This is a genomic window from Streptomyces sp. NPDC012510 (genome assembly GCF_042955065.1).
Taxonomy (GTDB): domain Bacteria; phylum Actinomycetota; class Actinomycetes; order Streptomycetales; family Streptomycetaceae; genus Streptomyces.
In genome coordinates this window covers 1-57,424 of sequence record NZ_JBIBEN010000007.1, presented here as the reverse complement: position 1 = coordinate 57,424, position 57,424 = coordinate 1, and the positions used below count along the sequence as shown (strand labels likewise).

General features: G+C 71.3%; 50 protein-coding genes, 1 rRNA gene and 2 pseudogenes. 16 read left to right on the top strand and 37 right to left on the bottom strand.

Annotated elements, in window-relative coordinates; genetic code table 11:
* Positions 1–121: 121 nt before the first annotated feature.
* Positions 122–1,201 (bottom strand): alpha-lytic protease prodomain-containing protein, encoded by a 1,080-nt coding sequence (locus ACFY9I_RS15090; protein ID WP_391001600.1) that lies wholly within the window; start codon positions 1,199–1,201, stop codon positions 122–124.
* Positions 1,202–1,811: 610 nt separating this feature from the next.
* Positions 1,812–2,714: a trypsin-like serine protease gene (locus ACFY9I_RS15085; RefSeq protein ID WP_391001598.1), complete on the bottom strand. Its 903-nt coding sequence runs from the start codon at positions 2,712–2,714 to the stop codon at positions 1,812–1,814.
* Positions 2,715–3,315: 601 nt separating this feature from the next.
* Here ACFY9I_RS15085 and ACFY9I_RS15080 point away from each other — a divergent pair.
* The gene (locus ACFY9I_RS15080; RefSeq protein ID WP_391002136.1) at positions 3,316–3,447 is read left to right on the top strand and encodes a hypothetical protein; all 132 of its coding nucleotides are present in this window, start codon (positions 3,316–3,318) and stop codon (positions 3,445–3,447) included.
* A gap of 68 nt (positions 3,448–3,515) precedes the next feature.
* Here the strand turns inward: ACFY9I_RS15080 and ACFY9I_RS15075 are convergent, their stop codons facing one another.
* Positions 3,516–4,793 carry a DUF5685 family protein gene (locus ACFY9I_RS15075; protein WP_391001596.1) on the bottom strand — a complete coding sequence of 426 codons (1,278 nt, stop codon included), beginning with the start codon at positions 4,791–4,793 and terminating at the stop codon, positions 3,516–3,518.
* A gap of 306 nt (positions 4,794–5,099) precedes the next feature.
* Between ACFY9I_RS15075 and ACFY9I_RS15070 the strand changes: the two genes are divergently transcribed.
* On the top strand, positions 5,100–5,543 hold the full coding sequence (locus tag ACFY9I_RS15070) for a cell division protein SepF (protein ID WP_391001594.1): 444 nt from the start codon (positions 5,100–5,102) through the stop codon (positions 5,541–5,543).
* A gap of 53 nt (positions 5,544–5,596) precedes the next feature.
* Here ACFY9I_RS15070 and ACFY9I_RS15065 read toward each other — a convergent pair whose 3' ends face one another.
* The gene (locus ACFY9I_RS15065; RefSeq protein ID WP_391001592.1) at positions 5,597–6,787 is read right to left on the bottom strand and encodes an acyl-CoA dehydrogenase family protein; all 1,191 of its coding nucleotides are present in this window, start codon (positions 6,785–6,787) and stop codon (positions 5,597–5,599) included.
* Between the two features lie 79 nt (positions 6,788–6,866).
* A complete protein-coding gene (locus ACFY9I_RS15060; RefSeq protein ID WP_391001590.1) occupies positions 6,867–8,477 on the bottom strand; it encodes an MFS transporter in 1,611 nt (536 codons plus the stop codon).
* A 324-nt stretch (positions 8,478–8,801) separates the two neighbouring features.
* Here ACFY9I_RS15060 and ACFY9I_RS15055 point away from each other — a divergent pair, with 324 nt between their 5' ends.
* A complete protein-coding gene (locus ACFY9I_RS15055) occupies positions 8,802–10,019 on the top strand; it encodes a glycosyltransferase family 39 protein (protein ID WP_391001588.1) in 1,218 nt (405 codons plus the stop codon).
* Between the two features lie 237 nt (positions 10,020–10,256).
* Entirely contained in the window at positions 10,257–11,285 is a 1,029-nt protein-coding gene (locus tag ACFY9I_RS15050; RefSeq protein ID WP_391001586.1) for a phosphatase PAP2 family protein, read from the top strand.
* A 92-nt stretch (positions 11,286–11,377) separates the two neighbouring features.
* Here ACFY9I_RS15050 and ACFY9I_RS15045 read toward each other — a convergent pair whose 3' ends face one another.
* Positions 11,378–11,593: an I78 family peptidase inhibitor gene (locus ACFY9I_RS15045; RefSeq protein WP_391001584.1), complete on the bottom strand. Its 216-nt coding sequence runs from the start codon at positions 11,591–11,593 to the stop codon at positions 11,378–11,380.
* A gap of 377 nt (positions 11,594–11,970) precedes the next feature.
* On the opposite strand from ACFY9I_RS15045, the gene ctaD reads away from it, so the two are divergent.
* Positions 11,971–13,701 carry a cytochrome c oxidase subunit I gene (ctaD, locus tag ACFY9I_RS15040; RefSeq protein WP_391001582.1) on the top strand — a complete coding sequence of 577 codons (1,731 nt, stop codon included), beginning with the start codon at positions 11,971–11,973 and terminating at the stop codon, positions 13,699–13,701.
* 98 nt (positions 13,702–13,799) lie between these two features.
* On the opposite strand, the gene ACFY9I_RS15035 is transcribed toward ctaD, so the two are convergent.
* Both ACFY9I_RS15035 and ACFY9I_RS15030 read right to left on the bottom strand, forming a co-directional pair.
* Entirely contained in the window at positions 13,800–14,630 is an 831-nt protein-coding gene (locus tag ACFY9I_RS15035) for a hypothetical protein (RefSeq protein ID WP_391001580.1), read from the bottom strand.
* The gene (locus ACFY9I_RS15030) at positions 14,630–15,892 is read right to left on the bottom strand and encodes a glycosyltransferase (RefSeq protein WP_391001578.1); all 1,263 of its coding nucleotides are present in this window, start codon (positions 15,890–15,892) and stop codon (positions 14,630–14,632) included. The genes ACFY9I_RS15035 and ACFY9I_RS15030 overlap by 1 nt, the downstream gene beginning before the upstream one ends.
* A gap of 179 nt (positions 15,893–16,071) precedes the next feature.
* On the opposite strand from ACFY9I_RS15030, the pseudogene ACFY9I_RS15025 reads away from it, so the two are divergent.
* The 3 genes and pseudogenes from ACFY9I_RS15025 to ACFY9I_RS15015 all read left to right on the top strand — a co-directional run.
* Positions 16,072–16,251 (top strand): annotated as a pseudogene (locus ACFY9I_RS15025) (ABC transporter); the annotation flags it as partial.
* A 271-nt stretch (positions 16,252–16,522) separates the two neighbouring features.
* A complete protein-coding gene (locus tag ACFY9I_RS15020) occupies positions 16,523–17,293 on the top strand; it encodes a hypothetical protein (RefSeq protein ID WP_391001576.1) in 771 nt (256 codons plus the stop codon).
* A 135-nt stretch (positions 17,294–17,428) separates the two neighbouring features.
* Positions 17,429–17,785, top strand: coding sequence for a hypothetical protein (locus ACFY9I_RS15015; protein ID WP_391001574.1), 357 nt, complete (start codon positions 17,429–17,431; stop codon positions 17,783–17,785).
* Positions 17,786–17,899: 114 nt separating this feature from the next.
* On the opposite strand, the gene der is transcribed toward ACFY9I_RS15015, so the two are convergent.
* The 5 genes from der to aroH all read right to left on the bottom strand — a co-directional run bounded on the left by der (position 17,900) and on the right by aroH (position 22,600).
* Positions 17,900–19,360: a ribosome biogenesis GTPase Der gene (gene der, locus ACFY9I_RS15010; RefSeq protein WP_391001572.1), complete on the bottom strand. Its 1,461-nt coding sequence runs from the start codon at positions 19,358–19,360 to the stop codon at positions 17,900–17,902.
* A gap of 109 nt (positions 19,361–19,469) precedes the next feature.
* Positions 19,470–20,204, bottom strand: a complete 735-nt coding sequence (locus tag ACFY9I_RS15005) for a 1-acyl-sn-glycerol-3-phosphate acyltransferase (RefSeq protein ID WP_391001570.1) — start codon at positions 20,202–20,204, stop codon at positions 19,470–19,472.
* Complete coding sequence (cmk, locus tag ACFY9I_RS15000; RefSeq protein ID WP_391001568.1) at positions 20,162–20,839, bottom strand: (d)CMP kinase; 678 nt, start codon at positions 20,837–20,839, stop codon at positions 20,162–20,164. Before cmk ends, ACFY9I_RS15005 begins: the two co-directional genes overlap by 43 nt.
* Before the next feature lie 316 nt (positions 20,840–21,155).
* Positions 21,156–22,241 carry a prephenate dehydrogenase gene (locus ACFY9I_RS14995; RefSeq protein WP_391001566.1) on the bottom strand — a complete coding sequence of 362 codons (1,086 nt, stop codon included), beginning with the start codon at positions 22,239–22,241 and terminating at the stop codon, positions 21,156–21,158.
* Positions 22,238–22,600 (bottom strand): chorismate mutase, encoded by a 363-nt coding sequence (gene aroH / locus ACFY9I_RS14990; RefSeq protein WP_391001564.1) that lies wholly within the window; start codon positions 22,598–22,600, stop codon positions 22,238–22,240. The genes ACFY9I_RS14995 and aroH overlap by 4 nt, the downstream gene beginning before the upstream one ends.
* Positions 22,601–22,704: 104 nt before the next feature.
* On the opposite strand from aroH, the pseudogene ACFY9I_RS14985 reads away from it, so the two are divergent.
* From ACFY9I_RS14985 to ACFY9I_RS14975, 3 genes and pseudogenes are all read left to right on the top strand, one after another.
* Positions 22,705–22,921 (top strand): annotated as a pseudogene (locus tag ACFY9I_RS14985) (DUF6529 family protein); the annotation flags it as partial.
* A 26-nt stretch (positions 22,922–22,947) separates the two neighbouring features.
* Positions 22,948–23,382 (top strand): Rieske 2Fe-2S domain-containing protein, encoded by a 435-nt coding sequence (locus ACFY9I_RS14980; protein ID WP_391001562.1) that lies wholly within the window; start codon positions 22,948–22,950, stop codon positions 23,380–23,382.
* Positions 23,383–23,403: 21 nt separating this feature from the next.
* Positions 23,404–24,168: a DNA polymerase beta superfamily protein gene (locus ACFY9I_RS14975; RefSeq protein ID WP_391001560.1), complete on the top strand. Its 765-nt coding sequence runs from the start codon at positions 23,404–23,406 to the stop codon at positions 24,166–24,168.
* On the opposite strand, the gene ACFY9I_RS14970 is transcribed toward ACFY9I_RS14975, so the two are convergent.
* The 12 genes from ACFY9I_RS14970 to ACFY9I_RS14915 form a co-directional block, all read right to left on the bottom strand.
* Positions 24,082–24,885: a DNA polymerase beta superfamily protein gene (locus tag ACFY9I_RS14970; RefSeq protein WP_391001558.1), complete on the bottom strand. Its 804-nt coding sequence runs from the start codon at positions 24,883–24,885 to the stop codon at positions 24,082–24,084. The genes ACFY9I_RS14975 and ACFY9I_RS14970 overlap by 87 nt on opposite strands.
* A gap of 3 nt (positions 24,886–24,888) precedes the next feature.
* A complete protein-coding gene (locus tag ACFY9I_RS14965) occupies positions 24,889–25,911 on the bottom strand; it encodes an ADP-ribosylglycohydrolase family protein (RefSeq protein WP_391001556.1) in 1,023 nt (340 codons plus the stop codon).
* On the bottom strand, positions 25,911–26,636 hold the full coding sequence (locus ACFY9I_RS14960) for an NUDIX domain-containing protein (RefSeq protein ID WP_391001554.1): 726 nt from the start codon (positions 26,634–26,636) through the stop codon (positions 25,911–25,913). The genes ACFY9I_RS14965 and ACFY9I_RS14960 overlap by 1 nt, the downstream gene beginning before the upstream one ends.
* A gap of 191 nt (positions 26,637–26,827) precedes the next feature.
* Positions 26,828–27,922 (bottom strand): pseudouridine synthase, encoded by a 1,095-nt coding sequence (locus ACFY9I_RS14955; protein ID WP_391001552.1) that lies wholly within the window; start codon positions 27,920–27,922, stop codon positions 26,828–26,830.
* A 21-nt stretch (positions 27,923–27,943) separates the two neighbouring features.
* Complete coding sequence (gene scpB, locus ACFY9I_RS14950) at positions 27,944–28,609, bottom strand: SMC-Scp complex subunit ScpB (protein ID WP_391001550.1); 666 nt, start codon at positions 28,607–28,609, stop codon at positions 27,944–27,946.
* The gene (locus ACFY9I_RS14945; protein ID WP_391001548.1) at positions 28,606–29,709 is read right to left on the bottom strand and encodes a segregation/condensation protein A; all 1,104 of its coding nucleotides are present in this window, start codon (positions 29,707–29,709) and stop codon (positions 28,606–28,608) included. The genes scpB and ACFY9I_RS14945 overlap by 4 nt, the downstream gene beginning before the upstream one ends.
* Before the next feature lie 18 nt (positions 29,710–29,727).
* Complete coding sequence (locus ACFY9I_RS14940; protein ID WP_391001546.1) at positions 29,728–30,324, bottom strand: hypothetical protein; 597 nt, start codon at positions 30,322–30,324, stop codon at positions 29,728–29,730.
* Positions 30,309–31,445, bottom strand: coding sequence for an AAA family ATPase (locus tag ACFY9I_RS14935; protein WP_391001544.1), 1,137 nt, complete (start codon positions 31,443–31,445; stop codon positions 30,309–30,311). The genes ACFY9I_RS14940 and ACFY9I_RS14935 overlap by 16 nt, the downstream gene beginning before the upstream one ends.
* Before the next feature lie 435 nt (positions 31,446–31,880).
* Positions 31,881–33,005, bottom strand: coding sequence for an alanine dehydrogenase (gene ald, locus ACFY9I_RS14930; RefSeq protein WP_391001541.1), 1,125 nt, complete (start codon positions 33,003–33,005; stop codon positions 31,881–31,883).
* Between the two features lie 165 nt (positions 33,006–33,170).
* Positions 33,171–35,261: a tetratricopeptide repeat protein gene (locus tag ACFY9I_RS14925; RefSeq protein ID WP_391001538.1), complete on the bottom strand. Its 2,091-nt coding sequence runs from the start codon at positions 35,259–35,261 to the stop codon at positions 33,171–33,173.
* 207 nt (positions 35,262–35,468) lie between these two features.
* Positions 35,469–36,095: an NUDIX domain-containing protein gene (locus ACFY9I_RS14920; protein WP_391001535.1), complete on the bottom strand. Its 627-nt coding sequence runs from the start codon at positions 36,093–36,095 to the stop codon at positions 35,469–35,471.
* 97 nt (positions 36,096–36,192) lie between these two features.
* The gene (locus tag ACFY9I_RS14915; protein ID WP_391001533.1) at positions 36,193–37,857 is read right to left on the bottom strand and encodes a CTP synthase; all 1,665 of its coding nucleotides are present in this window, start codon (positions 37,855–37,857) and stop codon (positions 36,193–36,195) included.
* Between the two features lie 563 nt (positions 37,858–38,420).
* Here ACFY9I_RS14915 and ACFY9I_RS14910 point away from each other — a divergent pair.
* The 3 genes from ACFY9I_RS14910 (at position 38,421) to ACFY9I_RS14900 (ending at position 43,585) form a co-directional block, all read left to right on the top strand.
* Positions 38,421–40,223, top strand: coding sequence for a glycoside hydrolase family 15 protein (locus ACFY9I_RS14910; protein ID WP_391002105.1), 1,803 nt, complete (start codon positions 38,421–38,423; stop codon positions 40,221–40,223).
* Positions 40,224–40,530: 307 nt separating this feature from the next.
* Entirely contained in the window at positions 40,531–41,913 is a 1,383-nt protein-coding gene (locus ACFY9I_RS14905) for an FAD-binding protein (RefSeq protein WP_391001530.1), read from the top strand.
* Between the two features lie 22 nt (positions 41,914–41,935).
* A complete protein-coding gene (locus ACFY9I_RS14900; protein ID WP_391001527.1) occupies positions 41,936–43,585 on the top strand; it encodes a PucR family transcriptional regulator ligand-binding domain-containing protein in 1,650 nt (549 codons plus the stop codon).
* Positions 43,586–43,598: 13 nt separating this feature from the next.
* On the opposite strand, the gene ACFY9I_RS14895 is transcribed toward ACFY9I_RS14900, so the two are convergent.
* From ACFY9I_RS14895 to ACFY9I_RS14875, 5 genes are all read right to left on the bottom strand, one after another.
* Positions 43,599–44,735 (bottom strand): glycosyltransferase, encoded by a 1,137-nt coding sequence (locus ACFY9I_RS14895; RefSeq protein WP_391001525.1) that lies wholly within the window; start codon positions 44,733–44,735, stop codon positions 43,599–43,601.
* A 270-nt stretch (positions 44,736–45,005) separates the two neighbouring features.
* Positions 45,006–46,724, bottom strand: coding sequence for a DNA repair protein RecN (recN, locus tag ACFY9I_RS14890; RefSeq protein ID WP_391002103.1), 1,719 nt, complete (start codon positions 46,722–46,724; stop codon positions 45,006–45,008).
* A 174-nt stretch (positions 46,725–46,898) separates the two neighbouring features.
* Positions 46,899–47,804, bottom strand: coding sequence for an NAD kinase (locus tag ACFY9I_RS14885; protein ID WP_391001522.1), 906 nt, complete (start codon positions 47,802–47,804; stop codon positions 46,899–46,901).
* Positions 47,801–48,616, bottom strand: coding sequence for a TlyA family rRNA (cytidine-2'-O)-methyltransferase (locus ACFY9I_RS14880; protein WP_391001519.1), 816 nt, complete (start codon positions 48,614–48,616; stop codon positions 47,801–47,803). Before ACFY9I_RS14880 ends, ACFY9I_RS14885 begins: the two co-directional genes overlap by 4 nt.
* Positions 48,617–48,623: 7 nt before the next feature.
* Positions 48,624–48,965, bottom strand: coding sequence for a hypothetical protein (locus ACFY9I_RS14875; RefSeq protein WP_391001516.1), 342 nt, complete (start codon positions 48,963–48,965; stop codon positions 48,624–48,626).
* 42 nt (positions 48,966–49,007) lie between these two features.
* On the opposite strand from ACFY9I_RS14875, the gene ACFY9I_RS14870 reads away from it, so the two are divergent.
* Positions 49,008–49,355: an SCP2 sterol-binding domain-containing protein gene (locus ACFY9I_RS14870; protein ID WP_391001514.1), complete on the top strand. Its 348-nt coding sequence runs from the start codon at positions 49,008–49,010 to the stop codon at positions 49,353–49,355.
* Positions 49,356–49,365: 10 nt separating this feature from the next.
* Here ACFY9I_RS14870 and ACFY9I_RS14865 read toward each other — a convergent pair whose 3' ends face one another.
* From ACFY9I_RS14865 to ACFY9I_RS14850, 4 genes are all read right to left on the bottom strand, one after another.
* Positions 49,366–50,352: an ATP-binding cassette domain-containing protein gene (locus tag ACFY9I_RS14865; protein WP_391001511.1), complete on the bottom strand. Its 987-nt coding sequence runs from the start codon at positions 50,350–50,352 to the stop codon at positions 49,366–49,368.
* Positions 50,349–51,398 carry an iron chelate uptake ABC transporter family permease subunit gene (locus tag ACFY9I_RS14860; RefSeq protein ID WP_391001508.1) on the bottom strand — a complete coding sequence of 350 codons (1,050 nt, stop codon included), beginning with the start codon at positions 51,396–51,398 and terminating at the stop codon, positions 50,349–50,351. The genes ACFY9I_RS14865 and ACFY9I_RS14860 overlap by 4 nt, the downstream gene beginning before the upstream one ends.
* Before the next feature lie 11 nt (positions 51,399–51,409).
* The gene (locus ACFY9I_RS14855) at positions 51,410–52,453 is read right to left on the bottom strand and encodes an iron chelate uptake ABC transporter family permease subunit (RefSeq protein ID WP_391001506.1); all 1,044 of its coding nucleotides are present in this window, start codon (positions 52,451–52,453) and stop codon (positions 51,410–51,412) included.
* A gap of 199 nt (positions 52,454–52,652) precedes the next feature.
* Positions 52,653–53,681: an HAD hydrolase-like protein gene (locus ACFY9I_RS14850; protein WP_391001503.1), complete on the bottom strand. Its 1,029-nt coding sequence runs from the start codon at positions 53,679–53,681 to the stop codon at positions 52,653–52,655.
* An 89-nt stretch (positions 53,682–53,770) separates the two neighbouring features.
* Between ACFY9I_RS14850 and ACFY9I_RS14845 the strand changes: the two genes are divergently transcribed.
* Complete coding sequence (locus ACFY9I_RS14845; RefSeq protein ID WP_391001500.1) at positions 53,771–55,063, top strand: DUF1015 family protein; 1,293 nt, start codon at positions 53,771–53,773, stop codon at positions 55,061–55,063.
* 83 nt (positions 55,064–55,146) lie between these two features.
* Here the strand turns inward: ACFY9I_RS14845 and ACFY9I_RS14840 are convergent, their stop codons facing one another.
* From ACFY9I_RS14840 to rrf, 3 genes are all read right to left on the bottom strand, one after another.
* A complete protein-coding gene (locus ACFY9I_RS14840; protein WP_391002101.1) occupies positions 55,147–55,953 on the bottom strand; it encodes a hypothetical protein in 807 nt (268 codons plus the stop codon).
* The gene (locus ACFY9I_RS14835) at positions 55,845–57,326 is read right to left on the bottom strand and encodes a hypothetical protein (protein ID WP_391002134.1); all 1,482 of its coding nucleotides are present in this window, start codon (positions 57,324–57,326) and stop codon (positions 55,845–55,847) included. Before ACFY9I_RS14835 ends, ACFY9I_RS14840 begins: the two co-directional genes overlap by 109 nt.
* Before the next feature lie 5 nt (positions 57,327–57,331).
* Positions 57,332–57,424 (bottom strand): 5S ribosomal RNA (rrf, locus tag ACFY9I_RS14830); the annotation flags it as partial.

Here is a 57,424-nt window from a genome sequence, read left to right as displayed (position 1 = left end):
AACCCGGAGCACCGGCTTTCGCGAACGTGGGCATGGCCCCCGCGAGACGCGAACCTCACCCCCGCGAGACATGCACCTCAGCGGCTTCGGCTCCGGGCTCCGGGCTCCGGCTCTGCGGACCTCAGCCGATCTGCGTGCCGGTCGCCGACAGCGCCTCGGCGACGGGCTGGAAGAAGGTCTCGCCGCCCGAGGAGCAGTCTCCGCTGCCGCCGGAGGTGAGGCCGATGGCCTTGTCCCCCGAGAAGAGCGAGCCGCCACTGTCACCGGGTTCGGCGCAGACGTCGGTCTGGACGAGGCCGTTGACGATGTCGCCGTTGCCGTAGTTCACGGTGGCGTCGAGGCCGGTCACGGTGCCGCTGTGGACCTGGGTGGTCGAGCCGCTGCGGGTGACCTTCATACCGACGGTCGCCTCCGCGGCCCCGCTGATGGCCTGGGTGGAGCCGTTGTAGAGGTTGACCTCGCTGGGGTGGTCGACCTCCGCGGTGTACTTGACCAGGCCGTAGTCGTCACCCGGGAAGCTGGAGGCCGCGTTCTCACCGATGACCTGGCCGCCGGCCGACCAGGTGGAGATGCCCTCGGTGCAGTGACCGGCCGTCAGGAAGAACGGCTCGCCGCCCTTGACCACGTTGAAGCCGAGGGAGCAACGGCCACTGCCTCCGGTGATGGCGTCGCCGCCCGCCACGAACGGCTTGTACTCACCCTTGGTGCGCTTGAGTTCGGCCTTGGCACCGAGGCCGTCCACGACCTTCGTGAGTCTCGCCAGCTCGGCCTTGGAGACGGTGCGGTCGGCCGTGACGACAACCTTGTTGGTCGTCGGGTCGGTGGCCCAGGCGGTACCCGGGATGGTCGCGTCCTCCTTGAGGGTCGACCGGGCGCTCTTCAACTCGGCGAGGGAGTTCTCGACGATACGGGCCTCGGCGCCGGCCGCCTCGACGGTCTCGGCGGCGGCCTCGTCGAGCACGTTCACGACGAGGAGCTTGCTCTTCGCGTCGTAGTACGTTCCCGCCGCGTCGGTGCCGAGGTCACCGCTGAGCGTCGAGGCGAGTTTTCCGGCCGCCGCGATGGAGAGCGCCTTCGGCTCGGGGGTCGGCACGGTCTCACTCGCGTTCGCAGTCTGGAAGGTGACTCCCGCTGCGACCAGCGCGGCGATGCCCGCACCCGTCACGACGACACGGCGCCTGGATATACGTCGGTGCTTCAACTTACGTCCTCCTGTGGGGGTTGGCGAAGAGGGTTGTGGGGACCCCCTTCGACCGGAAGCCGTACGGGCAAGGAGGCGACGGACGAAAAAAACGCCGCGTCCATGCCAACTGTGCGGCGCCAACTATTCCTAGGCGCACAGGGGGCACACAAGGTCGACTTCAGGCCGAGCCCACAACCAGGGCGCACGCCCCCTATGTCATTACCGTCCGGTAACGCCCCACCGGTATTCGCACTGCAAACACAGGAAGCAACAGCCCCCTACGCAACGGGTGAGGTCTAGTCCTGTCTGAAACTCGCCCTGCCCGGACCCGAATCCAGACGGTCCGCAGGGGGCGGGAGTTGCTCCTGCATCGGATTGCGGGTCCCCACCACCGACTACGAAGCCCCTGACGACCGCCCGAAGACCCCGACCGCCGACAGCGGAGTCGCCGGGGCGCGGATCACCGGCCCCCTCGAACGCCGCCCGAACGAGAGCGAGCCCCCGCACATGGTGTGCGGGGGCTCGCCTGCTGCTGACTGCTGCCGACTGCTGTTGCCTGCTGCCGACGGCTGCCGGGCGGGGTCGGCGCCGGGGGGAAGTGCGCCGGTCCCGTTCGGCCTGTTCGGTTCTAGTAGACCGAGACGCCGTAAGCGCTCAGGGCCTCGGTGACCGGCTGGAAGAAGGTCGTGCCGCCGGAGCTGCAGTTGCCACTGCCGCCGGAGGTGAGACCGTACGCCACACCGTTGCTGCCGTAGAGCGGGCCGCCGGAGTCGCCTGGCTCGGCGCAGACCGTGGTCTGGATCATGCCGTAGACGACATCGCCGCCACCGTAGTTGACGGTCGCGTTGAGGGCGGTCACACGTCCGGTGCGGGTACCGGTGGTGGAACCGCTGCGGATGACATTGGTGCCCACGCTCGGTGTGGCGGCCCTGGTGATGTCCACGCTGCCGGCGGTGCCGTCCTTGGCGATGGACGTGTTGCTGTAGCGCACGATGCCGTAGTCGTTGGTCGGGAAGCTCGATCCGGTGGTCGGACCGAGGACCGTGGTGCGGCCGGAGTTGGAGTACCAGGTGCCCGCGCCGTCGGTGCAGTGACCGGCGGTCAGGAAGTAGTACGTGTTCCCACTGCGGACGTTGAAGCCGAGCGAGCAGCGCCAGCTGGTGGCATAGATGGCGTCGCCGCCCTTGAGGAGCTTGTTGAACTTGCCCGGGGTCCGCTTGATCGTCAGCGCGTCGGCGTTCTCGCCCGCCGCTTCCCTGATCTTCGCGAGCTCGGCCTGGGAAACAGTGCTGTCGATGGTGACCACGACCCGGTCGGTCGCCGGGTCGATCGCCCAGGCGGTGCCCGGGACATCGGCCTTGAGCACCGAGGAGCTCGCGCTCTTCAGCTCGGCGGCGCTGAACGTCTGGGTGTCTGCCGCGCTGGCGGTGGGGACTGTCACGGCGGCTGCGGCCATGAGTCCGGTGGCCACGGCGGTCAGCCGGGTCCGTCTCGTTATGCCGCTGCGGGGGGTGGTGCGCTTGATCCTCACTGTTCGTTCCCTCCAAAGGGAAGTCGGGGGCCCGCGTGGGGTCGGGGCCCGTGAGGCGCAGATCAGGGCATCGGTCCGTATTCCGAACACGCCGTGCCCCTGACAAGGCGCTGGGGGGAAGTATTCGGCCGTACCGCCGACCCACGCAAGAGTGCCTTTCAGCCTCTCGGATCCCAACCGGCGCGCCCTCCACGACAGTTGATCTCACCAGGCCATATGTGCGGGTTCCATGTGCATCCTGAGCGCCCCTCAAGGAGACCGGCGAACGAGCCGTCGGCGCAGACCGCGAGGCCCGCGAGCACCGACCACCATCATCATCGGCCGCACCGTCACGCACCGCCCGGGAGACCCGCCCGGAGTACCCCACTCCCCCACCCGGCGGTGTCCGGAACCCATATGCCGCACTCTCCCCACCATGCCCGCGGACGAGCGGGGGCCGCCGGCGCCCTGAAACCCCGGGCCCTCCAGTGCCTTTGAGGCAGCCCGACACCCCAGGCCACCTGCCCGAGCCGTGGCGTCGTTCTGCCGGAACGCCGGGCCACCCGTGCGCGGCCGGGTGAAAGCCCCCGGCGTACGGCTGTCCGTGTACGGCCCACAGCCGGTGGCAGTGCCGAACCGCTCGGCGCCGACGATCACCAGCGACGGCCGTGCCGAAGGCACGGATGACAAGGAGGAAGAGAAGGAAGGGCAGGAAGAGGAAGAGGAAGAGGCCGGCATGCGACAGGCTCCGTGATGCCCGAGTCGAACACGGTGCCTTCACACGGAGCGCGTCCAGGACGCGAGCGACCGCGCCCCTCCTCCTCAGCAGTTGCAGCCGCAGTCGCAACCGCAGCAATCGCAGTCGCAGCATTCACAGCCGTCGCAGTCACAGTCCCGGCAGCAGCCCGACCGCTCCTTCCGGGACCAGGGACCTTCGTACTGCTCGGCACAGCACAACTGGCAGCTGCAGCACAGCAGCCAGAACATCCCGCACCCCGCCCAGAACCCCCGCCGCATCGGCGGCTGCGGAGACGGCATCCCGCCGAAGCCACCGCCCTCACCACCGCCGCCGCCCCCGAACGGATTCCCGCCACCACCCGCATACGGAGCCCCACCGCCCCCGGCATGGGCGTGCCCGCCACCCGCGTACGGATTCCCACCGTCCCCGGCATAGGCGTGCCCGCCACCCGCGTACGGATCACCCGGCACGGGACCCCCGCCCCGCTGATGGGCCGAGCACACCGGCACCGTCCCGAAGGCCCGGTCCACCGACCTGCGCAATTCGTGCACGAGCAGCAGATGGGTCAGCTTTCCGTCCACGAAGTCCGCCTCGCGCAGGGCGAGCCGAATGCCGTGCAGGGCGTCCTCGGCGAGCCGTCGGGCCTCGGCGGGAGAGGTCCCCGTGGCGGTCAGGGGGTTCCAGGCGCCGGAGGCGGCGTCGGCGGTCCGGTCCTCCACCGCGTCCAGCAGATGGGCGAGCCGCCCGAACAGGCGTCCGGCCTCAGCGAGCGGTTCGGCGTTGCCCGGCCGTCCGGCCAGGATCGCGGTGTGCGCGAAGGCCGCCGCGGTCGCCGTCTCGGTCGGCTCGGTGACCGTCAGCAGCGGGGTGCCCTGCCCGGCCAGCGCCTCGATGCCGGGCTGCCGGTCCACGGCGTCGACCAGCACCGCCGTGTCGAACCCGATGTCCGTTCCCGTACGCGCGCCGGCGCGCCCCCAGTTCGTCGCGATCCGGCGCGCGGCGTGCGCCACCGGCTTGCGCGCGAGCACTCCATCCCCATCGGCGACATGGTCACGCACCTTGGCCGAGGCCAGTACCAGGGAGACGGCCGCGGCGAGCCGCGCGCCCTCCCCCTGGGCGACGGAGGCCGTGCGCATCCCGCGCAGGGGGCAGGGGCCGGCGGTCCGCCGCCAGGCGGGGCTCCGCTCGGCCTGAGCCTCTGTCAACACCGAGACCAAGAGGCCGTCGTAGTTGGTGACGAGCCGGGCGAACTGCCCGTGGTCCCGGCGCAGCGCGAGACAGAGCCCGCACAGATGCGCCATCCACTGGGTCCGCAGCCGCTCGCCGAGGCGATGGGCACAGGGCCTCACCATTCCGAACACGACGCTCCCCCGTCTCTGCCGACGTGCCCGTCCCGCGCTCGTCACCGTCGCCGCATCGTAGCCATCGCCATGTTCACCCGGACGCACCGACCCTCACCCAAACGCCGCGAACAATAATATTTCACTCACCGTCAGCACGTGTGTACAGGGAAGCCCTTGGGGCACATGGACTCTCGACGAAATCGTTCTGCACCAGTACCGTCACGAAACCCCCGTGCGGCGTCTATCCACTTGGCGAGACATCCGCATCATGGACGACGATAGGGATGCGGAAAGCACGAAAGACCGCTGCGAGAGGAGGCGTCCATGGGATCGGTGCGCAAGGCGAGTGCCTGGCTTGGCCTCGTCGACGACAACGATGACGAGCGTTACTACGACGACGACTACGCCGATGAGCGGGAGTCCGGCTCCGGCGAGGCCTGGGTCACCGACCCTCGCGTCAAGGTCGCGTCCGAGTCCGCGCAGGAGGAGGGCCGCCGGATCGGCACGGTCACGCCGGACAGCTTCCGCGACGCCCGGCACATCGGCGAGCTCTTCCGGGACGGCGTCCCGGTGATCATGAACCTCACGAACATGGAGCCCGCCGACGCCAAGCGTGTCGTCGACTTCGCGGCCGGACTGATCTTCGGTCTGCGCGGATCGATCGAGCGCGTGTCCAACCGCGTGTTCCTGCTGACCCCCGCCGACACGGAGATCGTCAGCGGCGAGGTCGCGAGCCGTCCGGTCGACGGTTTCTTCAACCAGAGCTGAGGCAGGGCCGCTCGCCGGCCCCGTCCTCCGGTGCGCGGGTCATGCGACGCGGCTCACCGGAAGGCGTCGAGACCGGTGAGCGCCTTGCCCAGCACGAGTTGGTGCATCTCGACGGTGCCCTCGTAGGTGAGCACGGACTCCAGATTGGTCGCGTGCCGCATCACCGGGTATTCGAGGGAGATCCCGTTGGCGCCGAGGATCGTACGGGCCGTACGGCAGATCTCGATCGCCTCGCGTACGTTGTTCAGCTTGCCGAAGCTGATCTGCTCGGGACGGAGTCGTCCCGCGTCCATCCGCCGCCCCAGATGGTGCGCGAGCAGAATCCCCTTGTGCAACTCGACCGCCATGTCGGCGAGTTTGGCCTGGGTGAGCTGGAAACCCCCGATCGGCTTTCCGAACTGCTCCCGTGTCTTCGCGTATTCGACGGCCGCCTCGAAACAAGCCCGTGCGGCCCCCATCGAGCCCCACACGATTCCGTAGCGGGCGTGCGAGAGACAACTCAGCGGGCCTTGCAGCCCCTTCACCTCCGGCAGTACGGCGTCAGCGGGCAACCGCACGTCGTCCAGGACGAGTTCACTGGTGACCGAGGCACGCAGGGACCACTTGTGCTTGATCTCCGGCGCGGAGAACCCGGCGGTGTCCGTAGGCACGACGAAGCCCCGGATCCCCTCCTCGGTCCGCGCCCACACCACGGCGACCCCGGCGACGGACCCGTTGGTGATCCACATCTTGCGGCCGGTGAGAACCCAGTCGCCGCCGTCCCTCCTGGCGTAGGTGCGCATCGAGGCCGGGTCGGAGCCGTGGTCGGGTTCCGTGAGCCCGAAGCATCCGATGACCTCACCGGAGGCCATGCGCGGCAGCCACGTCCGCTTCTGCTCCTCGCTGCCGAAGCGGTGGACGGCGTACATCGCGAGCGACCCCTGCACGGACACCAGCGACCGGATCCCCGAGTCCGCGGCCTCCAGCTCCATACAGGCCAGCCCGTACTGCACCGCGGTGGCCCCTGCGCACCCGTACCCGTCGAGCGACATCCCCAGGGCCCCGATCGCCCCCAGCTCGCGGGCCAACTCCCGGATCCCGGGCAGCTCCCCCTGCTCGTACCACTCGGCCACGTGCGGCAGCACACGGTCGGCCGCCCAACTCCGAACGGTGTCCCGGACGGCGAGGTCCTCGGGGTCGAGCAGATCGTCGAGCCCCAGGGGATCGGTGGGGTCGAAGGACGGCGACTTCACGGGCGCGGCCATGGGGCAACCTCCGGCTCATAAAACTAGCGACGCTAATCTTCTGCTCCTGTGCAACCGTACCCACCCGAGGGCCGTCTCCTCAGCGCATCGACTCCGCACGCACGGGCGTCGTCTTCGTGGCCTCCCGCTGCCCCGGTACCTCGGCGGACGCCCCGCATTCCATCGCCCGGGGCAGCCGCAGGGCCATCACCGCGCCGAGGACGAGCAGCGCCGCGCTCACCAGCAGCGTCACATGCAGGCCGTGGACGAAGGAGTCGCGGGCGGCGTGCCGCAGGGCCTCGCCGGTCGGACCGCCGAGCCGGTCGGCGACCTCGTACGCCTCACCGAGGGAGTGCCCGGCGGCTGCGGAGGCGGAGCCGGGGACCCCCGGCACGGACGACAGTCCGGGTGCGTACGCCGCGTTCATCACGCTGCCGAGCAGCGCGATCCCGATGCCGGCGCCCAACTGGTAGGAGGTCTCACCGATCGCGGCCGCCCCACCCGCCGAGGACGCGGGCGCTTCGCTCAGCATGGACTCGTAGGCACCGAACAGCGTGGTCTCCAGGCCGAAGCCCAGCAGGACGAACCCGGCGAGCAGCAGGCCCGCGTTGTCGTGGCGGCCCATCGCGGTCAGCAGGACGACCGCGATGGCGGTGAGGCAGAAGCCGAGGGACACCATGCGGCGCGGCCCGAAGCGCTGCAGCATGTGGGAGCCGACGAGTCCGGCGGCCATCGCGGCGATGGTCAGCGGCAGCAGCCGTAGACCCGTCTCCAGCGGGGACAGTCCGAGGACCAGTTGCAGATACTGCGCGGCGATCAACTCCAGCCCCACCAGCGCGAGCATCGCGAGGACGATGCAGCCGACGGACGTGCTGAACGCGGGCCGCGCGAACATCCGCAGGTCGACCAGCGGATGTGTCCGGCGCCGCTGGCGTCGCACGAAGGCGATCAGCAGCACTCCGCCGCCGAGGAGCGCCAGGGCGGTGCCCGGGTCGAACGGGGGATGTCCGCCGCCGAGCCGCTTCACGCCGAAGACGATGCCGAAGAGGCCGAGGGCGGCCATCAGCGCGCCGACCACGTCCCAGGGGCCGTCGCGGTCGCCCGTGGACTCGGGCAGCAGCAGCCGTCCGATCGGCAGGCTGACGAGCATCAGCGGGATGTTGACGAGGAAGACCGAGCCCCACCAGAAGTGCTCCAGCAGGAACCCTCCGAGCAGCGGTCCGACGGCCGCGCCCACGGCGGCGACCGCGCTCCAGACGCCGATGGCGAGCGCCCGCTCGCGCCGGTCGGGGAAGACCTGGCGCAGGATCGACAGCGTCGCGGGCATGATCATCGCGCCGCCGACGCCGAGCAGGGCGCGGGCCGCGATGAGGACCTGCGGGTTGTCGGCGCAGGCGGCGAGGGCGGAGGCGACGCCGAAGAGGGCGTAGCCGAGCAGGAGGATCCGTCTGCGGCCGACACGGTCGCCGAGCGTGCCGAAGAGAATCAGCAGCGAGGCGCAGACCAGCGGGTAGACGTCGACGATCCAGAGCAGCTCCATGCCGCTCGGCCTGATGTCCTCGGTGACGGCGGGGACCGCCACGTGCAGCACGGTGGCGTCGACGGCGACGAGCAGCAGGCTGACGCAGAGGACGACGAGGACGACCCAGCGGTGAGCACCGGCCCCGGCCTCCCGACGGCGTCGCGCGGCGGCCGTGGGCGTCCCGCACATGTACGTACCTCCCAGATGCTCTCGCGTTCGGCGGAACCACGGGGCGGGGACTCCCCGGCGGCTACGGTCCGGGAGGAGCGGCGTCCCGGACCCGCGCTACGAAAGGCGAGTGAGCGGTCAGCGTACGCGAGTTCCCGCCGGTGGAGCGTGGCGGGTGTCTCATGGAGCCCTCATCCGACGTGTGGCGTACGCCACGGCGTGGGCCGTCCACCGCTCCTCCATGACGTCTTCATCACTTGTCCGTGGTCCGTCCGTCACGGTCCATCACCGTCCATCACGTGAGCGCATGCCGACCGGTTCCGGGCTCCGCCGATAATCGAGCGCGTGACCGATCTTGCCTCGCGCCCGGCGCCGCCCCTTCCACGGCGGGCCGCCCCCGCGCTTCTCGGGTACGCCGCCGTGCGCGCCGTGGGCCTCGTCGCCCTGGCCCTGTGGAGCGCGGCGCGTGACAAGAGCGCCCTGACGCTGCTGTCGGCCCGCTGGGACTCCCTCTGGTACACCCGCGTCGCCGAACTCGGCTACGGCTACGAGGTGCGCCTGCCGAACGGCGACGTCCACTCGAACCTGGCGTTCTTCCCGCTGCTGCCGTGGCTGGAGCGGGCCGTCTCGGCGGTGACGCCGCTGTCGTACGCCCACGCGGGCCTGGTCGTCGGCACGCTGGCCTCGCTCGGCGCGGCCTGGGGGATCTTCGCGGTCGCCGACCAGGTGTACGGCCGCCGGGCGGGGGTGTGCGCCGTGCTGCTGTGGGCGGTGCTGCCGGTGGGGATCGTGCAGTCGATGGCGTACACGGAGGCCCTGTTCACCGCGCTGGCGGCCTGGTCGCTGTACGCCGTCCTGACCGGCCGCTGGGTGACCGCGGGTGCCCTGGCCGCGCTCGCCGGGCTGACCCGCCCGGTGGGACTCGCGCTGGTGGCGGCGGTGTGGGCGGCGGCGATCGCGTCGTACGTCCGGGCCCGGCGGCACGATTCTCCGGCCGCCGGGGGCGCCGACCCCGCTCCCTCGTTCGTACGGAACCGGAGTGCGGGGGCATCTCACGGCGCTCGCCTGGGGACACGCGCCCTGGGAATGCTTCTGGCGCCCCTGGGTGCCGTCGGCTACGTCCTGTGGGTCGGCCATCGCACGGGCAAGGGACCGCTCGGCTATCTCGACGTCCAGGCCGGGTGGCGCAACGGTTTCGACGGCGGCTACGCCTTCGCCCGTTTCGTCGCCGAGAAGCTCACGTCGTTCCCGTCGGTCCTGGCGGGGGTGGGACTGATCGTCGCAGTGGCGTCCCTCATCTGGCTGTACGTGGTGTGCGTACGGCAGGGGCAGCCGCTCCCTCTGCTGGTCTACTCGGGGGCCGTCGTCGCGCTGGCGTTGTGCGCGTCGAGCTACTTCGGCTCGAAGCCCCGTCTGCTGATGCCGGCCTTCCCGCTCCTGCTGCCCCTCGCCTGCGCCCTGGCACGAGCGCGTACGCCCAGGTCAGCGATGATCCTCGGCGGCGCCGCAGCGGTGTCGGCCGTCTACGGGGCCTTCTGGCTGAACGGCTCCGGCCCCCCGTGACCGCCCGCGAGGGGCGGCAGCGGGCGGATAATTCCACGCAAGCATTCGGTGAACGAATTCAAAAGGGCCACAAAACCGCTGGTCCGCATTGATCCGTGGAATTGAAGGCGAACCGCCGCAACGATTCGCCATTCAGCAGAAATAAACATCAATCTGAGAGCAATCCCACATCACGGCGTCATCACAAAGCCGGTGATTCACGCCGCGTCGGAGCTCACTCGCTGTAACGTCGATTGAGTGCGTACCGAACCAAAGCCGACCCGTCTGGACCGGGTCTTCTCCAGACTGGACCGTGAGCCGGAACGGCCCACCCACATCGACGTACCGGTGATGACCCGGCACCGGGTGGTGCTGTTCTCCTCCACCCTCGCCTTCTACGTCGCCATCGTGTGGGCCGTCGTCATCACGTCGTGGCTGGTGCGGCTCGACTGGCAGATCATGTTCTTCCGGCCGTACCAGCAGTGGCCGGAGATCCACGCGTTCCTCGACTACTACGTCGTCCTGGGCCAGCGCGGCCCCACCGCCGTCATGGTCGCCGCCTGGCTGGGCTGGCGCTCCTGGCGGCAGCACACCCTGCGTCCGATGCTCGCGCTCGGTGTCTCGCTGCTGCTGCTGAACATCACCGTCGGTGCCGCCAAGCTCGGCATGGGCCGGCTCGGCCCGCACTACGCCACCGATATCGGCTCCAACGAGATGTGGCTGGGCGGCGACATATTTCCTTCGGGACACACCGCGAACGCCGTGGTGACCTGGGGCATCCTGGCGTATCTGGCGTCGACGCCGAGGGCCAGACGCTGGCTGTCCGCCCTGTCCGCCGTGACCTCGCTCGGCGTCGGTCTCACCACGGTCTACCTGGGTACGCACTGGTTGAGCGACGTCCTGCTGGGCTGGGCCGCCGGGCTGCTGATCCTGCTGGCGCTGCCCTGGTTCGAGCCGCTGATCGCCCGCGCGGAGGCCTGGCTCTTCTCGCAGCGGGACGCCTGGCGCGACCGCCGTACGGCACCCGTGCCGACGCCCGCGCCGTCGCCGACCGCCGTGGGCACGGCCTCGCTGCGCAGGCCGGGAGAGGAGCCGGCGAGCGTGCGCGACACCGGCATCGCGGCCCGTGCCGCGCACCCGCCGATCGTGCCGTTGCACCTGACGCCCGGACCGCACCTGACCAGGCCGGAGCGGATCGCGGTCACTCCGAGCGGCACCCGGCGGCCGCCGCACGCGGACCGGGTGGCGCGAGGGGCGACCCCGGCCCGTCCCGTCCCGGGCGGCTGACACGAGACAGCGGGGCCGGTACGCACAGCCCATGCCCCGCACGGCGAAGGCCCGGCTCTCCGCGAGCCGGGCCTTCGCCTGTCCCGAACGTCTCAGCCCTTCCAGGCGCGCTTCACCCGGCCGTCCTCGACCTCCAGGTTCAGCCGGCCGAAGCGGTACTCCATGGTGATGATCGCCCCCGGCGGCAGCTTTCGGACGGTCGACCAGCCACGCTCCTCGGCGCGGCGCTCGGCGTTCGGCGCGTCGAGTCCGACGTAGGCGTCGGGGTCGTCCCGGGGCTCTTCGGAGGGGGTGGGAATGGGTGCCATGACCGCCAGGTTAGGCCGCCCGGGGGCCGCTGTCCTGCCGCAGTCACGCTTCTGTCACAGAACCACGACACGCGCTTCGGCCCAACTCAGTCACACGTACGAGCGGTTCCGTATGCCTTCCGCGCGCTGCCGGACGTAATTCTCCGCCGGTTCGGCACCATCGCGAACAGCCCGTAGGAAAACATGTCCGGGGCCGTGTGTCCGGTGTGTGTCCTGCCTTTTCCCACCGATTCCCGGACGGCTCCCCGGAAGCGCCACCTCATGGGAAATACACGACTCCCGCACACTTCCCCCGTACGCCCTCTGTAGGAGCGGCGGGGGCGCGAGCATCATGGCGTACATCACGGGCCCAGGACGCGGCAGCGAAGGGGCGAGCGATGGGGACCGAGACCGTACAGGCGCCGGCACGACCCGTACGGACCGACACGGCGGGTCAAGTGGTGGTCGACTGGCTGACCACGACGGACCACAAGAAGATCGGGCATCTGTACCTGGTCACGTCGTTCCTGTTCTTCCTCGTCGCAGGTCTGATGGCGCTGGTGATGCGCGCCGAACTGGCCCGGCCGGGCACCCAGCTCGTCGACAACGAGCAGTTCAACCAACTGTTCACCCTGCACGGCACGATCATGCTGCTGCTCTTCGCGACGCCGACGTTCGCCGGGTTCGCCAACGAGATCATGCCGTTGCAGATCGGCGCGCCCGATGTCGCCTTCCCCCGGCTGAACATGCTGTCGTACTGGCTGTTCCTGTTCGGCGGGCTGATCGTGCTGGGCTCGCTGCTGGTGCCCTCGGGCCCCGCCGACTTCGGCTGGTTCGCCTACGCCCCGCTGAACAGTCTGGAACGGTCGCCGGGCATCGGGGCCGACATGTGGATCATGGGGCTCGCGCTGTCCGGCTTCGGGACGATCCTCGGCGCGGTGAACTTCCTGGCCACGATCATCGCGATGCGCGGGCCCGGTATGACGATGTTCCGGATGCCGATCTTCACCTGGAACACGCTGTTCACGTCGATCCTGATCCTCATGGCGTTCCCGGTGCTCGCAGCGGCGCTCCTGGTGCTGGAGGCGGACCGGCGGTTCGGCTCACAGGTCTTCGACGCGGCCAACGGCGGCGCGCTGCTGTGGCAGCACCTGTTCTGGTTCTTCGGGCATCCTGAGGTCTACATCATCGCCCTCCCCTTCTTCGGGATCATCACGGAGATCATCCCGGTCTTCAGCCGCAAGCCGATCTTCGGCTATCTGACGCTGGTCGGGGCGACGATGGCGATCACCGGTCTCTCGGTGGTGGTGTGGGCGCACCACATGTTCGCCACGGGCGCGGTGCTGCTGCCGTTCTTCTCGTTGCTGAGCTTCCTGATCGCCGTGCCGACGGGGGTGAAGTTCTTCAACTGGACGGGGACGATGCTGAAGGGCTCCCTGTCGTTCGAGACGCCGATGCTGTGGGCGACCGGCTTCCTGGTGTCGTTCCTGTTCGGCGGATTGACGGGGGTCATCCTGGCCTCGCCGCCGATGGACTTCCATGTCACGGACACGTACTTCGTGGTCGCGCACTTCCACTACGTCGTCTTCGGCACGGTCGTCTTCGCGACCTTCGCGGGGTTCTTCTTCTGGTGGCCGAAGTTCACCGGGAAGATGCTCGACGAACGGCTCGGCAAGATCCAGTTCTGGACGCTCTTCGTCGGCTTCCACACCACGTTCCTGGTCCAGCACTGGCTGGGCGCCGAGGGCATGCCACGGCGGTACGCGGACTTTCTGGCCGCCGACGGGTTCACGGCCCTCAACACGCTCTCCACGATCGGCGCGTTCCTGCTGGGCCTGTCGACGCTGCCGTTCCTCTACAACGTGTGGAGGACCTCCCGGTACGGCGTCGAGGTCGATGTCGACGACCCGTGGGGCTACGGCAGGTCGCTGGAGTGGGCGACCTCGTGTCCGCCGCCGCGCCACAACTTCGTGACGCTGCCCCCGGTCCGCTCCGAGGCCCCGGCGTTCGATCTGCACCATCCGAGGTTCGCGGCGATCCAGCCGCCCCAGACCCGGAAGGGCCAGGAGAGGACCCCGCACCCCCGCTTCGGTCAGGAGCGGGCGACCGGTGGTCCCGAGGAGTCCTGATCGCCCCGCGCGCCGCTCTCCGGTTCGACGAACCGGGGTACGGCCGGGGCGCACACCGGCGGTCGAGGACGGGACGTCCTCGACCGCCGAGGCTCCGCTCAGCTCACGGCGACGACCCGGACGGACAGGTCGTTGTCGCCCGTGTAGTACGGCTCGGCCTCCGCCGGCCCCCGCTCGGTCTCGACCCGGGTCCGGGGATAGACGAACACGGGGTGCTTGTCGACGACGTCGTCCAGCAGCCGGGCGATCCGTACGCGCGGGCCGCTCTCCCCCCGGGGGCGCAGCCACAGCTCCCAGTCGCCGGGGCGCAGGTCGCCGTAGGCCACGGTGAGGCGGAGGCCGCCGCGGTCGTCCGGGCTCACGTCGGCCCGTACGGCGGGCGCCGGGCCCGCCGGGTCGGTGAACTCGGCGTACGCGTCGGACGTGGGCTCGGCTCCGTACGTCCGCACGCTTGCCTCCAGCCGGCCGTCGCCGATAAGGAGTTCGCCCGCCTCGGCGTGCGGGGAGCGCTCCCAGCTGCGGACGGTGAGGTTGCCGTGCTTGGTGCCGTAGGGGATGCGGGCGGAGATCCGGTCGGCGGTGGCGCTCGGGGCGCGGTCAACGAGGGAGCGCAGGTCGTTGACGCCCGGTGTCAGCCGGCTCGGCTCGCCGTCGGCCACCTGGAGGTAGGCGTCCCAGCGGCCCTCGGGGAGGTCCGCACTGCTGGGCAGCGCGGCACGCAGGCGGCCGTCACCGGCCGGGGTGAGCGGCAGGCGCACCGTCCGGTCGCTGTCGCGGAGGAAGAGGACCAGGTGGGCGGGGCCGGACTCGCCCGGGTCGGCGATCTCGAAGGTCAGACCGCCGGCGAAGTCGGCGACGCAGTCCGTGCGCGGGAGCGTGATCCTGTCCTCCTGCCCGTCACGGGTGGATTGCCGCGGAGTCGGCGTCATCACGCGGTGCGCCCCTTCTGGAGAACGGCACGCCCGGCATCCCGGACGGCGTACGCGCCGCCGAGCAGAGTGCCGCGGGTGCGGTGCAGGGAGCCGCGCATCCGGCCCACCGGCGAGGCGCCGCCACGGGCCATGAGGTCACCGAAGAGCGTCTCGTAGCGTTCGGCGATGCGGGACGGGTCGAAGCGCTCGGAATCCTTGAGCGCGGCCCGGGCCATCCGCTGCCGCTTGTCGTCGTCGTTGATGAGTTCGAGGAGACCGTCGGCGATGGCCTTGACGCTGCCGACCTTGACCAGGCGGCCGTCGACGCCGTCGTCGATGATCTCGCCGGGGCCGTGCGGGCAGTTGGTGGAGACCACCGGCAGGCCGCAGCGCATGGCCTCGACGATGGTCATGCCGAAGGACTCCAGGCTGGAGGTGACGGCGGCGATGGAGCCCTTGGCCCACTCGGGCTCGATCGGGTTGGCCGGGCCCATCAGATAGACGTGGTTGTAGAGGCCCGACTTGTCGATGAGCGTGCGGAGTTTGTCCTTCTGCTTGCCGCCGCCGTAGATCCGCAGACGCCAGTCGGGCCGCTCTTCCCGCACCTTGTCGAAGGCCTTGACCAGCAGGTCGTAGCGCTTGACGGGGGCGAGCCGGCCGGCGGCGACGACCCACTTGCCGGTGCCGTCGGCGGGGTCGATGCCGGGCGCGGGCACCGGGTTGGGCACGGCCTGCAGGCGGACGCCCGGCAGCCGCATCTTCGAGCCGTACGCGCGCGCGTCGGCCTCGGTGGTGGTGGTGAGCGCGTCGAGTCTCGGGTAGACGCCGCGCAGGGTGGCGCGCAGGGCCGGGGAGTGACTGTCGAGCGTGAGGTGCTCCTGGCCGACCCGGACCGGGCCGCGCCGGGTCTGCCGCGCCATGTGCACGTTCAGGCCCGGCCGGGTGCCGACCAGGACGTCGGCGTCGACCGAGGCCAGGTGCTCGGCGATGCGCCGGTCGGTCATGACGCTGTACTGCTGGTAGCGGCCCTCGGCGCGCGGGAAGACCTTGGCGGGACGGTCCAGGTCGGCGTGGCCCTTGTCGGCGCCGCCCTCACGGATGTCGACGAGGCCACGCAGCCGGACCCTGGGGTCCACGTCGAAGACGGGCTCGTCGCGGTGGCGGAAGACGGAGACGATCTCCACGTCGTGCTGTTCGGCCAGGGTGTTCGCCAGGTTGTACGTCGTCCGAATCGTTCCCCCGATCCCGTACGCGTTGTGTATGAGGAAAGAAATGTGCATGCGTCCCCCGAACCCCCTGTTTCCCTGGTCATCCATCAATTGCGGTGCTGGTCCACCACCACGGGGTTAGACCCGGCGAACGGGGGAATGGTTGGGCTTCATCATCAACTTGTTCTGGAACGGTTGCGCGATCGATAGCCAGTTGAGGGAACCTGCTCGCCGTGCGGTGCATCAGGGGCCAGGGCATGGCCCCAGAGGTCGCGGCCCGCACGTACGACCTGCTGAGCGGCCCGGACGCCTGTGTGGTCGTCGCCGAACAGCGTCTGCCGCCGGGGCCGCGCTAAGCAGCGACCGTCCTTGTGTACGAACTCCGGCGAGGGGAACTGGCGTTCTGCGGCGATCCGGCCGAACTCGGCTGATCCGGAGCCGTGGTGTGGACCTACCGCCGGGTGGCCGCGTACCGGCCCGCGATGACCGAGCCAACTCCTGCGACCGTCCGTCAAGTTGGCGCGGTGCAACCGACTCGGTGCCCGAACTCGACCTGTGCGCTGGACGGTTCGATTCTGTTCGCCGTGGAGCGTGACCCCGGCCACGGATCGCCCGTTGTCTTCTTCATGAGCGCGGAGCCCCCGCGCTCATGGGCCGGGCGCCACCCGGCTCCGCCACGCACCGCATCCCGAGGAGCCACCCGTGCCGCGCATGCTCGAGGTCAGCGACGAGGTACGCGCCGAGATCGGCGACGAAGAAGCCGACCGGCTGCTCGCCGGAGAGAACGCCCCCGGCGGCTACGACTGCACGTCGTGCCGCACCCCCGGCGACTCCGAGCAGGAGCGCACCAGCACCGTCCTCTTCGTCGGCGACGAGACCGCCGTTCTCGCCTTCGCCCACGCCACCTGTCTGCCCTCCCAGGTCGTCCAGGTGACCGAGGAGCAGTTGCAGGGCGCCGCCCGTTCCATCGCCGGGGACAGCCCGGCCCAGGCAGCGCCCGAGCAGGCCGTGCTCGGTGTCACCAGCGGACTCATCCTGCTCAGCGGAGAGCTGCACCCGGCGCTGGTCGTGGAGCCGACCGCCCCCATCGCGCGCCCGGGTACGACAGGCGCGGGCGACGACTTCCTGCCGCTGCTCATCGAGCAGGGCTTCATGCCGCTCCCCCAGATCGACTCCGTACCGCCGGTGCTGCACGGCTGGTCCGTCCTGCTCGCCATGGGGCAGCTGCACGCGATCCTCCAGCCGGGGGTCGTCGGCGGTTCGCCGGTCGCGTGGTGGCAGGCCCATCAGGCGCTGCAGGTGGCCGACGCCTGGCGGGCCGCCGCGAACAAGCATCAGCAGGTGCTGATGTTCGCGGCGCCGGTGGGCTCGATCGGCCGCCAGCCCCGGGAGGACCTGCTGCGCGACGCACTCGACAAGGCGGCGGCCGACGGAAAGTTGGTGGCGGCCACACTGCCGCTGGCCGGCACCTGATCGCTCCGCTCGGGTGTGCTTCGGGCCGGAGGCTGAATGGTTGAGCTACCGCATCCCTTCCGAGGCGGGGTCGTTGGCACAGACGTGCACGCATACGACGTTCCTCGCCGCCAGTCCTACCAGTCGATCCCGTCCATGCGGCCGACCCAGGATCCTTCGGCCACGCCCATCTACGACACGCTCTACGCGGAGTGGGTCAAGTCCTACCGGACCCTGCCGGGCGACCGGCACGGGGAGGAGGACATGGCGTTCACGGGCTTCGGGAGCCTCACTCAGGGATCGGGCGGACAGCGGGGCACGGGGTCGTACCACTCCGGCTCGTTCGGCGCCCGGCACTCGGCGGGGCATCTCGCCACCCAGCGCGAGACCCAGCCCGGTCACACGACCACGACGACGGCCGTGTGGCAGCCGGTCGGCCGGATCCCCACCGGGCAGACGGGGATGCACCACATCCCCTCCCCTCTGCCACCGGGCCCACGCCGAGGTCTGTGAAGCGGGCGCACGAAGAGGCGGCCACCCGAACACGGGATGGCCGCCTCTTCGTGTCGTACTGCCCTGCCCCTGCCCTGCCCCTGCCCTGCCCCTGCCGCTTCCGCCTACGTCCGGCTACTTCTTCTTGCCGCGCTTCTCGCGCACCCGCACCGAGATGTGGATCGGGGTGCCCTCGAAGCCGAACTCCTCCCGCAGACGGCGTTCGATGAAGCGGCGGTAGCCCGCCTCGATGAAGCCGGAGGCGAAGAGGACGAAGCGCGGCGGCTTGGTGCCGGCCTGGGTGCCGAAGAGGATCCGGGGCTGCTTGCCGCCCCGGATCGGGTGCGGGTGGGCGGCGACCAGCTCACCGAGGAAGGCGTTCAGACGGCCCGTCGGGACGCGGGTCTCCCAGCCGGCGAGGGCCGTCTCGATCGCGGGGACCAGCTTCTCCATGTGCCGGCCGGTCCGCGCCGAGACATTGACCCGGGGCGCCCAGGCGACCTGGCCGAACTCGGTCTCGATCTCCCGCTCCAGGTAGTAGCGGCGCTCCTCGTCGAGGGTGTCCCACTTGTTGTAGGCGATGACCATCGCACGGCCCGCCTCGACGGCCATGGTCACGATGCGCTGGTCCTGGACCGAGATGGACTCGGAGGCGTCGATGAGGATGACGGCCACCTCCGCCTTCTCGACGGCGGCCGCGGTGCGCAGCGAGGCGTAGTAGTCGGCGCCCTGCTGGAGGTGGACGCGCTTGCGGATGCCCGCCGTGTCGACGAACTTCCAGGTGACACCGCCGAGTTCGATCAGCTCGTCGACCGGGTCACGGGTGGTGCCCGCGAGTTCGTTGACGACGACGCGCTCCTCGTTCGCCACCTTGTTGAGGAGGGAGGACTTGCCGACGTTCGGGCGGCCGATCAGGGCGATACGGCGCGGACCGCCGACGGCCGTGCCGAAGCTCTGCTCGGGCGCCTCCGGGAGGGCCTCCAGGACGGCGTCCAGCATGTCGCCGGTGCCACGGCCGTGCAGCGAGGAGACCGGGTGCGGCTCGCCGATGCCGAGGGACCACAGCGCGGTCGCGTCGGCCTCACCGCTCGGACCGTCGACCTTGTTGGCGCAGAGCACCACGGGCTTGTTGGCCTTGCGGAGCAGCCGGACGACGGCCTCGTCGGTGTCGGTGACGCCGACCTTGGCGTCCACGACGAAGACGACCGCGTCGGCGGCCTCGATGGCGTACTCGGCCTGGGCGGCGACGGAGGCGTCGATGCCGAGGACGTCCTGCTCCCAGCCGCCGGTGTCGACGACCTTGAAGCGGCGCCCCGCCCACTCGGCCTCGTAGGTGACACGGTCACGGGTGACGCCGGGCTTGTCCTCGACGACCGCCTCGCGGCGGCCGATGATGCGGTTCACGAGGGTCGACTTGCCGACGTTGGGGCGGCCGACGACGGCGAGGACGGGCAGCGGGCCGTGGCCCGCCTCCTCGATGGCGCCCTCGACGTCCTCGATGTCGAAGCCCTCTTCCGCGGCGAGCTCCATGAACTCCGCGTACTCGGCGTCGCCAAGCTCTCCGTGCTCGTGCTCGGAGGGAAACTGGTCGTTCATGAAGTCCGTACCTCGTAGTTCATCGTGGTGATCGGTGGAGCAGCCGGGGCTTGCGTCGGCTGATCCACTACTCAGTGTCGCCCAGCGCCCGATCGGACGCCCGGCCTTTTTACCGGCGGCCGGTGAGCCGCCTGGCGTGCTCCAGATGCGCGCCGAGCTGCTTCTGGATGCGCTCGGTGGCCTCGTCGAGCGCCTTGCGGGTGCGCCGTCCGCTGCCGTCGCCCGCCTCGAACGGGTCGCCGAAGACGACGTCGACCCGGCTGCGCAGCGGGGGCAGCCCCTTCATCAACCGTCCGCGCCGCTCGGTGCTTCCCAGGACGGCGACCGGGACGATCGGCGCTCCGCCGCGCACGGCGAAGTAGGAGAGCCCGGCGCGCAGCGAGGCGAAGTCCCCCTCGCCTCGGGTGCCCTCCGGGAAGATACCCAGCACACCGCCGGCCGTCAGGACGGCGAGCGCCTGGGTGATGGCGGTGCGGTCGGCGGTCGAACGGTCCACCTTCACCTGCCCGATGCCGAGCAGGAAGGGGTCGAGGGGACCGACGAACGCCTCCTTCTTGATCAGGAAGTGCGTCGGCCGGGGTGCCACGCCCATGACCATCGGGCCGTCGATGTTGTGGGAGTGGTTGACGGCGAGGATCACGGGGCCGGTGGTGGGGACCCGCCAGGCGCCTAGCACGCGCGGCTTCCACAGCCCGTACATCAGCCCGACGCCGATGCGCCGGCCGACCTCGGCGCCGCGTGAAGACGGGGCCTCGGCCGAAGCCGTCCGGGCCGGGGTCGCCCGGTCCGCCGATGCTTCGCTCACTTCCCCGCCCGCTTCTCCTCGACGAGGGTGACCACGCACTCGATGACCTGCTGGAGGGTGAGGTCCGAGGTGTCCACCTCGACCGCGTCGTCCGCCTTGGCCAGCGGCGAGGTCTTGCGGCTGGAGTCCGCCGCGTCCCGCTTCAGGAGGGCCTCTCGGGTCGCCTGGACGTCGGCGCCCTTCAGCTCACCGCTGCGGCGGGCGGCACGGGCCTCCGGGGAGGCGGTGAGGAAGATCTTCAGGTCGGCGTCCGGCAGCACGGTCGTACCGATGTCACGGCCCTCGACGACGATGCCGTTCTCCGCGCCCGACGCGATGGAGCGCTGCAGTTCGGTGATCCGGGCCCGCACCTCCGGCACGGCGCTCACCGCGCTGACCTTGGAGGTGACCTCCTGGGTGCGGATCGGTCCGGCGACGTCCGTGCCGTCGACGGTGATGGTGGGCCCGGCGGGGTCGGTCCCCGAGACGATGTCCGGCTTCCCGGCGACGGCGGCGATGGCCGAGGGGTCCTCTATGTCGATGCCGTTGGTCACCATCCACCACGTGATCGCCCGGTACTGGGCGCCCGTGTCCAGATAGCTCAGCCCGAGCTGCGCGGCCACGGCCTTCGAGGTGCTCGACTTACCCGTGCCGGAGGGGCCGTCGATGGCAACGATCACTGTGGCGCGTTCCACTGGGGAGCACCTTTCCTGTTCCGAGGGCGGGGCGGGACGGGAAAGCGCCCCGGACAAGGGTACTGGTTACCCGTAGCCCATCCGGCCGCCCCTCCAGCCGGTCCGACGGCCCCTCCAGCCCGCCCGACGGCGCCTGCAGCCCGTCCGGCCGCCCCTGCCGCCCGTCCGGCGTTTGCGGACGAGGCCGTTCAGGCCGGAGCGGGGGCCTGGGGGCGCGGCCCCCAGCGGGGTCCGGGGCAGAGCCCCGGGGATGGGACGGGTAGGGGCGGCGGGGGCGAGAGAACGCGCCGGCCCCCACACCGCACACGCATCCTCCCTACTGCCGGATCGCCCAGCCCCGCTCCCGGAGCGCCGCCGTCAACACCGGCGCCGCCTTCGGCTCCACCAGCAACTGCACCAGACCGGCCTGCCGCCCGGTGGCGTGCTCGATACGCACGTCCTCGATGTTGACCCCGGCCATGCCCGCGTCCGCGAAGATACGGGCGAGCTGGCCCGGCTGGTCGTCGATGAGGACGGCCACGGTCTCGTAGACCCGCGGCGCGGACCCGTGCTTGCCGGGCACACGGACCTGCCCGGCGTTGCCTCGCCGCAGGACGTCCTCGATGCCGCTGACCCCTTCCCGGCGCTTGGCCTCGTCGGAGGCCTGCAGTGCGCGCAGGGCCCGGACGGTCTCGTCGAGGTCGGCGGAGACGTCGGCGAGCAGGTCCGCGACCGGCCCGGGGTTGGCGGAGAGGATGTCGATCCACATGCGGGGGTCGGAGGCCGCGATCCGGGTCACGTCCCGGATGCCCTGCCCGCACAGCCGTACGGCCGCCTCCTCGGCGTGCTCCAGACGCGCGGCGACCAGGCTGGACACCAGGTGCGGCATGTGCGAGACCAGTGCGACGGCCCGGTCGTGGGCGTCCGCGTCCATGACCACCGGCACGGCCCGGCAGTGCGAGACCAGCTCCAGCGCGAGGTTCAGGACCTCGGTGTCGGTGTCACGGGTCGGCGTGAGCACCCAGGGACGGCCCTCGAAGAGGTCGCCGGTGGCGGCCAGGGGCCCTGACTTCTCCCGGCCCGACATGGGATGCGTACCGATGTAGGAGGAGAGGTCGAGCCCCAGCGCCTCCAGCTCGCGGCGGGGGCCGCCCTTGACGGAGGCCACGTCGAGGTAGCCGCGCCCCAGGCCCCGGCGCATGGCGTCGGCGAGGGTCGCGGCCACGTGCGCGGGCGGGGCGGCGACGATGACGAGGTCCACCGGGCCCTCGGGCGCCTCCTCCGTGCCCGCGCCGAGCGCGGCCGCCGTACGGGCCTGCTCGGGATCGTGGTCGCTCAGGTGGACGGTGACACCGCGCTGGGCGAGGGCGAGGGCTGCTGATGTGCCGATCAGCCCGGTGCCGATGACGAGGGCGGTCCTCACTGGGCGATGTCCTTGCGGAGTGCGGCCGCGGCACCGAGGTAGACGTGCGCGATCTCGGAACGGGGCCGGTCGGACTCGATGTGCGCGAGGATCCGTACGACCCGGGGCATGGCGCCCTCGATGTCCAGCTCCTGCGCGCAGATCAGCGGTACGTCGACGATGCCGAGCTTGCGGGCCGCGGCGGCGGGGAAGTCGCTGTGCAGGTCGGGGGTGGCCGTGAACCAGACGCTGATCAGGTCGTCCTGGGTGAGGGCGTTGCGCTCCAGGACAGCGGTCAGCAGCTCGCCGACCCGCTCGTCCATGTGCCCCGCCTCGTCCCGCTCGAGCTGGACGGCGCCCCGGACCGCTCGTACCGCCACGGCTGTGCTCCTCGCTGGTGTACATCCCGACTCTGTACAACCAGCCTAGTCAGCCCGTCCCGAGCCGGCGCGCCGCGCCCGCCTGCCGAGACGCCCGGAATCCTGCGGCACCGGTGGCGGTGGACTGTCTCCGACACCCTCGGCTCCCAGGCGTACGGATTGAACGTTTTGTGGCATTCCATCCCGGGTTGTTTCTTCTTCGGTGCTTTCGGTGCGAAGATGCTGCTGCTCCGCTCGGAGCGACTCCCCGGCCGGCTACGGAGCGTCGACGGTCTCCTCTTCACCGCTCTCACGATCGCCCGGCCGGCCTCCGCCCTCTGACTTTTCCGTACGTTCGGAGTGACGACATGACGATGGGTTCGACGCGGCGCACGGTTCTGGCGACGGGCGCCGCGGGCACGGCGGCGCTGCTCGTGGGGTGCGGCGGGTCCGGCGACGACGACGGCAGCGACCGCGTGGAGGAGGCCTCGCCCGGGGACGCCGGCACGGGTGGGGGCGAGGAGCTGGCGAAGACGGCGGACATCCCGGTGGGAGGCGGCAGGATCTTCAAGGATCGGAAGGTGGTCGTGACCCAGCCCCAGGAGGGCGACTTCAAGGCGTTCTCGGCGGTCTGCACCCACCAGGGCTGCATCGTCAGCAGCGTCTCGGACGAGACGATCGACTGCGCCTGTCACGGCAGCAAGTTCAAGATCACTGACGGCGCGGTGGTGCGGGGCCCGGCCACCGAGCCGCTGCCCGCCGAACGGATCGAGGTCGCGGGAAATTCGATTCAGCTGGCCTGAGCCACCCCGTACGCTCCGGTCATGCAGCCCCCGCATCCGCACGCCCTGGTCCGCGACCACACCGTCTACGCCTGTGTGATGGGGTCGCGGGCCTTCGGTCTCGCGACGGACGACAGCGACACCGACCGGCGGGGCGTCTTCCTGGCCCCCACCGAGCTGTTCTGGCGGTTCGAGAAGCCGCCGACGCATGTGGAGGGGCCCGCGGAGGAGCAGTTCAGTTGGGAGCTGGAGCGCTTCTGCAGTCTGGCGCTGCGCGCCAACCCGAACATCCTGGAGTGCCTGCACTCCCCCCTGGTGGAGCATGCCGACGCCACGGGCCGTGAACTGCTCAGCCTGCGCGGGGCGTTCCTCTCCCGGCAGACCCATGAGACGTTCGCCCGCTACGCCCTCGGCCAGCGCAAGAAGCTCGACGCGGACGTCCGCACGCACGGCGCCCCGCGCTGGAAGCACGCCATGCATCTGCTCCGCCTCCTGATGAGCTGCCGGGACCTGCTGCGCACGGGCACGCTCACCGTCGACGTGGGCGATCGACGCGAGCCCCTGCTGGAGGTGAAGCGCGGCGAGGTCCCGTGGGACCGGGTCGAGTCGTGGATGGCCCGGCTGGCGGCGGAGGCCGAGGAGGCGGCGGCCCGCAGTCCGCTGCCGGCGGAGCCGGACCGGGCCCGGGTCGAGGACTTCGTCGTCCGGACCCGGCGCGCGTCAGCCCTCCCGGCCGCCGGACAGGCGGACCCGGACGACGAAGTCGTGCAGGGCGTCGTACGCGGACGGGCTCTCCGGCAGCGTTGAGAGGGCCTGCTCCTCGTCGAGCACCCGGTGCAGCCGCTCCACGTCCTCCGCGACGCGCTGCTGGTCGACGTCGGCCTTGCCGTGCTCCTGGTCCGCCTTGGCCGAGACGAGGTCCGGCAGATACGCGGGGGCCTCGGCGATCTGCTGCTGCAGGCTGGGCAGATGGGCCAGCACCTCGCCGCTGCGCATGAGGTGGATTCCGGTGAGCAGCACCCGGAACGTGTAGAGCAGCGGCTTGAGTTCACCGGTCTTCTCGAAGAGCCGCCACTGGGTGACGGCGAACCCTCGGTAGTGGTGGGCGTGGTGCCGGGTGAGCACCCCCGGGGCGAGCGCGACCAGCTCGCGGTGTGCGTCGCCGGTGCGCACGACGAGCGGGGAGAGCAACTGCTCCAGCACATAGCCGTTGCGGCGCAGCATCAGCCGTACGAACTTGCGCAGGTCGTGCGTGACGAGGTCCATCTCGACGCCGTCCCGGTCCCACATCCTCGACCGGGTCTCCTCCGGCTCGCGCAGCCCGACCAGTTCGTCCGTGGGCAGCAGGTGCACACCGCGTAGATCGACGTCAGAGTCGCGTGAGGGGAAGCCGTAGAGGTGGGCTCCGGAGACGGTGGCGAACAGCAGGGGGTCGGGCTGTTCGGCCTCCCCCAAGCTCTCAACCAGGTTCGAGCAGGGGGTACCCCCATCCGGGGCCAGGTCGATGTCGAGGGCGTCGGTCATCCCTCAAGCGTCCCAGAGGGCCCCCAGCGACACGAGGTCGCCCTGGTACTCGATCCGGTCGGCCCACTCGGTGGGCCAGGCGTCCGGCCCGTGGTAGGCGCCCGCGAAGGCACCGGTGAGGCAGGCGATGGAGTCCGAGTCGCCCGAGGTGCAGGCGGCACGGCGCAGCGCGGTGACGGGCTCGTCGACGAAGAGCAGGAAGCAGAGCAGCCCGGTCGCGAGGGCCTCCTCCGCGATCCAGCCCTCCCCGGTGGCCAGACAGGGGTCCGTCTCGGGCGAGGGGAGCCGCAGGGCCCGCTGCACGCGGTCCAGGGCCTCCAGGCACTCGTCCCAGCCCCGGGCGATGTAGTGCTCGGGGGAGGGGTCCTGGCCGTAGGTCCACAGGTCGCCGAGCCAGCGCGCGTGGTAGCGGGCGCGGTTCTCGTACGCGTACGACCGCAGCAGGCCGATCAGCCCCATCGGTTCGGCGCCCTGGGCGAGCAGCCGTATCGCGTGGGCGGTGAGGTCGGAGGCGGCGAGCGCGGTGGGGTGGCCGTGGGTGAGGGCGGCCTGCAACTGGGCCGCGCCCGCGCGCTGTTCGTCGCTGAGCGGGCCGATCAGACCGAGGGGTGCGACCCGCATGTTGGCGCCGCAGCCCTTGGAATGGATCTGGCTGGCGAACTGCCAGGGGTGACGTTCGACGGCCAGGAGGTCACAGGCGACCAGACAGGTGCGGCCGGGGGCGCGGTTGTTCTCCGGGGAGCGGGACCAGTCCACGAACTCCTTGCGGACGGCCCGCTCCAGAGCCTCGGGCGCGAGCACCCCGCGGTCCATGGCCGCGCGCAGCCCGTGGCCCAGCGCCAGCGTCATCTGGGTGTCGTCGGTGACGATCGCGGGTTTCGGCAGCGTCATCTTCCGCCAGGGACCGCACTTGGCAAGGATCGACGGGACATCGTTGAACTCGGTCGGGAAGCCTAGGGCGTCGCCGAGGGCGAGTCCGATCAGGGAGCCGGTGGCGGAGCGCTTCGTACGCAGCGTCATGGTCATCAGGGCCGTCCTTCCGTGGTGGGCCGGAAAATGGGCGGGTGCAGGGCGGTGGCCCCACCCGCGCGGTACAGCGCGGCGGGCTTGCCGCGACCGCCGGTCAGGCGGGCGGCGCCGGGCACCTGTTCGACGAAGCCCGGCGTGGCCAGCACCTTGCGCCGGAAGTTGGGCCGGTCGAGCGGAGTGCCCCACACGGTCTCGTAGACCTGCTGCAGCTCGCCGAGCGTGAACTCGGGCGGGCAGAAGGAGGTGGCGAGACAGGTGTACTCGAGCTTTGCGCCGACGCGTTCGTGGGCGTCGGCGAGGATGCGGTCGTGGTCGAAGGCGAGCGGACCGATGGCGTTGTACCGCAGCCACTGGGCCTGGGCCGCGTCGCCGCCGCCGTGCGGGACGGGCGCGTCCGGGAACAGCGCGGCGAACGCCACGGTGACGACCCGCATCCGCGGGTCCCTCCCCGGCTCGCTATAGGTCCGCAACTGCTCCAGATGGAGTCCGGAGACATCCATGACGCCGGTCTCCTCCGCGAGTTCACGCCAGGCCGCCTCCTCGGCCGACTCGTTCGGCAGCACGAACCCGCCGGGCAGTGCCCAACGCCCCGCGTACGGCTCCTGCCCCCGCTCGACGAGCAGCACCTGGAGGGTGCCGGCGCGGACGGTGAAGACGGCCAGGTCGACGGTGACGGCGAAGGGTTCGTAGGCGTACTTGTCATAGCCCTCGGGTGAGGTCATGGCCCCGACCTCCTTAATGGTCACCGCGACTAATAGTCATACCGACTATAAAAGCGGGTGCGCCGGGGCACAACCCTTCTACGAGGAAAGGAACGCCAAGAACGTCGCCAAGAACGTCGCCGGCAATGGCAAAGGGCCGGTCCCCGATGGCACACCGGGACCGGCCCCTCCGCTCGAACGCGGCGGAAACCCTAGAGGTCGACCTCCTGCATCAGCATGCCGACCTCGGTGTTCGACAGGCGGCGCAGCCAGCCCGACTTCTGGTCGCCGAGGGTGATGGGCCCGAAGGCGGTGCGGACGAGCTTGTCGACGGGGAACCCCGCCTCGGCCAGCATCCGGCGCACGATGTGCTTGCGTCCCTCGTGGAGGGTCACCTCGACCAGGTAGTTCTTGCCGGTCTGCTGCACCACCCGGAAGTGGTCCGCCCGCGCGTACCCGTCCTCCAGCTGGATGCCGTCCTTGAGCTGCTTGCCCAGGTCGCGCGGGATCGGGCCCACGATGTGCGCCACGTACGTCTTCTTGACGCCGTACTTGGGGTGGGTCAGCCGGTGCGCGAGTTCGCCGTGGTTGGTGAGGAGGATGACACCCTCGGTCTCGGTGTCGAGCCGCCCCACGTGGAACAGCCGGGTCTCGCGGTTGGTGACGTAGTCGCCGAGGCACTGCCGGCCCTCGGGGTCCTCCATGGTCGCCACGACACCGGCGGGCTTGTTCAGCGCGAAGAACTGGTACGACTGCGTGGCGACGGTCAGACCGTCGACCTTGACCTCGTCCTTCTCCGGGTCGACACGCTTGCCCTGCTCCAGGACGATCTCGCCGTTGACCTCGACGCGCGCCTGTTCGATCAGCTCCTCGCAGGCCCGCCGGGAGCCGTAGCCGGCACGCGCGAGGACCTTCTGCAGCCGCTCGCCCTCCTGCTCGGCGCCCGGGAAGGTCTTGGGCAGCTTGACGTCCTTCTTGCCCGCGTACCGCTCCCGGTTGCGCTCCTCGGCCCGCGCGTCGTACTCGCGCGAGGTCGCCGGAGCCGACCGGCCGCGCCCGCGCGGCTGCTGCTGGGACTGCTTGGGGCCGCCCTTGGCACCGCCGCGCGCCGAGGCGCCGCGCCCGGACTTGGGGCCGTCCTGGGTGGCTCCGGGGCCCACGTCGTAGCGGCGCTCCTCGGGGCGGGGCTTGCGGGGGCGGCCCTGACCCTGGCCCTGCCCCTGCTTCTGGTCCCTGTTGTTGCCGGCACCGCGGTAGTTACCGCGTCCGCCACCACTCTTGCCGCTGCCGCTACCGCTGCTTCGCATCAAAGTTCCGTCGTCGTCGTGTCAGTCGTCGTGTCCGTCATGCGCCGACGTGGGACCGTCGTCCGCGTCCGGAGCATCCGGATCGAACGAGGGTACGGCTTCCTGGGTCTCGGCCTCGATCGCCTCCGCCTCCGGGAGGAAGGGCGCGAGTTCCGGGAGCTCGTCCAGGCCGCGCAGGCCCATCCGCTCCAGGAAGTAGTTCGTCGTCCTGTACAGGATCGCACCTGTTTCGGGTTCCGCGCCCGCCTCCTCGACCAGACCCCGCTGGAGGAGGGTGCGCATGACCCCGTCGCAGTTGACTCCTCGTACGGCCGAGACGCGGCTACGGCTCACCGGTTGCCGGTACGCGACCACCGCGAGTGTCTCCAACGCGGCCTGGGTCAGCCGGGCCTGCTGCCCGTCGAGCACGAAGCGCTCCACGGCTGCGGCATAGGCGGGCCGCGTGTAGAACCGCCACCCCCCGGCGATCAGCCGCAGCTCGAATCCGCGCCCCTGCACGGCGTACTCGTCGGCCAGTTCCCTCAGCGCCTTGGCGATCTGCCGCTTCGGCCGCTCCAGGATCTTGCTCAGATGCTCCTCCGTCGCTGGCTCGTCGACGACCATGAGGACCGCCTCCAGGGCGGGCTTGAGATCGAGGTCGGCGACGGTACGCGGCCCCGCGGGCACCTCGGTGGTCTCGTTGCTCACGCCTTCTTCTCCTCCTCCGGCGGCTCCGGCGGCCGGTCGAACTCGTCCGTGACCACGGGCTCCGCGTCCCCGTCCCCGCCGGTCCACCGCACGAGCAGTTCCCCGAGCGCGGTCTCCTGGTCCAGGGCCACGGCCTTCTCCCGGTAGAGCTCCAGCAACGCGAGGAAACGGGCGACGACGGTGAGGGTGTCGTCGGTGTCCTCGACGAGCACCCGGAAGGAGGCCTCCCCCAACTCCCTCAGCCGGGCCACCACGATCCCCGCCTGCTCCTGCACGCTCACCAGCGGCGCGTGGATGTGGTCGACGTACACCTGGGGCTTGGGCTTCGGCTGCATCGCCTTCACCGCCAGCCTGGCGAACCCCTCCGCCCCGATGCTGATGACCACCTCGGGCAACAGCTCCGCGTGCTGCGGCTCCAGCCCCACGGTACGGGGGTAGCGCCGCCCCTCCTCGTCCAGCCGCCGGTTGAAGATCTCCGCGATCTGTTTGTACGCGCGGTACTGCAACAGCCGGGCGAAGAGCAGATCCCGGGCCTCCAGAAGCGCGAGATCCGCCTCGTCCTCGACCTCGGCGGCGGGCAACAGCCGCGCGGCCTTCAGATCCAGCAGTGTGGCGGCGACGACGAGGAACTCGGTGGTCTCGTCCAGGTCCCAGTCCGGCCCCATGGCCCGGATGTGCGCCATGAACTCGTCGGTCACCTTGGAGAGGGCGACCTCGGTGACGTCGAGCTTGTGCTTGGAGATGAGCTGAAGCAGCAGATCGAAGGGCCCCTCGAAGTTGGCGAGCCGAACCTTGAAGACCCCGTCACCGGCATCCGCGACGTCACCGCCCGAGCCCCCGCCTCCGGCGTCGCCTCCAGCTCCCGCTCCGGCTGCCGCTCCGGCTGCCGCTCCAGCTGCCGCTCCGGCGGGGGCTACCGCGGGGGCTACCGCAGGCGGCGCCTCGTTATCGCGGTCGGCGCTGTGGACAGGAGACTCCCTCTCGCCCTCCGCCTCGCCCTCGATCGGCTCCACCGGCGAAGCCGCCGGCCCCCTCCCCAACGCACGCCGACGACCGGTGGAACCACCGGAAGCCGCGCCAGAGGAGTCGTACGAGGTCATAGCCCCCGCAGGCTACCGCTACCGCCCGCGCAGCCGTCGTACGAGGATGCTCGCGTCCCCCCGGGCCTCCAGATCCGCCAGCACCACGGCGACGGCTTCCCGCACGATGCGCCCGCGGTCGACGGCCAGACCGTGCTCCCCGCGCAGCACCAGCCGCGCGTGTTCGAGATCCATCAGCTCCTCGGCGGAGACATACACGGTGATCTTCTCGTCGTGCCGCTCCCGCCCACTGGGCCGACGCCCGGAGGCCCGCCCCCGCTTGCGCGGAGCGGCGGCGGAAGCGGCGGCCGCGGAGGCAGAACCTTCCTGCGGCTTCGGCTGCCGCCCGGCGGCGGCGGCCCGTTCGGCCCCCGCCGCGGCGGAGCGGCTGCGCGGCTGCTCACCGTCGGACTCCGCGTCCGCGGCCACATGCTCGGACCCCTCGCCGTCACCGCCCCGCACCGGCACGGACGGCGGCGCGTCGTCCGCGCCTACCGCCCCGTCGCTGTCACCGGCGGGAGCGGGCACCCGGGCTTCTCCGTTGGCCCCCCGCCGGGGAGTGGACGGCTGCAGCGCCATTCCCCCTGTCGTACGGAAGAGTTCGTCGGCCCCCGGCAGACTCACTCGGCGTGACACCGGGCGAGCACCTCCCTGGCGAGCTGACGGTAGGCGGCGGCACCGACGGAGTTGGAGGCGTACGTGGTGATCGGCTCACCGGCGACCGTGGTCTCCGGGAAGCGGACCGTGCGCCCGATGACCGTGTGGTAGACGTGGTCGTCGAAGGCCTCGACGACCCGCGCGAGCACCTCTCTGCTGTGCACGGTGCGCGAGTCGTACATCGTGGCGAGGATGCCGTCGAGCTCCAGCTCGGGGTTGAGCCGCTCCTGGACCTTCTCGATGGTCTCCGTCAGCAGCGCGACACCGCGCAGGGCGAAGAACTCGCACTCCAGCGGCACTATCACCTTGTGCGCGGCCGTCAGGGCGTTCACGGTGAGCAGACCGAGCGAGGGCTGGCAGTCGATCACGATGTAGTCGTAGTCGGCCATGAGCGGCTTCAGGGCGCGCTGGAGCGTGGACTCGCGCGCGACCTCGGAGACGAGCTGGACCTCGGCCGCCGACAGGTCGATGTTGCTCGGCAGCAGGTCCATGTTGGGGACCGCGGTCTTCAGCAGGACCTCGTCGGCCGACATGCCCCGCTCCATGAGCAGGTTGTAGACCGTGAGGTCGAGCTCCATGGGGTTCACACCGAGGCCGACCGAGAGGGCGCCCTGCGGGTCGAAGTCGACGAGCAGGACCCGGCGCCCGTACTCCGCGAGCGCGGCACCCAGGTTGATGGTCGACGTCGTCTTGCCGACGCCGCCCTTCTGGTTGCACATGGCGATGATCTTCGCGGGCCCGTGGTCGGTCAGCGGGCCCGGGATCGGGAAGTACGGCAGCGGGCGACCGGTGGGACCGATGCGCTCGCGGCGCTGACGGGCCGCGTCGGGCGCGAGCGTGGCCGCGTACTCCGGATCGGGCTCGTACTCGGCGTCGGGGTCGTAGAAGTGCCCGTCGGGCAGCTCGTCGTAGTCGGCGAAGTGGTTGTGGACCCCGCCACTTCCCTCGCCGGCCATGGCGTTCACGTGTTGGCCATCCATGCTCTGGTGTGCTGGCTGAGTCAGCCCGGCTGGTTGCTGACTCTGGTGGGCTGCGAAGGTGCGGACAGCGACGGAGCCGACAGCCGCGAACCCCGTGGGACCCGAGACCGGCGCAGGCATTCCTGGTTGACCACCCCCGGGAGTAAATGTCGACTCATTCACAAGTCGTCTTACCTCCTTGGTGACCAGGAAACTTCTAGACAGGTCAGCGTGGCACCATGCCGACGGTTGGCGACTCTATGGCGTGTCGGCGGTCCGCAGCAACACAATCCGCCGGACCCGGCCCGATGTGTCGGCAATGAAACATGCGGCTGTCAAGGGCGTAGGGCCGTCGCACGGCAGGTTTCACCGGTGCGCGAAACATCCGAACGGTTACGTTCGAGGCGAGTTGCGCGAGTGTCGCAAAGTGACCATACACACATCCGGCCGGACCTTGTCGGGCAAGATCCGGCCGGGAAGGTGCTGTTGACGACCTGTGTTGACGTATCGCCTTTTACCGAAAGGTGACTTGAAGCAGCCGCCCGGCGGCCGGTCACCGACTGCCCCGAAGGCGGGTCAGCCGAGCAGCGACGCCAACTCGACGTGCTCCAGGCCGTGGGCCTCGGCGACCTCGCGGTAAACGACCTTGCCGTCATGCGTGTTGAGACCCCTGGCCAGCGCGGGGTCGCGGCGCAGCGCCTCGGCCCAGCCGTGGTCGGCGAGTTCGACGATGTACGGCAGCGTGGCGTTGGTCAGGGCGTAGGTGGAGGTGTTGGGCACCGCGCCGGGCATGTTGGCGACGCAGTAGAAGACCGAGCCGTGGACCGGGAAGGCCGGCTCGGCGTGCGTGGTGGGCCGCGAGTCCTCGAAGCAGCCGCCCTGGTCGATCGCGATGTCGACAAGGACACTTCCCGGCTTCATCCGCGACACCAGCTCGTTGGTGACCAGCTTCGGGGCCTTGGCGCCCGGGACGAGGACGGCACCGATCACGAGGTCGGCCTCCAGGCACGCCTTCTCCAGCTCGAAGGCGTTGGAGACGACGGTCTGGATCTTCGTGCCGAAGACCTTGTCGGCTTCCTTGAGCTTGTTGATGTCCTTGTCGAGCAGGGTCACGTGGAAGCCCATGCCGACGGCGATCTGCGCGGCGTTCCAGCCCGAGACACCGCCACCGATGACGACGGCCCGGCCGGCCGGCACGCCCGGGACTCCGCCCGGCAGCACGCCACGACCGCCGTTGGCCCGCATCAGGTGGTACGCGCCTACCTGCGGGGCCAGCCGGCCCGCGACCTCGGACATCGGGGCGAGCAGCGGCAGCGCGCGGCTGGGCAGTTCGACGGTCTCGTACGCGATCGCGGTCGTGCCCGACTCCACGAGGGCGTCCGTGCACTCCTTGGAGGCGGCCAGATGCAGATAGGTGAAGAGCGTCTGGTCCTTGCGGAGACGGTGGTACTCCTCGGCGATGGGCTCCTTGACCTTGAGCAGCAGGTCGGCGGAGGCCCACACCTCGTCGGCGGTCGCGAGGATCTCCGCGCCGGCGGCGACGTACTCGGCGTCCGGGATCGACGAGCCGACACCGGCGCCCTGTTCGATGACGACCTGGTGGCCGTGGCGCACCAGCTCGTGCACGCCGGCGGGGGTGATGGCCACCCGGAACTCGTTGTTCTTGACCTCGCGGGGGATGCCGACCTTCACGTCGATCACGGTCCTTGGCTCGGAGGGGTGTGGAGGCTCGCGGGCACGGGGGAACAAGCCCGCTCGATGCAGGACATACCCGTACGCACCAGAGCGCACCGGGAGACACCGCAGGAGAACCGACGGCGTAGCCAGTCTAATGAAGGTGTCCCCGCTGTCTAGCCTTTCAATGCATCAATCTTTTGCGGATGCGCTACGGATTTCGCAGGTGTCGAGCTCGTGTTCCGGCTCGATCTCGCTGGTTTCGAGGTCCGTGGCCCCGTCGCTGAGCAGTCGCCCGGCCGCCGACCGGTGCAGACGCGCCGCCGCCGGGTCACCGAGCCGCTCCAGGGTGTCGGCGAGCCGGAGCTGGAGCGCCGCCTGCAGGCGGGGGTCGTCGGCACGCCTCGCCCACTCCGTCGCCTCGTGGCAGGTCCGCAGCGCCTCCTCGGGCCGGCCCGCGTACTCCTGGACGCGTGCGATCTCGCTCAACGCTCCTGCCTGGCCCGCCACATCGCCGAGCCTGCGGTGACCGGTGAGCGCCGACCTCCAGTTGCGCAGCGCCTCTCCGTAGCGGCCCGCGCGGGTGTGGGCGGTGGCGATACGGCCGTACAGCCGGGCAGCGTCCTCGCGCTCGTCGCGGGCCAGCCGCTGGGCGAGCGCCCTGCCGTACCAGTCGGCGGCCCGCTCGTAGTCCTCCAGCTCCTGGTGGGCGCCGCCGATGGATTCCATCGCCCGGCCGGTCGCGTACGAGTCGTTCGCCCGCCGTCCGGCGTCGAGCGCGGCCCGGTAGCGGGCCAGCGCGGCCTGCGTACGGCCGGTCCGGGCATCCAGATCGCCGAGGTTCAGCAGTGCCGCCGCCTCCTCCCGGGGCAGGTCGCGACGCTCGGCGACATCGAGCACCAGCCCGTGGAGGTCGTACAGGTCGGGTGCCGCGGCCCGGGTGCCGAAGTGCGCCACCATGGCGCGGACCATCTGGGACATCAGCCGTCGGGCGAGCGTGTCCAGCTCCCCGTCGGCGACCGCGAGCCGGGCGGCGGCCAGCAGGGCGGGCCGGCGCGTGCGCAGCCACTCCTCGGCGGCCCGGGGGCTCGGGAACCGCAGCGCCTTCGGCATCGCGAGGAGCTTCTCGCGGGCCAGGGGGCTGTCGGTCTCGGTGATGGCCCGGCACGACTGCAGCAGGCGTACCGTCCGCTCCAACATGCGCGCCCGCGCCAACTGCAGCTCGCCGGGCCGCTCCTGGCTCTCGGCGAGGGACCACAGCAGCGGCTGGAGGCAGCCGGGGACCTCGTACTGCGGCAGCGCCGGATCGACGGGGTGCAGGAACCCCAGGTCCACGAAGTCGTCCAGTGTGGTGCGGGCCGCGCCGACCGAGCAGCCGGCGAGCCCGGAGGCGATGTGCGGGTCGACCAGGCCGGCCGGGGCGAGGGCGAGGAGACGCAGTATCCGGGCGGCGGTGGTCGGCAGCGAGGCGTACGACAGCTTGAGGATCTTGGCGAGCGGGGGGCTGTCGTCGCCCTCGGCGCGCAGCTGTTTGGCCAGGTCGGAGAGTGCGGCGGCGGGCCGGGCGGCCAGCCAGCCCCCGGCGAGCCGCAGCGCGGCCGGCTGGGCCCCGCACGCCTCGGCGAGACCTTCGGCCGAGCGCGGGTCCACGGTGACGCGCACCGAGCCGGTGAAGCGTTCCAGCAGCGCCACGGCGGACTTGGTGTCCAGCCCGCCCAGGGTGCACGGGCGGACGTCGGAGATACCCGTCAACGGGCCCTGGGAGACCGCCACGACCAGGGAGTCGGGGGTGTCCGGCAGCAGCGCGTCGACCTGCTCCGCATCGGCCGCGTCGTCCAGCAGGAGCACCACCCGGCGATCCGCCAGCGCCTCGCGCAGCGCCTGGCTGAGGTCGTCCTCGTCCGCACCGGCCGGCGCCGGTACGTCCAGCTGCCCGAGCAACTCCCGCGCCGCCCGTTCGACGGGCACCCGGGTGCCGTCGGGCTCGGTGAGCCGGGCCCGCAGCACACCATCGGGGTAACCATCGGTAACCCGGCGTACGAGTTCTTCGGCCAGCGCGGTACGGCCGAGGCCGGGCCGGCCGGCGATCAGCAGCACGCGCGCGTGGGGCGCCTTGCGACCCGCGAGCGTGTTGAGACCGGCCCGGTCGATGTCGGCCCGCAGTTCCTTCAACTCTCGCGTACGACCGAGGAACTGACTGTCCGTGGGGGCGGCCTCGAGCGCCGGGGGACGCCCTGTTCCGGACACCCGGACACCCCCGGTGTCCACCGCCTGATCCGCCACGGGCCACACTCCCGTCCCACCGCACGAGCAAGCCCGCCGGGACTCCGGTTCGGGCGTTTCCCGAGCCTAGTTCACGCTCTGCGACGATCTGGGCGGAGCAGGGCGGCTGGATCGCTCGATCGGATCAGCAGATCGTACGACCGGTGCGATCAGGGCGAGGTGAGGGAGAGCCGCGCCCAGGTTCTCCAGGGCGCGACCTCGACGCCGCTAGAGCTCGAACGGCCGCGCGGGCCAAGGGGCCTCAGCCGGGCGCAGCGCCTCCATCCCGCCCCCGCTCCGCGCCGCCACCAACGCAAGCACCCCCACCACCAGGCAGTTGTTGTGCAGCTCCCCGGCGAGAACCCCCCGCACCAGCTCGCCCACAGGCACCCGGGCCAACTCCATGTCGGCCTCCTCGTCCTCCACCTCGAACCGCTGCCCCTCGGCCTCGGAGAGATCCCGGGCCAGGAAGATCCGCACGGCCTCGTCGCAGCCGCCGGGCGTGGTGTAGACGTCGGTCAGCACCCGCCAGTCCTCCGCCTTGACGTGCGCCTCCTCGTACAGCTCGCGCTGGGCCGCGTGCAGCGGGTTCTCCCCCGGCACGTCGAGAAGCCCCGCCGGGATCTCCCACAGCTTCTCGCGGACGGGGTGGCGGTACTGCCGGATGACGAGGACCCGGTCCTGGTCGTCGACGGCGAGGACGGCGACCGACCCGGGGTGGACCTGGTAGTCACGGCGGACGACCGACCCGTCGGGCATGACCACGTCGTCGGTGCGCACGGAGGTCTTCTTGCCGACGAACGGCGTCTCCGTCGCCCGGACCTCCCACTCCTCGGCGGTGTCCTTGATCGTCATCTCGACTCGTCCTCCCACACGTGCAACGAAGAAACCGGGGCACACGTCCCGAAAGACGCGCACCCCGGTCACCGTACAGCTCTCGTGCCGCCCGGTTTCACTTACCGGTCTTGCGCTCCACCGCGGCCTTGACCAGCCCCGCGAACAGCGGGTGCGGGCGGGTCGGACGGGAGCGCAGCTCGGGGTGCGCCTGGGTCGCGACCAGGTACGGGTGGACCTCGCGCGGGTACTCGACGTACTCGACGAGCTTGCCGTCGGGCGAGGTCCCGGTGAACTGCAGCCCGGCCTTCTTCTCCAGTTCCGCGCGGTAGGCGTTGTTCACCTCGTAGCGGTGGCGGTGGCGCTCCTCGACGTACTCCTTGCCGTCGTACACCTCGCGCACGATCGAGCCCTCGGCGAGCTTGGCCGGGTACATGCCCAGGCGCATCGTCCCGCCCATGTCGCCCTCGCCGGCGACGATGTCGAGCTGCTCGGCCATGGTGGAGATGACCGGGTGGGCGGTGGCGGAGTCGAACTCGGTGGAGTTGGCGTCCGGGATGTCGGCGAGGTTGCGCGCGGCCTCGATCACGATGCACTGCAGGCCCAGGCAGAGGCCGAGCAGCGGGATCCCGTTCTCGCGGGCGTACTGGATGGCGCCGACCTTGCCGGAGACGCCTCGGTCACCGAAGCCGCCGGGGATGCAGATGGCGTCGACGTCGGCGAGCTGGGCCGCGGCGCCGGACGGGGTCTTGCAGTCGTCCGAGGTGACCCACTTGATCTTCACTCGGGCCTTGTTGGCGAAGCCGCCCGCGCGCAGCGCCTCGGTGACCGAGAGGTAGGCGTCGGGCAGGTCGATGTACTTGCCGACGAGCGCCAGGTTGATCTCGTGGAGCGGGTTGTGGACGCGGTCGAGCAGGTCGTCCCAGGTCGTCCAGTCCACGTCGCGGAACGGCAGGTCCAGCTTGCGGACGACGTAGGCGTCCAGGCCCTCGCCGTGCACGGTCTTCGGGATGTCGTAGATCGAGCGGGCGTCGGGACACGCGACCACGGCGGCCTCGTCGACGTCGCACATCAGGGAGATCTTGCGCTTGATCGCGGAGGGAACTTCACGATCACAGCGCAGAACGATCGCATCTGGCTGGATACCGATGTTGCGCAGCGCCGCGACCGAGTGCTGCGTCGGCTTCGTCTTCAGCTCTCCCGACGGCCCGATGTACGGCAGGAGCGAGATGTGGACGACGAAGACGTTGTCACGACCGACCTCGTGACGCACCTGCCGGACGGTCTCCAGGAACGGCAGCGACTCGATGTCGCCGACGGTGCCGCCGACCTCGGTGATGACGACGTCCACCTCGTCGGAGGCCATGCGCCGGATGCGGTGCTTGATCTCGTTGGTGATGTGCGGGATGACCTGCACGGTGTCGCCCAGATACTCGCCGCGCCGCTCCTTGGCGATGACCGTGTTGTAGACCTGACCGGTGGTGACGTTCGCCGAACCGTCCAGGTCACGGTCGAGGAAGCGCTCGTAGTGGCCGATGTCCAGGTCGGTCTCGGCGCCGTCGTTGGTGACGAACACCTCACCGTGCTGGAAGGGGTTCATCGTGCCGGGGTCGACGTTCAGGTAGGGGTCGAGCTTCTGCATCACGACGCGCAGGCCACGGGCCTTGAGCAACATGCCGAGGCTGGAGGCGGTCAGACCCTTGCCGAGCGAGGAGGCGACACCCCCGGTGACGAAGATGTGCTTGGTCGTCGTGGTGCTGTTTCGGAAAGCAGCGGGCGGCATGGCCAAGAGGGGGCTCCCGTGGTCGCGGTTCGGTGTGCGGGTCGGCCGCCGCCCGAGCGGATCCGTCGGGGGTGCCTTCGCTGCGGTTCGGGGGTCCCTCTGTCGTCGGGGCGCCCACCGGTCCACGGGCTACCAGGGTATCAGCGACACGACACGATCGCTTCCGGCCACGCTCCGCGCACGGGCCGACACGGACCTCGTACGACAGTCGGGGGATCCCGGTCGGCCATCACCCTTGGCTCACCCGTTCGGCCCACTTACGTTGTCTGGAGCGGCACGCGGAGCCCTCCCGTGCGTCGTATCCTCTTCGGACACTCGCTGCCGAGTCCGACCGGCGAAACGGCACCACCCCCGTCCGTCTCCGGTTAATCACGAGAACTCGTCAGTCCGTTGAGCAACGACCGCCTCACATGCGTTGAGGATCGTTGAGCGACATCGCATGACACCGTCCCTTGGATCACTCTGGAATATGGATCCTCTGTCGATCCCATGGGTTCCTTGACCGCACACCGCACAGCGACCGCCCCTCGGGGGGCGACGTGGCCGTTCGACTGGAGTTGCACGTGGCCGGGCGCATCGAAGACTACGCACTCATCGGAGACATGCAGACCGCTGCTCTGGTCTGCCGGGACGGCACGGTGGACTGGCTGTGCCTGCCCCGCTTCGACTCCCACGCCGTCTTCGCGGGACTGCTCGGCACCGAGGAACACGGTTTCTGGAGACTGGGCCCCGCGCACGCGTCGGACGCCAAGCCGCCGACGGCTTCCCGCCGCCGGTACCGCGGCGACTCGCTGATCCTGGAATCCGAGTGGGACACCCCGCGCGGCACGGTCCGTGTGACCGACTTCATGCCGCCCCGTGACGGCGCCCCACAGCTCATCCGGATCGTGGAGGGCATCAGCGGGCGGGTGCCGATGCGCTCGGCACTGCGCATGCGGTTCTCCTACGGGCGGGTGGTGCCCTGGGTGCACAAGCACGAGGGGCGTACCGTCGCCGTCGCCGGGCCGGACTCCGTGTGGTTCGACACGGAGTGCGAGACCTACGGCAAGGCGCTGACCACCTACGCCGACTTCACGGTGACCCCGGGCGACCGCATCGCCTTCACGATCTCCTGGGAACCCTCGCACAAGCAGCCCCCGCCGCTGCCGGAGCCCGAGCCGTCGCTGCGGGCCACCGAGGAGTTCTGGCGCGACTGGGTGGAGCAGTGCACGTACCACGGCCCGTACCGCGAGGCCGTGATCCGCTCGCTCATCACCCTCAAGGCCCTGACGTACGCCCCGACGGGCGGCATCGTCGCGGCCCCGACCACCTCCCTCCCGGAGCACATCGGCGGCGTCCGCAACTGGGACTACCGCTACACCTGGCTGCGTGACGCGGCCATCACCCTCTCCTCGCTGCTGCGCACCGGCTACCGCGACGAGGCCCGCGCCTGGCGCGAGTGGCTGCTCCGCGCGGTCGCCGGCGACCCGGAGAACCTGCAGATCATGTACGGCATCGCCGGCGAGCGGGAGCTCGGCGAGGCCGAGCTGGACTGGCTGCCCGGGTACGAGAACTCGGCGCCGGTCCGGGTCGGCAACGGCGCCGCCCACCAGCTCCAGCTCGATGTCTACGGCGAGGTCACCGAGGCGCTGCACCTGGCCCATATGACGGGCCTGGCCCGCAACGACTACGCCTCCCTCCTCCAGCTCAAGCTGATCCGCTACCTGGAGGACCACTGGGACGAGCCCGACGAGGGCATCTGGGAGGTCCGCGGCCCGCGTCGGCACTTCGTGCACTCCAAGGTCATGGCCTGGGTCGCCGTCGACCGGACGATCAAGCTCATCGAGTCCGGCGACGCGGACGGCCCGCTGGAGAAGTGGCGCGAGCTGCGTGACGACATCCACCGGGACGTGTGTGAGAAGGGTTACGACAAGGAGCGCAACACCTTCACGCAGTCGTACGGCTCGAAGGAGCTGGACGCCTCGCTGCTGCTGATCCCGCAGATGGGCTTCCTGCCGCCGGACGACAAGCGGGTCATCGGCACCATCGAGGCGATCCAACGCGAGCTGTCGACGCCGGACGGCTTCATCCTGCGCTACCCGACCTCCGGCGAGCAGGAGGGCGTGGACGGGCTGCCGGGCGACGAGGGCGCGTTCCTGGCCTGCTCGTTCTGGATGGCCGACGACCTGGCGATGATCGGCCGCGTGGACGAGGCCCGCAAGCTCTTCGAGAAGCTGCTCTCCCTCCGCAACGACCTGGGGCTCCTCGCCGAGGAGTGGGACCCGGTGCTCCAGCGCCAGGTCGGCAACTTCCCGCAGGCGTTCAGTCACGTGCCCCTCATCGACACGGCCCTGCGGCTGACCGCCTCGGGGGCGTACGGCGGATGAGCGCGCGCCCCGATGCGCCGCGCACGGCGGCGGATCGGGGCGCGGAGCAGGCGCCCACAACAAGCGCTTGCGCCCGGCTGAACCGACGGCTGCCCCAACCGCCCCGCCGCAGCGCGGGCAAACGCGCCGGTGGGGCGGCACGGGTGGGCGCAGCGGCACCTCGTCACCGCCGAACCGCGGTACCTTCCCCGGCCGGCCCCCGGCTGCGGGTGCCCGTCGCACTGCCATGCGCCGAACAGGACCGATCCGCTGCCCCCGCCTAGCCTGGAAACAGCCCTGTCCCCTGTCCGAAAGGGGGCGGCTCACCATGGCTCCCCTCTCGAAGGCGCACGCGGCTCTCGCCGCCCTGCGCGAGGATCTGGCCGGCGATGTCCACGCCCCGGGGGATCCCGGCTACGACGACGCCCGGACCGTCTTCAACGCCATGATCGACCGACGTCCGGCCGTGATCGCGCAGTGCGCGAACGAGAGTGATGTCGTCCGCTCGGTGCGCTTCGCCCGTGATCTGGATCTGAAGATCGCGGTCCGCGGCGGCGGCCACAGCGTGGCCGGGATGGCACTGAACGACAACGGACTCGTCATCGATCTGCGCCGGATGCACGCGGTCACGGTCGACCCCGCGTCCAGGACCGCCAGGGTGGGGGGCGGGGCCACCATGAGCCATCTCGACCGGGCCACCGAGCCCCACCGTCTCGCGACCACCGGTGGCCGGGCATCGACGACGGGCGTGGGCGGCTTCGTCCTCGGCGGCGGCAGCGGCTGGCTGGACCGCCTCTTCGGGCTCTCCGTCGACAACCTGCTCGGCGTCGAACTGGTGACCGCCGACGGTCAGGCGGTGCGGGCGAGCGAGGAGGAGAACCCGGACCTGTTCTGGGCGCTGCACGGCGGCGGCGGGAACTTCGGCGTCGCCACCGCGCTCACCCTCCGGCTGCACGAGCTGCCCGCGTTCGCCATCGCCCTGCTGCTGTACCTCCCCGAGCACGGCCCCGAGGCGGTGCGGGTGTACCGCGAGGTCATCGAGAACGGTCCCCCGGAGGCCGGCGGCGGGGTCATCTACCTCACCGCCCCTCCCGAGGAGTTCGTGCCCGCGGGTCTGGTGGGCCGGCTCGCGTGCGGGGTGCTCCTGACGTACGCGGGCACCGAGGACGACATGCGCAAGATCGCCCAGCCGCTGCTGGCGCTGCCGCACGAGGCCGAACTCGTCGGCGCGATGCCGTACGCGGACGTGCAGTGCATGATCGACGACCCGCCCGGCATGCGGAACTACTGGTCGGCGGAGTACCTGACCGGGCTTCCGGACGAGCTGGTGGACATCTTCGCCGCCCGCGCCCTGACGATGCCCGTGCCGACCGGCACCCAGCACGTGCTCTTCCCGCTGGGCGGCGCGATCGCCGACGGCCCCGCCCACTACCCGGTGCCGTACCGGGACTCGCCCTGGGTCGTGCACCCCTTCGGCGTCTGGGAGGACCCGGCGGACGACGCGCGGTGCGTGCGCTGGGTGCGGGACGTCCGCGCCGACGTCCGGCCGTGGAGCACCGGCGCGGTCTACCTCAACTTCGTCGGCGACGAGGGGGCCGACCGGGTCGTGGCCGGCCTGGGCGTCGACAACCACCGGCGGCTGACGGCGCTGAAGACCCAGTACGACCCCGACAACGTCTTCCGCTTCAACCACAACATCCAGCCGGCGTGAGGACCGGGTAGCGTCCGCCTCCATGGACACCCGTGACAGTCGCGAACCAGGTGACGGCCGCGAGGCGCAGGGCGGCATCACGGTGCGGCGGGCGCTGGAGCTGCCCGGGCTGCGCGGCGGGCTGCCGGAGGTCCTGGCGGGCGCCGACCGGCTGCACCGGACCGTGCGCTGGGTGCACGCGGGCGAAGTCCCGAACATCGCCTCGCTCCTCAAGGGCGGCGAACTTCTGCTGACCACGGGGTACGGCCTGGGCACCCGCCCCGCCGACCAGCGCGCGTTCGTACGGACCCTGGCCGAGCGCGGCATCGCGGCCCTCGTCGTCGAACTGGGCCCGCGCTTCAGCCGCCTCCCCTCGGCCCTCGTCGAGACCGCCCGCTCGGCCGGTCTCCCCTTGGTCCAACTGCACCGCGAGGTGGCGTTCGTGACCGTCACCGAGGAGATCCACACCGAGATCGTCAACGGCCACTACGCCCTCCTCCAGCAGGCCGAGGAAGTCCACCGGCGCTGCACCGAGGCCCTGCTAGGCGGCGGCGGGGTCTCCCAGGTCCTCGGCATCCTGGCCGACTTCAGCGGCAACCCGGTCTTCCTGGAGACCGCCGACGGGCGGCTCCTCTACGCGGCCGGATCGGGACCGGCGGACACCGATCCCCTCCAGGTGTGGGAGGGACTGCGCGCCCAGCACCGCGACCGGCCGCCGGCCGGAACCGTCCTCGTCGACGTACCGGGCGGCGGTCCGGGCACCGGTGGGGTCCGGGCCCGCCTGGTCCTGCTCCCCGTCGTCGCCCCGCCCGGCCCCGTGCACCGGATCGCCGCCGAGCGGACGGCGGGCATCCTCGCCGTCGTCCTGATGCAGGCCCGGCAGGAGGAGGAGCTCGCGGCGCGCGGGCGCGGCGACTTCCTCACCGACCTCGCCGAGGGCCGTATCGAGGCGGCGGACGCCCCCGCGCAGGCCCGCGTCCTGGGTTTCAGGCCGGGCGGCGGCCTCCTGCTGCCCGTGGTGATGCGGCTCACCGAGAGCCTGTCCCCCGGCGGCGGCTGGGCCGTCCTGGCGCGCGCGGTGGGCGAGGAACTGGCCGCCGTGGGCGCGCCCGTGCTGTTCGGTGTGCGCCCTGTCGAGGGCCGTGTCCCGCTGCTGTTGGGCCTGCGCGCCGAGTCGGAGCGCCCGTCCGTGGCGGACAAGGTCGCGGCGGCGCTGCGGACGGGGGTGGAGCGGGCCGGGATGCACCGGCCGGGCGGTCATCCGCCCGTGGTGGTCGTGGGGGTGCCCGGCGGCTGGGCGGCCGCCTCCACGGGCCTGCGGCACGCTGCGGAGACGGCGACGGCCGCGCAGGGCCTGGCCGACCGTCCCTGGTACGACGCCCGGCGCCTCGACATCGACCTGCTGCTGTGGCGGCTGCGCGACCACCCCGACCTCGCCGCGTTCGTGGACCGCGCCATCGGTCCCCTCCGTGACCACGACGACCGGGCCAAGCCCCCGCTGATGCCCACCCTGGAGACCTATCTGGCGCACGCCGGCCGCAAGGCGGAGACCGCCCGCGAACTGCACCTGAACCGGCAGACCCTCTACAACCGTCTCGCCCGCATCGGCGAGTTGCTCGGCACCGACCTGGACGACCCCCAGGCGGTCCTGGCCCTGAGCCTGGCGCTCCGGGCCCGCAGACACGTTCCCTGAGGCCCGTGCGCGGTCAGGTGAGGGGCCTCCACCGCGTCAACTCGTCGTAGACGCTGAGCACCTGGGCCACCGTCTCGTCCTCGGTCGGCCAGGTGGCGGCCTGCCGGGTGCCCCGGTCCTTCAGTGCCTCGCACAGGTCGGGGTCGCCGAGGAGGCGTACGACGGCCGCGGCGAACGCCTCGGCGTCGCCGTACGGGACGAGGGCGGCGCCGTCGCCCACCAGATCGGGCACCGACCCGACGGCGGCCGCGACGAGCGGCACACGCGCGTGGAGGGCCTCCTGGGCGAGGACGGAGCGTGCTTCCGGGCCGCCGGGCAGCAGCGCGAGATCGGCGGCCGCGATCAGGTCGGAGATGTCCTCGCGCCGCCCGACGAGCCGCACGGGCAGTTCCTCGTCCTCGATGCGCCGCTGCAGGAGGCTCCGCAGCGGCCCTTCGCCCGCGATGACGAGCAACGGCGCCGGGTCGAAGGCGCGCCATTCCCGGGCGGCGTCGAGCAGGGTGTCGTACCCCCGGTGGCGGTCGAGCGCGCCGACGGCCATGAGCAACGGGCGGTCTGTGGCCCCGAGTTCGGCGCGGACCTTGGACGCGGGCCGGTCCGTGTCGTCGTCGCCGTGGGTCCGGCGCGGCACGGGCAGGGCGACGGCGGCGAGCCGGGCGTCGCGCGCCCCCCTGCTGCGGGCCCGGTCGACCAGCTCGGACGAGGTGCCGAGGACCACGGCTGCGGCCTTGGCGACCCGCCGCTCCAGCAGCCGCAGCAGATGCGCCCGTGCCCCCTCCGCGTACGACCTGGAGTGCCAGGTGACGACGAGCGGGGTGGTGCGCCGGCCGAGCGCGAGGGTGGCCCGGAACCCGGCGTGCAGCCCGTGCGCGTGCACCAGATCGGCGTCCGCGCAGGCGCTGCGCAGGCTGGCCACCGAGGCCGGGTCGCTGCTGCGGGGCACGTGGACATGGTGGGCGCCCACGCCGGTGAAGTCGTACGCTCCGTCGGTCTCGCCGGGGGCGCACACGGTGACCCGTACGCCCCGGGCGACGAGGCCCGAGGCGAGCGACCGCACATGGGCACTGCTCACCGCGCTGCCGCCGCCGAGCACTTGCACGGTTCGCAGCGGCGACTGGCCGGGGGGTGAGTGGCTGCTCACGTGGCTCACGTGGCCGGAGCTCCTGTTTCGGATGGACGGTCACGACGAAACGTACAGAAGGATCCCGCGGTGGGGGTGGACCGTACGAAGGCGCTTCCGCCCGGTCCACGCAGCACGTCCTGCTACGCCGTTCCTGTCCAAGGATGCCAGGCCGCAAGGGTGTTCCGGGACAGCCCGACGGCACGGTAGCCGGAGCGCCGGGCAACTCCGGACCCGCGGTCACCCACACGAGTGAACTCCCGCACGAGGTTGCCCCTCGGCATGACTTCCGCCCCAGTCCTACGCGTCCGCCCGGGCCGCCGCCAGCAGCTCCTCCGCGTGCGCCCGCGCCGTCTGCGAGTCCTCCTGTCCGGCGAGCATCCGCGACAGCTCGCGCACCCGGTCCTCGCCCTCCAGCACCTTCACACCGGAGCGGGTCACGGAGCCGTCGTTGGTCTTCTCCACCAGCAACTGCCGGTCGGCGAACGCCGCCACCTGGGGCAGATGGGTCACGACCACCACCTGGGCGGACCTGGCGAGCCGGGCGAGCCGCCGGCCGATCTCGACCGCCGCCTTCCCGCCGACACCCGCGTCCACCTCGTCGAAGAGGTACGTCGGCACCGGGTCGGTCCCGGCGAACACCACCTCCACGGCCAGCATCACCCGCGACAGCTCACCACCGGAGGCGCCCTTGGCGATGGGCCTCGGCGGCGCCCCCGGGTGCGGGGCGAGCAGCAGTTCGACCTCGTCGGCACCGGACGGCCCGTAGGCGACGGTGCGCCCGCCCACCTCGACGCCCTCGGCATCGTCCGTCTGCCGGATCTCGAACGACACCCGCGCGTGCGGCATGGCGAGCGAGGCCAGCTCGGCGGTGACGGCGGCGGCGAACCGTTCGGCGGCCTCCGTCCGGGCGTCCGTCAGCGCTTGGGCGAGTCCACCCAGTTCGCCCCGCAGCGCGTCCCGTTCGGCGGTCAGCTCGTCGATCCGCTCGTCGTCGCCGTCGAGTTCGGTGAGCCGCTGGGCGCCCTGCTCCGACCACGACAGCACGGAGGCGATGTCGACACCGTACTTCCGCGTCAGCGCGTTCAGCGCGGCCCGCCGCTCCTCCACGGCCGCCAGCCGCAGCGGATCGGCGTCCAGGTCGTCGGCGTACCCCGCCAGCTCCCCCGCCACGTCCGCCAGCAGGATCCCCACCTCGCCGATCCGGTCGGCGAGCGCGGCCAGCGCCGGGTCGTGCGACCGCACGGCCTCCAGCGCCCGGTGGGCGCCCGCGACCAGCGTCGAGGCGTCCACGCCCTCCGGGTCCTCGGGATTGCCCGCGAGCGCGGCGTGCGCGGCCGTCGCGGCAGACGCCAGCGCCTCCCCGTGCCCGAGCCGCTCGGCCTCCTCGGCCAGCTCCACGTCCTCGCCGGCGCGCGGCTCGACACCCGCGATCTCGTCGAGCCCGTACCGCAGCATGTCGGCTTCCTGGGCCCGTTCCCGTGCGCGCGTGACGATCTCGTCCAGCTCGACGGAGACGGCCCGCAGCCGCCGGTAGGCCTCGGCGTACTTCGTCAGGGGCACGGCCACCGCGTCGCCTGCGTACCGGTCGAGCGCCGCCCGCTGCCGGGACAGCTTCAGCAGCCCCTGCTGGTCGGTCTGCCCGTGCACGGCGACCAGTTCGTCGGCCAGCTCGGCGAGCACCCCCACCGGGACGCTGCGCCCGCCGAGGTGTGCGCGCGACCGTCCCTCGGCGGAAACGGTACGGCTGATCAGCAGCGCTCCGTCGTCGAGTTCTGCCCCGGCCTCCTCGGCCCGTACGACCGCCGACGCGCCCTCGGGCACGGCGATCCGGCCCTCCACGACCGCGTTCTTCGCGCCGATCCGCACGAGCGCCGGGTCCGCCCGCCCACCGAGCAGCAGGCCCAGGCTCGTGACCACCATGGTCTTGCCCGCACCCGTCTCACCCGTCACGGCGGTGAAGCCGGGCGACAGCTCGACCACCGCGTCGTCGATGACTCCGAGCGACCGTATCCGCATCTCCTCCAACACGGACACGACCTTACGAGGTCGGGGAGGCAGACCGCGACGCCCCCCGTCCCCAATGTCACTCCGCCGAGTTACATCGCGCCCCTCAGGGGCGCGGGGAACTGCGCGACCGGCCACCGACAACCCGCAGCCGCTGACGAATCCCCCGCCATCCCCCACATCGCGCTAGTGCCGAGCACCTCGCCATCCAGAAACGGGCAGAGCGAACTTCGCCACCAACCGGTCCGTGAACGACGCATGGTGCAGCCGAGCCAACCGCACCGGCACGGCCCCCCGCCGTACCTCGACCCGCGCCCCCGGCGGCAGCTCGACGGTCCGCCGCCCGTCACACCAGAGAACCCCCGGCGGAATGTGCGGCAGCACCTCCACCGCCAGCACGGAGTCCGGCGACGTCACCAACGGCTTCGCGAACAAGGCGTGCGCACTGATCGGCACCATCAACAACGCCTCGACCTCCGGCCACACCACGGGCCCGCCCGCCGAGAAGGCGTACGCCGTGGACCCGGTGGGCGTCGACAGCACGATCCCGTCGCACCCGAACCCGGTGACGGGCCGCCCGTCGATCTCCAGCACCACTTCCAGCAGCTTCTCGGCGCCCGCCTTCTGCACGGCCGCCTCGTTCAGCGCCCAGTCCGTGTGGACGATGTCCCCGTTCCGGTGAACGACGACATCGACGGTCATCCGCTCCTCGACCTCGTACGCCTTGGTCACCACCCGGTCGACGACCTTGTCGAGGTCGTCGCGCTCGGCCTCCGCGAGGAAGCCGACGCTGCCGAGGTTGACGCCGAGCATCGGCACCCCGGACGCACGGGCGAACTCCGCGCCGCGCAGCAGCGTGCCGTCACCGCCGAGGACGATGAGCAGTTCGCACCCGTCGAGGCACTGCGGGGTGGCCTCTTTGACGAGTTCCACCTCCTCCGGCAGCGGGATGTCCTCGGCCTCGTACTCCAGGACGCGCACGACGATGCCGTGGTGCAGCAACCCCTTGACGACGAGTTCGGCACTGCGGATCGCCGCCGGCCGCCCGGTGTGGGTGAGCAGGAAGACAGTTCGAGATCGATCCTGGGTCACCGCGGCCCCTCCGCAACTGCTCGGTCGACGTCGGCCGGGTCCAGCGCGGGCGCCCCGGCACGCAGCCACAGAAAGTACTCGACATTCCCCGAGGGACCGGGCAGCGGACTGGCCGTCACACCCTTCACCCCGAGCCCCAGCTCCCCCGCCCGCCGGGCCACCCCGCGCACCGCCTCGGCGCGCAGCTCCGGACTCCTCACCACTCCCCCACTGCCCAGCCGCTCCTTCCCCACCTCGAACTGCGGCTTGACCATCATCACCAGATCGGCGTCCGGCTTCACGCACCGCACCAGGGCGGGCAGTACCAGGCCGAGCGGGATGAAGGACAGATCCCCCACGACAAGATCCACAGGCTCCCCATCGATCGCTTCGAGCGTCAACTCGCGTACGTTCGTACGGTCCTTGACGGTGACGCGTTCATCGCTCCGCAGAGTCCACGCGAGTTGTCCGTATCCGACGTCCACGGCGACGACGTGCGCGGCCCCCGACCGCAGCAGTACGTCGGTGAAACCGCCGGTGGAGGCCCCCGCGTCCAGCGCTCTCCGGCCCTCGACGGCCAGCCCCAGCGGGACGAAGGCCTCAAGGGCGCCCGCGAGCTTGTGGCCGCCTCTGGAGACGTACTCGGGGTCGCCGTCGTCGGTCGCGACCACGATCGCGGCGGCGGTCTCCACCTGGGTGGCGGACTTGGTGGCGACGGTCTTGCCGACGGTGACCCGCCCGGCGGCGATCAGTTGGCTCGCGTGCTCACGCGACCGCGCGAGCTTCCGCCGGACCAGTTCGGCGTCCAGACGGCGGCGTGCGACTCCTGCCACGGTGGGTTCAGCTCCTGCTTTCGTACGGTCGCGGGGGCACCGGAGGTCCCGGGCGGGCGTCGAGCGCGGTGAGCGCGTCGCGCAGCCCCCGGTGTACATCCTCGTACACCTCCAGGTGGCCGTCGGTGGCGAGGTGGTCGGCGTCGGCCAGCCGGTCGAGGGCGGCGTCGACGTCGGGGTGGCCGGTGGCCGTGCGGGGCACGTTCAGCGGGGCCGGGGCAGCGGGGTCGTCCTCGGGTTCGACGACCGTGGGCTCCGGCCGCGCACCGGGCTCGCCGGCCGGGCCGGCCCCCCTCTCCGGAACCACGGTTTCCGCCCCAGCCCCGGCCTCGGGCAAAGAGTCGCTCATGCCCAGACGCTACCGCGAAGCTCTGGGGTACCGTCGATCGCGATGGCAACGATCGAGGAGTGCCGCGCCGCGCTCGAAAAGCTCTCGGACACCATGGCAGGCGCCGACGGACACATGGGGGAGGCGACGGCCCTCGACCGCTCGGTGAGCTGCCATGTCAAAGATCTCGACATCACCTTCGTGGGCCGTATGCGCGAGGGCCGGATCGAGGTGCACGACACCCTTGCGGGGCCGCCGACCGAGAAGGCCCAGATCCGGCTCGCCATGACGGGCGACGACCTGGTGGCCCTCGTCGACGGCGAACTGAACTTCGCCAAGGCCTGGGGTTCGGGCCGGGTGAAGCTGGAGGCGGGCTTCCGTGACCTGCTCAAGCTCAGGAAGCTCCTGTAGCCGCCACCTTTCAGAAAGCTCCGGGAGCCGCCACCTTCTCGGTCCGGGCGCGAGCGGCAGTCTCCTCGGCCTCGGCTCGTCCCTTGCGGGCCGCCGGCACGATCAGCGGGGTCCCCGTCTCCGGGTCGTCGATGACCTGGCAGCGCAGTCCGAAGACCTCCTCGACCAGGTCGGCCGTGACGATCTCGGAGGGGGCGCCCTCGGCGATCACCGAACCGCCGCGCAGGGCGATGAGGTGGGTGGCGTACCGGGCGGCGTGGTTGAGGTCGTGCAGCACCGCGACCAGGGTGCGGCCCCGCTCCTCGTGGAGTTCGGCACACAGGTCCAGTACGTCGATCTGGTGCTGGATGTCCAAGAAGGTGGTCGGCTCGTCGAGCAGCAGCAGCGGGGTCTGCTGGGCGAGCGCCATGGCGATCCACACCCGCTGGCGCTGGCCGCCGGACAGCTCGTCGACGTAACGGTCGGCCAGCTCGGCGACCCCGGTCGACTCCATCGACTCCCGGACGATCCGCTCATCCTCGCTCGACCACTGCCGCAGCAGGCCCTGGTGCGGGTAACGGCCGCGGCCCACCAGGTCGCCGACGGTGATCCCGTCGGGCGCGATGGACGACTGCGGCAGCAGCCCCAGCGTCCGGGCCACCTTCTTCGCGGGCATCGACTGGATCACGTTCCCGTCGAGCAGCACCCGCCCCTGGGACGGCTTCAGCATCCGTGAGAGGGCGCGCAGCAGGGTGGACTTGCCGCAGGCGTTGGGTCCGACGATCACGGTGAAGGAGTTGTCGGGGATCTCCACCGACAGCCGCTCCGCGATGACCCGCTGGTCGTAGGCGAGGGTGATGTTCTCGGCGGACAGGCGGTTCACAGTGCTCCTCTTGTCGTTCACGTGCGCCGAGGCGTTGTCGTTCTCGTGTGCCGACGCGTCGCCGTTCGAGTGCGCCGAGGCGTTGTCCTTCTCGTGCGCCGAGGCGTTGTCGTTCTCGTGTGCCGACGCGCTCATATCCGTCCGGCTTTCCGCTCGGTGACCAGCAGCCCCAGCAGGTAGACGCCGCCGAGTACGCCGGTGACGACACCGACGGGCAGTTGGTCGGACCCGAAGGCCCGCTGCGAGGCCCAGTCGGCGACGATGAGCAGGGTCGCGCCCATGCACATCGCAGGCACCAGGTTCGGGCCGGGCGAGCGGGTCAGCCGGCGGGCGAGCTGCGGCGCGGTGAGGGCGACGAAGCTGACCGGACCGGCGGCCGCGGTGGCCCCGGCGGTGAGCAGTACGGCCGACACCATCAGCAGCAGCCGTACGCGTTCGACGCTCACCCCGAGGGCGTACGACACGTCGTCGCCCATCTCCATCATCCGCAGCCCGCGCGCGTTGCCGAGCACCAGCGGGACCAGGACCGCGCACATGATCAGCAACGGCCGGACCTGGTCCCAGTCACGGCCGTTGAGGGAGCCGGTCATCCACACGACCGCGCGCGCCGCGTCGACGAGGTCGGCCCTGGTGATCAGATAGCCGTTGACCGCCGTGACGATCGCGGAGACACCGATGCCGACGAGCACGAGCCGGTAGCCGTGCACGCCCCGCTTCCACGCCAGCACGTAGATCGCGAAGCCGGTGACCAGTCCGCCGACCAGCGCGCCCAGGGCCACCTGGCCGGCGCTCCCGGAGAACAGCACGATCATGACCAGCGCTCCGGCGGTGGCACCCTGCGAGAGGCCAAGCACATCCGGACTGCCCAGCGGATTGCGGGAGATGGACTGGAACAGGGCTCCACCCAAGCCCAGCGATGCCCCCACCAGGAGTCCGACCAGGACTCTCGGCAGCCGCAACTCGTTGACGATGAACTCCTGGCCCGCCTCGCCGTTGCCGAGCAGCGTCTTGAGGACGTCGCCGGCCGGGATCGGGAAGTCGCCGGTCCCGATCAGTACGACACTCGCGGTGAGCGCAGCCAGCAGCAGCAGGACGACGACGGTGAACGCCCGTACGTCCAGGCGGACCGACAGCCCCCCGGGGGTGCGCACGGCCCGGCCGCGTCCGGCGGGCTTGCTCATGACCTGCGTCCTCACAGCTGCGCCGTCCTCCGCCGTCGTACGAGAAAGATGAAGACCGGCCCGCCGAGGATCGCGGTGACGATGCCGACCTGAAGCTCCGCGGGCCGCACGACCATCCGGCCGATGACATCGGCGCCGAGCAGCAGCACGGGGGACAGGACGGTCGCGTACGGCAGGATCCAGCGCAGGTCGGGCCCGGTGAAGGACCGAACCACGTGCGGGACCATCAGCCCGACGAAGACGATCGGCCCGCAGGCGGCGGTCGCGGCACCGCACAGTACGGTGGCGGCGGCCATCGACAGCGCCCGGGTGCGGTTGAGGTCGGCGCCGAGCGCGCGGGCGGTGTCGTCGCCCATGGCCACCGCGTTCAGCGGCCGGGCCAGCAGCAGCGCGACAACCGTGCCCGCGAGCAGGAACGGCAGCACCTGCTCGATGGTCCGGTCGTTGGCCGAGGCCAGCGAACCCACCGTCCAGAAACGCATTCTGGAGAGCGCCGCGCCATCCATGATCATCACGGCCTGGAGATAGCCGTAGAGGGCGGCGCTGATCGCCGTGCCCGCGAGTGCGAGCCGCACGGGCGTCGCGCCCCGGCTGCCGCCGAGGAACCACACCAGTGCCCCGACCACGGCCGCCCCTGCGAACGCGAACCACACGTACCCGGTCAGCGAGGTGATGCCGAAGTAGGTGATGGCGGTGACGACCGCGGCGGACGCGCCCGCGTTGATGCCCAGCAGTCCCGGGTCGGCCAGCGGGTTCCGGGTGAGCGCCTGGAGCACGGCACCGGCCAGCCCGAGCGCGGCTCCCGCGAGCACTCCGAGGAGGGTGCGCGAGACCCGCTCGCCGACCACGACGTCGCCGTACGTCCCCGTGTCCTCGAACAGGCCGTGCCAGACCTGTGCCAGGGACAGCTCCTTCGCGCCGATCGCGATACTCGCCAGCGCCACCAGGGCGAGGAGCCCCAGGGACACGAGGAGCCCGACGGCACGTACCGCCCGGCGGTTCGGGGGCGCGGGGGCGGTCTCCGCGCTCGGTTCAGGAGGACTGTCGACCAACACCCAGTTAGGTTAGCCTACCCTCTCCTTTTGCCTCGATCGCGCCCATGACCCCGCCCGCTCGGACGGGAGGAGGGCCGCTCACCCAGGGCTGCTAGGACCGCTCACACAGGGCCGCGCACCGCAGGACCGCGCACGCAGGACCGCGCACGCAGGACCGCGCACGCAGGGCTCCCGTGACTCTCACCGCCCCCGGACGCCCTCACAACCCCAGCCGCGCCAACGCCTTCCCCGCGTCCAGCGCGCACGAACCCGCGCCGGCCGCCGTCCAGGCCACCGCGCACAGCGCCCGCAGCCCGTCCATGGGCTCGCCCTCCCCGTCCAGTTCCAGCCGGTCGTCGCCGGCGGTCGCCGTCCAGCCACCGCAGCGGAAGCCCGCGCCGGCCGCGACGACCTCCGGCTGCCCGGTCAGCAGCCCGCGCAGGTCGGCGTCGACATACGTCGGCCGGTGCCGGGGCGGCGCGGCCAGCAGCTCGGCGCCGTCGGTCACGCCGGTCAGCACGAGCAGCGAGTCGACCTCCCCGTTGAACGCCCCCTCGATGTCCGTGTCCAGCCGGTCCCCGACCACCAACGGCCGCTCGGCGCCGGTCCGCAGGATCGTCTCCCGGTGCATCGGCGGCAACGGCTTGCCCGCCACCTGCGGCTCGGCCCCGGTCGCGATCCGGACGACCTGCACCGCCGCCCCGTTGCCGGGCGCGATCCCCCGCGCGCTCGGAATGGTCAGATCGGTGTTGGACGCGAACCACGGCACCCCGCGCGCGATGGCGTAGGCGGCCTCCGCGAACCGCCCCCACGGCAGGTCGGGCCCGCCGTAGCCCTGTACCACCGCCACCGGATCGTCGTCCGCCGACTCGACCGGCTCCAGCCCCCGCTCACGCAGCGCCACCCGCAGCCCCTCACCGCCGATCACCAGCACCCGAGCGCCGCCGGGTAGCTGCTCACTCATCAACCGGGCCACGGCCTGCGCCGAGGTGATGACCTCACCGACCTCGGTCGGTATGCCCAGTGCCGTGAGGTGCTCGGCCACCGAGTCGGGCGTCCGCAGCGCGTTGTTCGTGACGTACGCGAGACGCATGCCACCCGCGCGTGCCGTACCGAGGGACTCCACGGCGTACGCGATGGCATTGCCGCCCGCGTACACCACCCCGTCGAGATCGAGCAGCGCCGTGTCGTACGCCTCGCTCAGGGCCTGCCCACTGCCGTCGGGCCGTGTCCTGAATGCCTGGCTCATTGCACACCGCTCCTCGTTCGGTCGGTCACATTCGGTCGATCGCTTTCTCCGATCATCCCGCATGGCACTGACACACTTACGATGCCCCAATGAACTACGCAGGTCCCGCGGAGGAGATCCCGGCGCGCAGCGGCCTCGAACTGGCCCCGTTCCGGGGCCTTCGCTACGACCCCGACCGGGTCGGCAGCCTGGCCGCCGTGACATCACCGCCCTACGACGTGGTCGTACGGCCGGACGGTCTGCTCCATCTCGAGTCCGCCGACCCGTACAACATCGTCCGTCTGATACTCCCCCAGGCCAGAACTCCCGCCACCCGCGACGCCCAGGCGGCCGACACCCTGCGCCGCTGGCTCGCCGACGGCGTCCTGGCCCCGGACACCGAGCCCGGTCTCTACGTCTATGAGCAGGCGGACGACACCATCCTCCAGCGTGGTCTCATGGGCGCCCTGCGCCTCTCCGAGCCCTCCGCCGGCGTGGTCCTCCCCCACGAGGACGTCATCCCCCATGTCGTCGCGGACCGCGCGGCCCTGATGCGCGCCACCTGCACCAACCTGGAGCCCCTGCTCCTGACCTATCGGGGCAACGGCGCCACGGGCGGCTCGACGGCCGTGGTCGAGCGCACCACGCACCGCACGCCCCTGCTGGCGACGACCACGGACGACGGCTTCAGCCACCGCCTCTGGTCGGTCACCGACCCCGCCGACCTCGCCGAGATCCAGTCGGATCTCGCCCACCAACAGGCTCTGATAGCCGACGGCCACCACCGCTGGGCGACCTACCTCCGGCTCCGCGAGGAGCACCCCTCCCCGAGCCCCTGGGACTACGGCCTGGTCCTCCTGGTGGACACCGCCCGCTACCCCCTCCGCGTCCGAGCCATCCACCGACTTCTCCACCGGCTCCCGGTCTCCGCCGCACTGACCGCCCTGGACGGTCTGTTCCGCGTACGCCGTCTGGACGCCCCGCTCCCCGAGGCACTGGAGGCGCTGGCGGACGCGGCAGCCGCCGGCAACGCCTTCCTGCTTGCGGGCGACGGCTCCTTCCACCTGGTCGACCGCCCGGACCCGGACCTCCTCGCCCGTACGATCCCCGCCGACCGCCCGGCCGCCTGGCGGACCCTCGACGCGACGGTTCTGCACGCGACCCTGCTCGACCACGTCTGGCGCGTCCCCGAGGACTCACCGGCGCACGTCGCCTACATCCACGACACGGCAACCACCGTGGAGAAGGCCGAACGCGACGGCGGCACGGCCGTTCTCCTGCACCCGGTTCGCGAGGAGACCGTGCGCGACCTCGCCCGCCAGGGCGTCACCATGCCCCGCAAGTCGACGTCGTTCGGCCCGAAACCGGCCTCGGGACTGGTGCTGCGGGCGCTGGAACTCTGAGCAACGGTGAAGGGTGGGACCCCGAGCCCGGAGCCCCACCCTTCACGTCACCACCAGCGGACATCAGTCCCAGTCAGTCCCAGTCAGTCCGTGTCGTCGCCCTCGGCGCCCTCGGCGTCCTTGGCGTCCTCAGCGATCTCGGCTTCCGGCGCGTCAGCGCTCCGCGACGCCTCGTCGTCCTCGGGACCGTCCTGGTTCTCGCTCACGTCCTCGACAAGGGCGTCGACGAACTCGACGCCGTCCATCTCCGCAAGCCGGTCCGAGGCGTCCGTGCTGCCGTCCTTGTCGGCCTCCACGGCCTTGGCGAACCACTCCCGCGCCTCGTTCTCCCGCCCGGCCGCGAGCAGAGCGTCGGCGTACGCGTACCGCAGGCGCGCGGTCCACGGCTGGACGGAGTTGGAGGCCAGCTCCGGGCTCTGCAGCGTCACGATGGCCGCGTCGAGCTGGTCCATGTCACGCCGAGCGCCGGCCGCGACGAGCCGCATCTCGACCTGACCGGCCTTGTCCAGCTTGTGCACCTCGGGCGCCCCGGCCATGTCCAGCGCCTTCTCGGGCCGTCCGAGACCCCGCTCGCAGTCGGCCATCACAGGCCACAGGTCGACGCTGCCGGTCATCCGCCGAGCCGCCCGGAACTCCGCGAGCGCCTCGCTGTACTTCTGGTTCGCGTACGCGGCGAAGCCGGCCGCCTCGCGTACGGCGGCGACGCGCGACGCCAGGCGCAGGGCCACCCGGGAGTAGCCGTACGCGCCCTCGGGGTCCTCGTCGATGAGCCGCGCGACCATCACCAGGTTTTTCGCGACATCGTCGGCGAGCGTCTTGGGCAGGCTCTGCAGCTCCTGCCGTACGTCCTTGTCGATCTCCTCGCCGGTGACGTCCTCCGGGATCGGCAGCCGCTTGATCGGCTCACGGTCCCGGTCCCGCTCATCGCGGAAACGCCCACCGCCACGCCGGTCGTCGCCGCCCCGACGGTCGTCCCGGCCGTGGAAACCTCCCGGCCGACCACCACGGTCATCCCGACGGGGTCCACGGCCCCGGTCGTCCCGCCCCCGGAACCCGCCGCGCTCGCCGCCCCGGCTGTCGTCGCGCCGGAGGCCACCGCGCTCGCCGCTACGGTCGCCTTCGCGCCGGAAGCCACCACGCTCGCCACCACGGTTGTCGTCTCGGCGGAAGCCACCACGGTCGTCGTCCCGACGGAAGGCCGGACGGTCGCCCTCGCGACGGTCACCCCGGTCGTCACGGCGGTCGTCACGACGGTCGTCACGACGGTCATCGCGCCTGAAGGGAGGCCGGTCACCGTCCCTGCGCTCGTCGCGACGGAAGTCATCACGCCGGTCGTCGCGCCGGTACGGGGGGCGGCCACCACGGTCATCGCCACGGCGGTCGTCGCGACCGCGATCGTCCCGCCCGCGGAAACCGCCACGCTCGCCACCACGGTCGTCTTCGCGTCGGAATCCGCCACGCTCGCCACCACGGTTGTCGTCTCGGCGGAAACCACCACGGTCGGCGTCCCGACGGAACGCCGGACGGTCACCCTCACGACGGTCACCCCGGTCGTCACGCCGGAAGCCCCGATCACGATCCCTGTCCCGGTCGTCGCGACGGAAACCGCCGCGCTCCCCACCCCGGTCACCGCTGTCGCGCCGGTCGTCCCTACGGAACGCCGGACGGTCATCGCGACGGCCGAAACCACCACGATCGCCCTCCCGCCGGTCGTCTCGCCGCTCGTCACGCCGGCCATCGCCGCGATCGTCTCGACGGAAGGCAGGCCGGTCGCCGTCCCTCCGGAAACCGCGATCGCGGTCCCGGTCGTCACGACGAGGCGCCCCGGGACGGTCGTCACGGCGAAACGCGGGACGAGGCCCTCGGTCACCGTCACGCCGGTCGTCACGTCCCCGGAACCCACCACCGCGCTGCTCGCCACGGTTGTCGTCACGGCGGAACCCACCCCGGTCATCGCGGCGTTCGTCGCGGCGGAACCCTCCGCGGTCGTCACCTCGACGGTCGTCACCACGTCGGTCGTCACCACGTCGGTCGTCACCACGTCGGTCGTCCCGACGCCCGTAGCCACCACGGTCGTTGTCGCGACGCGGTCCACCGCGGTAGCTGGCACGGTCACCACTGTCCCGTCGCCGCTGGTCGCGCTCCGGTCGGTCGTCGGGAGAGTTGGTGGACATGGTGACTCCTGTCTTCGGCACTGCAAGCATTCTAAAAAACAAAAGGACCCCTGGTCCCAGCTGAACGCTGGGACCAGGGGTCCTTCCAAAGATTGTTCGGCGGCGTCCTACTCTCCCACAGGGTCCCCCCTGCAGTACCATCGGCGCTGTAAGGCTTAGCTTCCGGGTTCGGAATGTAACCGGGCGT

Coding starts and splice junctions, on each gene's coding strand:
- ACFY9I_RS14865 (WP_391001511.1), bottom strand. CDS start 50,352: ATGAGCGCGTCGGCACACGAGAACGACAACGCCTCGGCGCACGAGAAG.
- ACFY9I_RS15045 (WP_391001584.1), bottom strand. CDS start 11,593: ATGGCACCCATTCCCACCCCCTCCGAAGAGCCCCGGGACGACCCCGAC.
- ACFY9I_RS14845 (WP_391001500.1), top strand. CDS start 53,771: ATGAACTACGCAGGTCCCGCGGAGGAGATCCCGGCGCGCAGCGGCCTC.
- ACFY9I_RS15070 (WP_391001594.1), top strand. CDS start 5,100: ATGGGATCGGTGCGCAAGGCGAGTGCCTGGCTTGGCCTCGTCGACGAC.
- ACFY9I_RS14870 (WP_391001514.1), top strand. CDS start 49,008: ATGGCAACGATCGAGGAGTGCCGCGCCGCGCTCGAAAAGCTCTCGGAC.
- ACFY9I_RS14980 (WP_391001562.1), top strand. CDS start 22,948: ATGACGATGGGTTCGACGCGGCGCACGGTTCTGGCGACGGGCGCCGCG.
- ACFY9I_RS15015 (WP_391001574.1), top strand. CDS start 17,429: ATGCGGCCGACCCAGGATCCTTCGGCCACGCCCATCTACGACACGCTC.
- ACFY9I_RS15060 (WP_391001590.1), bottom strand. CDS start 8,477: ATGTGCGGGACGCCCACGGCCGCCGCGCGACGCCGTCGGGAGGCCGGG.
- ACFY9I_RS14875 (WP_391001516.1), bottom strand. CDS start 48,965: ATGAGCGACTCTTTGCCCGAGGCCGGGGCTGGGGCGGAAACCGTGGTT.
- ACFY9I_RS14850 (WP_391001503.1), bottom strand. CDS start 53,681: ATGAGCCAGGCATTCAGGACACGGCCCGACGGCAGTGGGCAGGCCCTG.
- ACFY9I_RS14860 (WP_391001508.1), bottom strand. CDS start 51,398: ATGAGCAAGCCCGCCGGACGCGGCCGGGCCGTGCGCACCCCCGGGGGG.
- recN (WP_391002103.1), bottom strand. CDS start 46,724: ATGCGGATACGGTCGCTCGGAGTCATCGACGACGCGGTGGTCGAGCTG.
- ACFY9I_RS14960 (WP_391001554.1), bottom strand. CDS start 26,636: ATGACCTCACCCGAGGGCTATGACAAGTACGCCTACGAACCCTTCGCC.
- ACFY9I_RS14975 (WP_391001560.1), top strand. CDS start 23,404: ATGCAGCCCCCGCATCCGCACGCCCTGGTCCGCGACCACACCGTCTAC.
- ACFY9I_RS14945 (WP_391001548.1), bottom strand. CDS start 29,709: ATGACCTCGTACGACTCCTCTGGCGCGGCTTCCGGTGGTTCCACCGGT.
- ACFY9I_RS14955 (WP_391001552.1), bottom strand. CDS start 27,922: ATGCGAAGCAGCGGTAGCGGCAGCGGCAAGAGTGGTGGCGGACGCGGT.
- ACFY9I_RS14970 (WP_391001558.1), bottom strand. CDS start 24,885: ATGACCGACGCCCTCGACATCGACCTGGCCCCGGATGGGGGTACCCCC.
- ACFY9I_RS14920 (WP_391001535.1), bottom strand. CDS start 36,095: ATGACGATCAAGGACACCGCCGAGGAGTGGGAGGTCCGGGCGACGGAG.
- ACFY9I_RS14905 (WP_391001530.1), top strand. CDS start 40,531: ATGGCTCCCCTCTCGAAGGCGCACGCGGCTCTCGCCGCCCTGCGCGAG.
- ACFY9I_RS14965 (WP_391001556.1), bottom strand. CDS start 25,911: ATGACCATGACGCTGCGTACGAAGCGCTCCGCCACCGGCTCCCTGATC.
- ACFY9I_RS15030 (WP_391001578.1), bottom strand. CDS start 15,892: ATGCACATTTCTTTCCTCATACACAACGCGTACGGGATCGGGGGAACG.
- ACFY9I_RS14900 (WP_391001527.1), top strand. CDS start 41,936: ATGGACACCCGTGACAGTCGCGAACCAGGTGACGGCCGCGAGGCGCAG.
- ACFY9I_RS15065 (WP_391001592.1), bottom strand. CDS start 6,787: ATGGCCGCGCCCGTGAAGTCGCCGTCCTTCGACCCCACCGATCCCCTG.
- der (WP_391001572.1), bottom strand. CDS start 19,360: ATGAACGACCAGTTTCCCTCCGAGCACGAGCACGGAGAGCTTGGCGAC.
- ACFY9I_RS15035 (WP_391001580.1), bottom strand. CDS start 14,630: ATGACGCCGACTCCGCGGCAATCCACCCGTGACGGGCAGGAGGACAGG.
- ACFY9I_RS14915 (WP_391001533.1), bottom strand. CDS start 37,857: ATGCCGCCCGCTGCTTTCCGAAACAGCACCACGACGACCAAGCACATC.
- ctaD (WP_391001582.1), top strand. CDS start 11,971: ATGGGGACCGAGACCGTACAGGCGCCGGCACGACCCGTACGGACCGAC.
- ACFY9I_RS14935 (WP_391001544.1), bottom strand. CDS start 31,445: ATGCCTGCGCCGGTCTCGGGTCCCACGGGGTTCGCGGCTGTCGGCTCC.